A 56,749-nucleotide genomic window follows, 5' to 3' on the forward strand; every position below is an offset into this window, starting at 1 on the left:
CGCTGTCTCCAGCCGAGACTCAGTGAAGTTGAAATTGCGGTGAAGATGCCGTATACCCGCGGCTAGACGGAAAGACCCCGTGAACCTTTACTATAGCTTGGCACTGAACATTGACCCTACATGTGTAGGATAGGTGGGAGACTATGAAGATGAGACGCCAGTCTTGTTGGAGTCAACCTTGAAATACCACCCTTGTAGTGTTGATGTTCTAACCTTGGTCCCTTATCGGGATTAGGGACAGTGCCTGGTGGGTAGTTTGACTGGGGCGGTCTCCTCCCAAAGAGTAACGGAGGAGCACGAAGGTTGGCTAAGTACGGTCGGACATCGTACGGTTAGTGCAATGGCATAAGCCAGCTTAACTGCGAGACAGACACGTCGAGCAGATGCGAAAGCAGGTCATAGTGATCCGGTGGTTCTGAATGGAAGGGCCATCGCTCAACGGATAAAAGGTACTCCGGGGATAACAGGCTGATACCGCCCAAGAGTTCATATCGACGGCGGTGTTTGGCACCTCGATGTCGGCTCATCACATCCTGGGGCTGAAGTCGGTCCCAAGGGTATGGCTGTTCGCCATTTAAAGTGGTACGCGAGCTGGGTTCAGAACGTCGTGAGACAGTTCGGTCCCTATCTGCCGTGGGCGTTGGATGATTGAGGGGAGCTGCTCCTAGTACGAGAGGACCGGAGTGGACGAACCGCTGGTGTTCGGGTTGTCATGCCAATGGCATTGCCCGGTAGCTACGTTCGGAATCGATAACCGCTGAAAGCATCTAAGCGGGAAGCGAGCCCCAAGATGAGTCATCCCTAGGTCCTAGAGACCTCTGAAGAGCCGTTCGAGACCAGGACGTTGATAGGCAGGGTGTGTAAGCGTTGCGAGGCGTTGAGCTAACCTGTACTAATGACTCGAGAGGCTTAACCATACAACCCAGATGGGTTTTACGGACTTGAAGAAGTCGATACTTGATTGAAGTTTGAACTCAGGCTCTGAAAAGAGCACAGCCAAGAATACCGGTCGCTTAGCTCAGCCGGGAGAGCACCTCCCTTACAAGGAGGGGGTCACTGGTTCGATCCCAGTAGCGACCACCATATTTCAAAGCAACAGCTTTCTGAATTTAGGAATGAATTTATCAAATACATCCTTGTATTTGACCCTAGCGGGCTGCGCTAAAGCGCGTTTAAAATTTGTTCCATACAATTTTATGTCTGGTGACAATAGCATTGTGGTCCCACCTGATCCCATCCCGAACTCAGAAGTGAAACGCAATCGCGCCGATGGTAGTGTGGGGTCTCCCCATGTGAGAGTAGGTCATCGCCAGACGCCACTTTGGTTTTCACTTTTTACTCTTTATCAAAGAAATGAGTGAAGACAAAACAGTAACGATAAATCCCCAGCACTCTGTGTTGGGGATTTTTCATTTTCAGCCCCTAAACCACCTACTTCAGTAGGTGGTTATCATCAATTTAGGCTTGGCCTGTAAAGGCTACCCATGCTAATTGCTCTTTTGATTTTTAGCGAAGTCAAAGGACAAAAAGCATGAGTAGATACGAGCAAGCATCGCATGTGTATTGGCGATGTCAATATCATATAGTTTGGACTCCAAAGTACCGTTTTAGGATTCTCAAAAACAAAGTAGGTAAGGATGTTTACCGCTGTATTCACGTTTACAGTGAGCAACTTGGGTGCAAAGTAGTAGAGTTAAATGTTCAGGTAGACCATGTTCATTTAGTTATAAAAGTTCCGCCAAAGTTATCGATATCAAGACTGATGGGAGCGCTCAAAGGCAAAATAGCACTAAAACTATTTAGTAAATATCCGCACTTGAGGAAGAACAAAATGTGGGGTAACCATTTTTGGCAGCGAGGATACTTTGTTGATACGGTTGGAATAAATGAAGAGATAATAAGGCGTTATGTCCGGCATCAAGAGAAAGAAGAAAAGCAGGAGCAAGCTCAGTTAACGCTGGAGTAAACAACGCCCCCTTTGAGGGGGCATATACAAAGCCACCTTCTTCAGAAGGTGGATTCTTTACTTTCAGCCCCTAAACCACCTACTTCAGTAGGTGGTTATCATCAATTTAGGCTTGGCCTGTAAAGGCTACCCATGCTAATTGCTCTTTTGATTTTTAGCGAAGTCAAAGGACAAAAAGCATGAGTAGATACGAGCAAGCATCGCATGTGTATTGGCGATGTCAATATCATATAGTTTGGACTCCAAAGTACCGTTTTAGGATTCTCAAAAACAAAGTAGGTAAGGATGTTTACCGCTGTATTCACGTTTACAGTGAGCAACTTGGGTGCAAAGTAGTAGAGTTAAATGTTCAGGTAGACCATGTTCATTTAGTTATAAAAGTTCCGCCAAAGTTATCGATATCAAGACTGATGGGAGCGCTCAAAGGCAAAATAGCACTAAAACTATTTAGTAAATATCCGCACTTGAGGAAGAACAAAATGTGGGGTAACCATTTTTGGCAGCGAGGATACTTTGTTGATACGGTTGGAATAAATGAAGAGATAATAAGGCGTTATGTCCGGCATCAAGAGAAAGAAGAAAAGCAGGAGCAAGCTCAGTTAACGCTGGAGTAAACAACGCCCCCTTTGAGGGGGCATATACAAAGCCACCTTCTTCAGAAGGTGGATTCTTTACTTTAATAGCATTTTGATATGTCCACTCTCACATGGGGAAGATAAAGAGTCCGAACGCAGTGAGGCACAATCCCATGTGGAGTAGGGTGAGGTTGTCGTGTTTATCAAACTCAGTTTGATGCGACAGACGAACGCGCAGAGCTTGCTCGATGCTGGCCATCGCCAGACGCCACTTTTGTCTCCAGCGAGCACGACTTAACATGCAGCTCAAAGCTGCTGGCGCAGTGTGTGCCCCTCAGCTCGCAGCCAAGCTGCTTCGCGCTACAGCCATCTATCAAGCTGTGCTTGATGAGCAGATGTCTTTCTCCCCCATGTGATACCATTCCGCATTAAAGTTCAGTCACTTTCGCCCAGTCTCTGGTGCACATCTTTATCACTCGCTTTGTACTGTACTGCTGACGAAGTCGTTCCAAGCCTGACTGCAAGCATCCACAATGTCCTCATATCCTTTGAAACAGCGATTAGCGAGATGACGTTGGCGTAGCCAACTCCACACCTGTTCGATGGGGTTTAGCTGCGGGGAATAGGGCGGCAATTTGAGTATCGACAAGTTGGGGATATCAACTGCAATGTCATTGGTATGCCACCCTGCACCATCCATTACCACCACAGCATGTCGTCCTGGTTTAGTTCGGTTGGCGATCAGTTCCAGGAGCTGGCGCATGATGTCCTTATTAACAAACGGCGTAATTAATGCTTCCGTTTTACCACTACTTGGGCACACCGCCCCAAACAGATACCCATAATCAAATTGCTGCTGTTTGACGACACGGGGGACGGCTACCCCGTTTTGCCCAAAGTCTTGTTGTTTGGTTTTGTTGGCCAAATCTGGCTTCGTCTTGGAACCACACATCCACGCGCTCAAGTGGAAGATGGCCCGGGATGTGAAGATTCGTTTCCATCAGGAAGTGTTTTTAAAGTGTGGCGGTCATGGTCAAGTTAAATTGGCCAAACTGTAAGTAGCTTGCAAAATAGTGTCGAGTTCTTATATGGGGAATCTTTGGGGTTAAATATTCAAAGTCGTTGGCTGGGTGAACTTGGACAATTCGCGTTTACAGCAACTTTACCTGATAGGTGTTGTCCACAGAAACTCTTGGATGCCCACAATGCCATGGCTTTGTCTGAAAAAGCTGCAATCAGCGGGGTTTGTACCAAAAAGTCCTTTACCTTTAGGGAGGCTTTTTGCATAATGCCCCTCGTTCCACAGGGGTGTAGTTCCAATTGGTAGAACAGCGGTCTCCAAAACCGACGGTTGCGGGTTCGAGTCCTGCCACCCCTGCCACATTCCAGACGGCCTGCATAGCGATATGCGGGCCGTTTTCCTTTTGTAAATATCATAAAGTGCTTGGGGTCGATATGGACCCATTTATTTTCCACCTTGCACTGTCAGCTTGCAGACATCTTTAAAACTACTGTTACAGGGTTAACTCCTGCTCGGTGCCAAATAAGATAACGGCTCACGCAATACGCGTAAGCCGTATAGGTTCAATACTCAGTTTGTTTCAGCATTAGCCGCCAATTCATGCCGTTTCTGAACGCCGTATCAAAGTGATGCCAGATTACTGCACTAACAAGCTGCGAAGCATCCAGGCGGTCTTTTCATGTAACTGAATACGCTGGGTCAGCAGATCTGCCGTTGCTTCGTCATTGGCCAGGTTCACCAGAGGGTAGAGTGCCCGGGCGTTGCGAATAATGATCTCCTGGCCTTCCAGCAGTTCCTCAAGCATCTGTTTGGCATCTGTGATGCCTGAGTCTTCTTTGATTTCGGTCTGAGCGGCGTAGGCGCTGTAGGATCCCAAGGCTCTTTCACCCAGGGCTCTGACCCGTTCTGCTATGACATCCACCGCTGCAGCCAATTCGGTGTACTGCTCTTCAAACAGTTGGTGTAGGCTGGTGAACATAGGACCTGTCACGTTCCAGTGGAAGCTGTGAGTCTTAAGGTAAAGGCTGTAGGTGTCAGCGAGTAAGCGATTCAAACCGTTGGCTATTTCCAAACGATCGGCTTGGTTGATCCCGATATTGATATTCATAATATAACCTCCGTAAATGATCTGTTTTCTATATTACTTCGGAAGCTAATTAGTTAAAGTGGATAAACTAGATGCCTGCAATCGATTTTGTTTGAGTGGGTTGCCGGGGGATTTGTTCCCAAGTCACAGACAGTTGCTGAGCAAGCTGGTATTCTAAAGCGCTTAACTTGGAAGCTCTGTTGTGGGTTTCTTTCAGTCATTTTTTGCCCTTCTTGTTCGTCCCTCGGCTATGGGTTTTGGGCGACATTTTCAAACTGCGTTAAAGCGGAGCGCAATCACCATGAATAAATATCTGCACGCCATGGGAATAGAGCTGTGGCGCAGTAGACAAGACTCTCCCTCCCAGGTGCCTTTCATGCTGTTGGTGCCTGATGCTGACGAGCGTGTATTGCAACATCCTCTGGTGCTCAAGGTGTTGGCGTTATTGGGACTGGAGGCCGGGCAGTGCAGCGTCGGTAATCGGCCTGTGGCTGGGCAAGAGGTGATATGGAATATGTTCCCTGAGCCTGTTGAAGGGGCCTGGCTGCATTCATCGCAGCCGGCGCAATTGATGTCAGGCAGTGAGGGCAAGCGCGCCCTATGGCAACAGATTTGGCACAGGTTGGAGGCGAAGTGACTGAGGTTATCGCAATTAGAGCCTTGGAGGCCGATGACCTCGACGAGATGATGAAAATTGAACAACTGGCCCATGAGTTTCCCTGGAGTGAGGCGACTCTGGGCAGTTGCTTTGGCCGTTTTTACCGGGCTCTGGGGTTATATCTAGGACCGGAGCTTCAAGGCTTTTGCTTGCTGCAAGTTTTGTTCGAGGAAGCGACCCTGATGAATATCTGTATCGCTCCTGCCGCACAAGGTCAGGGGTTGGGGCGGCAATTATTACTGGCGGCAATCGAGTTGCTTAAAGAGACTGGTGTGGAGAGATTATTGCTGGAAGTCAGGGTGGGTAATGCTGCCGCTATCGCCTTGTACCGGCGCCTGGGCTTTATTGAGACCGGCTCCAGGGCCGATTACTATCCGGCAAAAGAGGGCCGGGAAGATGCTCTGCTGATGGAGTTGTCTCTTCACTCCTCTTAGTCTCTCTTGGCTCTTCTTCGCTCATCCCGGTTAATATGGGCAGAGGCAGCTATGTCAGAGCTTTGCCGCTAACCCTAAAGCTTTTAATTGTGCCCATAAATAGAAAAACAGCGCCTGTGGGCGCTGTTTCTTTAGGTGCTTGGGCTTGGTCTATTTGACCTCTTTCCCCTGGGCCTGAAGGTCTGCATGGTAGCTTGAGCGAACCAGCGGGCCACAGGCGGCGTGGGTAAAGCCGAGTTCGGTTGCCAGGTTGTGGAAGTCGTCAAACTCCTTGGGAGTCACGTAACGCTCCACCGGCAAGTGGAACTTGGATGGCTGCAGATACTGGCCCAGAGTCAGCATGTTGACATTGTGAGCGCGCAGATCTCTGAGCACCTGTTCAATCTCTTCATTGCTTTCACCCAGTCCGAGCATGATCCCCGACTTGGTCGGGATATCCGGGTGGCGTTCTTTAAAGCGTTTGAGCAGATCCAATGACCACTGATAGTTGGCACCGGGACGGGCCTTACGATAGTGAGCCGGAGCCGTTTCCAGGTTGTGGTTGAATACATCCGGTGGCTCGGTCGCCAGAATATCCAGCGCCTGATCGATACGGCCGCGGAAGTCAGGCACCAATATCTCTATCTTGATCTCAGGGTTGAGTTTGCGGATCTCACGGATACAGTCGGCGAAGTGCTGGGCGCCGCCGTCACGCAGATCGTCACGATCCACAGAGGTGATCACCACATACTTGAGCTTCATATCCTTGATGGTTTGTGCCAGCTTGAGTGGCTCCTCGGCGTCAGGCTTGAGTGGACGGCCATGGGCTACGTCACAGAAGGGACAACGCCGGGTACAGATGGCACCGAGGATCATAAAGGTGGCTGTACCATGGTTGAAGCACTCGGCCAGGTTCGGGCAGGAGGCTTCTTCACACACTGAGTGCAAACCATTTTTACGCAGTGCCTGTTTGATATCCAGGATCCGCTGATTGGAAGATGGCAGCTTAACCCGCAACCAATCGGGCTTGCGCAGCATGGTGTCGCGCTCTGATGGCACAACTTTGACCGGGATACGGGCAACCTTTTCGGCGTCCCGCAATTTCACTCCGGGCTGTAATCTTTCTGGCCTATTCATATGACTCTGCTAATCCTTGGTGATGCACTGTTTGCTCATAGCCCAAACGTTGGCTAAAAGTTTCAATCAGGTGTTGGCCTGCCTCCTCGACACTCTGGGGGCCACCGAGTGCTTTGCACTGGGCCATTTCGAGTCCGGCATAACCACAGGGGTTGATACGACGAAAAGGGGCGAGATCCATGTCGACATTCAGCGCCAAGCCGTGGAATGAGCATCCCTTACGGATCCTCAGCCCCAAAGAGGCTATTTTACGCTCCTCGACATAGACACCCGGCGCATCGGCCTTGGCATAGGCCGGAACATCGAAGCGCTTGAGCAGCTCCACCAGGCTTTGTTCTATGTCGGTAACCAGCTGTCTTACCCCAAGCTTGCGCCGTTTGATATTGATAAGAGGGTAGGCGACCAGCTGCCCCGGGCCATGGTAAGTTACCTGACCACCGCGATCCACCTGGATCACCGGGATATCGCCGGTGTTGAGCAGATGCTCACTCTTACCGGCCTGGCCTTGGGTGAAAACCGGTGGATGCTCCACCAGCCAGAGTTCATCTGGGCTGTGTTCGTCACGGGTGTCGGTATAGTGCTGCATGGCATGCCATACAGTCTCATAATCCATGTTACCCAAGTGGCGGATATGCAATGTATTGTCTGGCAAGGGCAACGTCTCCCCCTCTGTTTGAGATGATACCAATCAGTATCAAGCTGTGCTCACTCTTTGATACCGGCAGGTATTATACGCTTCGGCAGGTAAAATGTAATCCAGATCACACTTTCTCTGCCGAGTGCCAGGTATCAGAGTACCCGGCGAACGCCTTCAATAGCGGCAAGTTCAGTGTACAAGGTTTCGATATGTTCCTTGCTGGTCACTCTCACATTTATGGTCACCGAGATATAGGTGCCTTTGCTGGAGGCCTTGGTGGTGGGGCTGTAATCGCCGGGGGCGTGCTTCTGGACGACTTCGACTACGCGGTCGGCCAGGGTATCGCTGGCATCGCCAACCACTTTAAATGGGAAGGAGGTTGGAAACTCCAGATACTGATCAAAGGTGGTACTTATCATGGGATTGAGATTCTCATGGCAAAATAATAACAGCTATATGGCGGCTATTATATCCCAATTCAAGGGGCGGATCTTCTCGCGAATAGCACAGAGAGTTTGACAAAGGGCGCCAGCCATTGACGGCGCCCTTGGGCGTTACAGCGGCGAGGTGGCCTGTTCGAGCCAGGCCAGTGATTCGCCACTCATCAGCGGTGACAGGGTCTGATAAACGCGGCTGTGATAGTCATTGAACCAATTGAGCTCAGCTTCAGTAAGCAGACTCTTGTCTATCAAGCGTTTATCCATAGGGATCAGAGTCAGAGCGTCGAACTCGAATATCTCCCGCTCGGCCCCTTTGAGCGCTTCACAGGGGCGTACTTCCACCAGGTTTTCCAGACGGATACCGAAGGCATCTGTACGGTAATAGCCGGGTTCGTTGGAAAGCACCATTCCGGGCAGCAAAGGAATGGCATTGAGGTTCTTGCCTATTCTTTGTGGGCCTTCATGAACGCTGAGGAAGTGGCCAACACCATGGCCCGTGCCGTGGTCGTAGTCAAAACCGTGCTGCCACAAGTATTGACGGGCGAAGGCATCCAGTTGTTGCCCCGTAGTGCCCCGTGGGAAGCGGGCCTGATCCAGGGCGATATGCCCCTTGAGCACCAAGGTCACCATCTTTTTCTGTTCGGCGCTGACTTCACCTATGGCTATGGTGCGGGTAACGTCCGTGGTGCCGTCCAAATACTGGGCGCCAGAGTCCACCAGATAGATGCTGTTCATCTCCATCATGGCCGGAGTGCCGTTGAGATGGTTATAGTGGCACATGGCCGCATTGCCGCCGGTGGCGGAAATAGTGTCAAAGCTTGGCTCGCGGTAGAGGGGATCCTCAAGGCGATAGCTCTCAAGCTTATCTGCCAGTGTGCCTTCATCATAGAGTCGGCCAGCAGCCACTTCGGTATCCAGCCACGCCAGGAAACGGCTCACGGCAACGCCGTCTCTGATATGGCTGGCGCGCATTCCCTGCAGTTCGGCACTGTTTTTACAGGCCTTGGGCAGTGCCACAGGATCGAGTCCGGCGATCAGTTTGGCGCCGGCGGCTTTGGCCTGTAATTGGCTGAAGGCATTGGCATTATTGGGGTCGGCCAAAAGCTTTCTGCCTTCAAGCGCTTGCAACGCTTCGGCGAGCTCCGACTCGGCGCGGAAGCTGACACCGGCCCCTACGTGGGCTTCAATCCCCTGGGGCAACTTGGCAAGCTCGGTAAACAGTGTCATCTCACCATTGGCTTCCAGCAGGGCAGAGCCTAATACCACGGGCAACCTGGGCACGTCCTGACCGCGGATATTGAGTAACCAGCAGAAGGAGTCCAGCGCCGCTATCAGCGCTACATCGGCCCCGGCCTTTTTCACCAGGGCGCCGATTTCACTGCGCTTCTGTTCGCTGCTCTTGCCGGCAGATTCGGCATTGAAGAGGATAATGGGCTTGTTTTCCGGCACGGGCCTGTCTTGCCAGTGCAAATCCACCGGGTTGTTGTCAAGCGCCACCAGTGTCATACCCGCCTTAGTCAGCGTGGCTTCGGCATCTTGCTGCCAGGCCAGGGTATGCAACCTGGGATCGTAGCCAACACGGCAACCGGCCGGCAGCTTTTCCGCCAACCATTGTGCCTGGGGCATATCTGTCAGGCTCTCATAACTGAACAGGGTTGAGTCCACCTGTTGCCTCACCTGCACTGTGTAGCGGCCATCAGTAAAAATGGCGGCGCTGTCTTTCATCACAATCGCCATCCCCGCCGAGCCGGTAAAGTCGGTCAGCCAATGTAAACGCTCGTTGTGCGCCGGCACATACTCGCCGAGATACTCGTCGGCACGGGGCTGAATAAAGGCATCGAGTTGGTGTTTGGTCATTTCGCTGCGCACGGCATTAAGCCGTGATGCGATATGGGGGCTTTTGAGCGATTGTGATTGCAACATAGGGGCTCCGCTGATGGTCGGCTTGGCTACTCTTGGCCGACCTTGTCTTTATGAGTGATAGCGGATTATGGCAAGCCCTGAAGTCGCTTCGCAAGGGTGGGCATGTTGAAAAAACTTTAACTGCTGTAAAGGGGGCCAAGTTAATTGCTGCCAAACAGAGTCGCAATGCCGACCAAAAAGGAGCTAACCAGGGTTGCCATCACTCCCTTGCTGACATCTTCACTCTTTACTCTGTCATCGCTTGGTTGTTGATCCCGCGCCAGCTTTTCATTGCGCTGCTCGACATTGTCGGCCACGTTGTCATAGAGATCCTGAGAAGGGGAGTATGGCTGGTTGCTGCAGCCTGCCCCCATGCCCAGAAGCAAGGTCAACAGTAGCACTCTGATACAGTTTCGCTTTCCCACAGTGTTCTTCCTTGAATGAAAATGTTAAAACTGATTGGCTTAGGTTAACTCTATGTGTATTTATTAGCCTGTTCAAGGTTTTTATCTGTCTCGATTTTTATTCAAGGATGCCTTTATGCCGCTAAATGTTTGGGTGTTGATGTTGGCGCAGGCCTTTGCCATGAGTGCCACACCTATCATGGTATTGCTCGGAGGCATAATAGGGGCAGAGCTGAGCCCGGTTCCCTCGCTGTCGACACTGCCTATCGCCATGATGGTAGTCGGAGTCGCTGTGGCGATTGTGCCCATCAATATCTTGATGCAGCGTTTGGGGCGGCGGCGGGTATTTATCGGTGGCGCCCTGCTGACCAGTGTGGCCGGTGCTATGGCGGCGCTTAGTGTTTGGTATGCCCAGTTCTGGGGATTTTGTGGCAGTGGTCTGCTGCTCGGATGCGGCGGCGCCATTATTCAGCAATACCGGTTTGCCGCCATGGAGTCAGTGGCGCCGACTCTGTCTGCCAAGGCAGCCAGCCGGGTGTTGCTTGGTGGTTTGCTCGCCGCCTTCCTCGGGCCAGAACTGGCCTTGCTGGCCAAGGATATTTTGCCGGTAACATACTCTGGGGCCTTTTTGATGGTGACTCTGGTCGGTGTGCTGGCGCTGGCCTGCCTGCTGTTTTATCAAGATGAAGGCCCGGTACTCAAAGCCTCCAAGGTTGAGCGTATGGGCATTCGACCGTTGCCGATTATTTTGCGTCAAAGCCGACTCTGGGTTGCCTGCGGCGCCGCAGTTATAGGCTACGCCCTGATGAGTTTTATCATGACGGCGACCCCGGTACATATGCATCACATAGAGCATCACAGCCTTGAGGATACCAAGTGGGTGATCCAGAGTCATGTGATTGCCATGTATCTGCCCTCGCTGATAAGTGGCTACCTGATAGCCCGCTTGGGTCACACCCGCATCATGTTGGCCGGGCTGGCGCTTTACTGCCTGACTTTGGCTCTGGCGCTGGCGGGGCGTGATCTGCTCAACTATTGGAGTGCGCTGGTGATGTTGGGTGTGGGTTGGAACTTCCTGTTTGTTGCCGGCACTTCGCTGCTGCCTGGCTGTTATCGCCCCGAAGAGAGATTCACTGTGCAGTCTTTCAACGATTCTCTGGTATTTGGCTCTCAGGCGTTGGCGTCTCTGGGGGCCGGCTGGGTCATTTATCAGCTCGGCTGGCAACTGCTGCTGGTGATCTGTATTCCTGCCATTGCGACCCAACTTATCCTGATAGCATGGTGGAAGTTAAGTAAAAGCAAAGCGTTACAAATAACAGAACCTTGATGATTAGGTGCGGTGCCGGCAGCACTGTGCTAACATCTTAGGCCGTCTACCGCCTCTGGCGGTACGGTAAAAAGGGGTTTATTGATGTCGACATTAACGATCGAAGTGGGGACTGAAACCGCGCTGTTTCAGCTGCGGCAAGGGGAAACAACAGAACAATATAAAATCCCCACCGGAGAGAGTTTCACCATAGCAGATCTCAATCGGCAATTGGCTGAACTTGAATCTGATTATGGGCTTGCAAACTACCGTCTGGCACTGGCCTTCCCTGGCATGGTGCGAGACAACCAACTAATATCCTGCCGTGCCTTGCCGGCGCTGGTGGGGCTTAACCCGGAAAAGCTCAGCAGCCGTGGTGAACTGGTGGCCATCAGCAATGATATCCACGCCGGTCTGCACGCCATTGCCAGCGTAAAACACCAGTGTGAACTCTTGGTGATGTGTGGCACAGGGATCGGCATGTCGCTGGCGCTCAACGGCCGGGTGTTCAGCGGTGCCAATGGCCTGGGTGGCGAATTGGGCGCTTGCCGGGTAATGACGGAGTCGGGGGAATTCAGTCTCGAACAGTTGGCCAGCGGCGAGTCGGTACGGCGTCGGCGCTTGCGCAACCCGGTAGAACTCTATCGCGCCGGGGCTTATCTGGGGATGGGTATTGCCTGGGCGGTTAACCTTCTCAATCCGCAAAAACTCTGGCTTGCCGGTAACATGTTGGCCAATGCCGATTACTACAAGGGCTGCGTCAGTGGTGTTAAAGACTTGGCGGTTCCAGCCACTGTCAGTCAGTGTCAGATAAGTCGGGTCGACGATATGGAGACCTTGGTCTGCCGTGGTCTGCAAGTAATGCTGATGCAACAGGCCTGATAGTTTGATTCAAGGGGGAGATATCCCCCTTCAAGCCGGTTTCTGGCAGGCCTGACGCATCTTCAACCAGAAGGCCCTTTGGCACAGGTTGCTGAAGGCTTTTTGTTTTGGGCTGATATCGTTTCCTTTCAGCACCCGATAACGGGTCCAGTTATCTTCACAAAGCTCGCCGATATTGGACTGGCTTGGCTCCTGTTCCAGCTCCTGCTGTTTTTCGATAATGGTGCCATCGGCAAAGTGATATTGCCACAAACCTTCATCGTCTGTGGTGTGAACTTGCACCGACTCCAACAGTTCGGCGCTGCTTGTCCGTCCTTCTATGGCCAGAATATAGTTGGCAAGATCTTGCATGTTGTACTCCCGCGTTTGGCGCAAGCAGCATAGCAGCGGTCGCCGGAAATTGGCAATTTCGTTTGCTGCTTTAAAGTTTGCATACAATATGCTAAAACTCTCGAGCACATTAATACCCAAGCAAATAACTACTAAAAGTAATCAAGCAGGAGAAGTCTATGAGCACAGGCGTTGGTGGCTCAACCCCGGAGCAGGAGTTGGCAAAGCTGGTGGATATGACCCGGGATGTCACAGCGGTGGAAGCCGCCGAATTCAAAACCAGGCAACAAAATGCCCAGGCGCTGATGCAAGAGTTGGGGATAGATGCCCTCTATCTCAACGCCGGCACCAATCTCTACTATTTCTCCGGCCTGCGTTGGTATGCCAGTGAGCGTATGATAGGAGCGATTTTGCCAAGTTGTGGTGAGCTGGAATACCTGGCGCCGGCATTTGAGCTCGACACCCTCAAGGGCTTTATGTTGCAGCCTGGACCGGTTAACACCTGGCATGAGCACCAGAGTCCCTATGCGCTGTGCCGCCATGTGCTTAAGCGCATGGGCTGTCTGCGCCCGGGCGCCGTTCTGGCTATAGATGAATCTGCCCCTTTCTTTTTGTTTGATGGCCTGCGTGAGGCTTGCCCCGAGCTTGCCTTTGTCAACGGCGCCAAGATTAGCGCCCAACTGCGAATGCATAAATCGGCCGCCGAGCTGAGGCTGATTCAGCGGGCTATGGATATGACGCTCGAAGTGCACAAGGCCGCCGCCAGAATATTACGCCCGGGGATCAGTACCGCCGAGGTGGAAGATTTCATCGACAAGGCCCATAGAGCCGTGGGGGCCAGTGGCTCCTATTTCTGCATAGTGCTCTTTGGTGAGGACAGCGCCTATCCCCATGGGGTCAAGTCGCCCAAGACGCTGGAGCCGGGCGACACTGTGTTGATAGACACAGGCTGTCAGCTGCATGGTTACAACTCGGATATTACCCGCACCTATGTATTTGGTACGCCAAGCGAGCGGCAGCGGCAATTGTGGGCGCTGGAGCAGGCAGCGCAGCGCTCAGGTTTTGAAGCGGCGGCTTTAGGTGCGCCCTGCAGCGGTGTCGACAAGGCGGCCAGAGCCGTGTTGGAAGCGGCCGGTTTCGGGCCCGGATATCAACTGCCGGGATTGCCCCATAGAACGGGCCACGGCATAGGCCTGGATATTCATGAGTGGCCCTACCTGGTCGATGGCGACAACACCCCACTGGCTGTTGGTATGTGTTTTTCCAATGAGCCCATGCTTTGTGTGCCCGGCGAGTTCGGCGTTCGCCATGAAGATCACTTCTATATGACGGCAGAGGGGCCGCGCTGGTTTACCCAGCCGGCTAAGTCGATTGACGATCCCTTCGCGCAGGGGGATTAGTTGTAACAGTTTCTTGCTCGGATAATAAAACCATCAGTCAGCCTGTATTGGCTGACTGATGCTGGGCTGAGCTCGAAATCAAGCGCCAGCCTTGTCCATCAAACGCAATCTTTACTGGTAAAAATTGACTGACGTTAGCTGTTATCGCGATAGGCGGCAATTTTGGCAAGTGCTGCCTTGATTTCCTGCTTGCGACCCGCATCTGCCAACTCGCGCCCAGGCCTTGGAACGGCTTCGAGTGCCTTTTGCAGGAAAGGCAGGGCTTCGTCATACCTGTCCTCTTCCAACAGGAAGTCGCCGTAAAAGTAGTTGCTGTCTATGCCATCGGGGTTGAGTTCCAACGCCTGTTTCAACAACTCTTCGGCCTTGTCATCATCCCCAAAGCCCAGCGGCCAGCCGGGCACCTTGTAGTAAAGTACTCCGAGACTGGTGTAGGCTGAGCCCTTGAGCGCGGTGGGATCTTGCTTGAGCGCCTGCTCGAAATCACTACGAGCCCGCTTGGCATATTTGAGGGCACCGAGGCCGCCGCTGACCCCGGCATAGGTAGAGTTGATAATCCCGTGCCAGATACGCACGCCTGTACTTTGAGGGTGGGATTGCACCGACTCATCCGCCAACTTCAGCAGTTTAACAAAGGCTTTTTCCTGCTCGTCGCCGCTGAGTTGATAGTTGTTGATAGCCCAGTCGTGTTGCAACTGTTTGACGGCCAGATCGCTTGCGTCATCGGCCCAGAGCGAAGGACTCACCAGCAGCGCTGCGCTCAGGCACAAGAGTTTAAATGGTTTCATGTTTCTCTCCTTCGGTGATGGGGTTGGCCGTGTCTTGTATTGGCATAGCCCTTTGGCAAAACTGGCGGATAAGTGGCAGTTTCTTGCGGATATCATTGTTAACCAGGCCGGGCAGCAGGGCGTTTATGCGCACAAACAGCTTTTCCGGCCAACCGATAAAACGGCGGCCCTGGCGATTATCAGCCAGATCGCGGCAGAGGATGTCGGCCACCCATTCAGGGCTGTCCTGACGGTTGCCGAGCGCCGAATTGAGCTGGCGCATCGATTCTGTGTTGAGTTCGGTATCCGTGGCTCTGGGGGCGAAATAGAGCACCTTAATCTTGCTGTCGGCTAACTCTCGCTCCAGTACTTCGGTAAAGCCCCTGAGGCCAAATTTGCTGGCGCAGTAAAGACTGAAACCCGGGTAGCCTATGCTGCCGAGAATGGAGCCGACATTGATGATGGCGGCCTCGGACTGGCGTTTGAGCAAGGGCAGCAGGGTGCGGCAACAGTTGATGGGCGCCTCCAGGTTCACCGCCATCATGGCGCGGGTATCACAGGTGTCGCTGGCTTCCAACATGCTGAGTTGATTGACCCCAAGGCAGTTGATCAACACCTTGGGGCTGAACACCCCGGCGGCCTGGCGCAGCTGACACTGACCGCCACTGCTGGTCAGATCGGCACTTAAGGTGTGATGCTCCCCGGCAAGGCTCTGTTTCAGGGCATCGAGCTTGGCTTGATCCCGGCCGCAGAGCAGCAGCCTGGCGCCTTTGGCGGCCAGCGCCCTGGCGATGGCGCTGCCGATGCCGCCACTGGCGCCTGTGATGATGACATTCAGGTGTTTGAGTTCCATATTGGTCACCGTTTTCAGGAGGCCAGCGCCAAGGCCTGGGCCGGCGCCAGCTCGCGGAAGATATTGCCGTAGAGGCGGTAGAAGTTGTTGGCGGCGTGAATGATCAAGGCCTGTTCATCGCGATCCTCAATCCGGTTCATCAGCCCCTCAAAGAAATGGATATGTTGCTTGTCCAGCTCGCCGTGAGACTTGAGATAACTGAAGGCCGAATCCGGCAGCCCCAGGCGCGATTGCACTTTCTCGGCTGCCAGCAGCGCCAGATTGATGCTGGTGCCTTCCAGTACATTGACCATGCCGAAAAAGCCCAGCGGACTTACCCGATTCACCATGTCGTAGGCATATGCAACCATGACCTCGGTGGCAAACAGCGGCGTGCTGCGTCTGGCCTTTTCCTTGTCAAAACCGCAGGCGGCTATGTCATTGAGGATCCACTCCTGGTGGCCTTGCTCCTCTTCGATATACTCGGCTACCGCCACCCTAAGCCATTCCTTGCTTTCCGGCAGTCTGGCGCCTGTGGCCATGAGCAGCGGCGAAGTGTGCTTCACATGGTGATAGGCCTGGTGCAGGAAGGCGACATATTCCTCCAGGCTTATCTCTCCTTGCAGACACTTGCCTATGATGGGACTGGCCAGCAGATACTCGCGTCCGCTCTGGGTTGCTTGTTGTAATTGGTTGTAGAAATTCATTATAGGGTTCCCTCAAGATATGGGGTTTCAGATAGATAGAGCTGTTGTATTTGAGCGGCCAGGGCGCTCAGCAGTGAGGCGCGCTTGACCCTGCCATTGGCGGTGGTGTGAGGCTTGAGCTCGGTTTCATTCAGTCTTATCCAGCGTTTGATCCTGGCGTAGTCGGGCAGTGTGGCATTGACCGCATCCAGCCAGGCCTGGAGCTGCTCATCGCTGACTTGGAGCGGAGCGCACAGCAGTGCGCTGAGCCAGGGTTTGGCGTCGCCGAGCACCATACACTGACTCAGCAGCGGTTTGGCCATCAGCGCCGACTCCACCCACTCAGGGCTGATATTGCGGCCAAAGGAGCTGATAAGCAGATGCTTGCGGCGCCCGTTAATGGCGAGCACACCTTTATCGAGTTGGCCAAGGTCACCGGTGGCGATTTCTCCCTGGCCCCAAGTCTCGGGTTGGCCGAGATACCCCAGGTGACTGGCGCCGCCGACATGGATTTCGCCGCCGCGAATGGTGACTTTGCAATGAGGCAACACAGTGCCGGCAAAGCCGGGAGTGTCTTTATCCGGGGTGTTGAGCGCCACGACAGAGCCGCATTCCGACAGGCCGTAACCTTCATAAACCGGCAATCCAAGCTCCCTGGCCCGCAGCAGCAACTCGGGGGCGACCTTGCCGCCACCAACGGCGACAAAGCGCAGTGAGTTTGGCGCTTGCCACCCTTGCTCGCAGGCACCGACCAGCAGTGTCAATAACTGAGGAATGAGGATCATGCTGCTCGGCTGCGCTCGGCTTATGGTCTGCAGCAGCGCCCGGCTGTCGAGTCTCGAGCTGCCATGCATGCCGCGCGCTTTATCCGAGGGCAGCAGCACAGTTCCGCCGCACAGCAAGGGGCTGTAGATACCGGCGATGTTTTCCAGCAAGGTACTTAAGGGCAACAGACAAAGATGCCTGGGCCGAGGCAGGGCCGTGACTGTGGCAAGCGATTCGGCCACTCGCCATTGATGCTCGCTGCTGAGACACACCCCCTTGGGGTTACCGGTAGAGCCTGAGGTAAAGGTGATTTTGGCTGTGCCCTGAGGGACTTGTGGAAAAGCCGCCGTTTTCTCGGCGCAAGCGCTCTGTTGGCCCGGATGTCCGTTGAAGAGCTGTCCGTCAGATAGCTGCTCGTCGTATAACTGCCTGCCGTATAAATGCCAGCCGTATAGATTGCAGCCCAGTTCACTGAGACCTTGGTAAGGCGTGAAGCCCTTTGGCAAACAAGGCTGAATTTGTGGGCTTTCGCTCAGCACCAGCTCAACCGAGGTTTGTTCAAGGCAGTTTGCCAACTGCTCTTGGGAGAAAAACAGCGGCAAGGGCAGGCAAAGAACTCCCGCCTGCTGGCAGGCGAGATCCAGTATCGCCCACTGCACACTGTTACCGGCATGCAGTGCCAGGCTGCGGATATTCAGGCGTTTGAGGAAATCACTGTAGCGGCGGATTTCCGTTTTCAGTTCAAGGTAGCTGAGTTGCCGCCCAGCATCGCTAAGGGCAATGGCCAGATCTTCGCCGTTGAGTTTGCCCAGGACATCCCAATCAAGGTTGGTTCCGGCACCCGACTCAGAGGTATTGGCTTGGTTCAACTGAGGCGATGGAGTCATAGGCTTGGCTCCCGGGTCCTGGCATAAGCCAATTTGGCCGCCATGGTGCTGATATCCAATTCGTGCCTTTGTGCCAGTCGTCTCAAGCGGGGGCTGGTTTCTATTACCTCTTGAGCGAGGCGCAGATCGCCAATCATGACTCTGGGGTTGTTGCGGTAGTAATTGCCCCAAATGGCGCTGTCACCTTCCAGTCGCTTTGGATCGGCGCTGCACAGCAACATGGGGGAAAAGCCCAGCAGTTTCATTAGCGCTTCCACCTGCTCTGTGACGGTAAAGACCATATATTCAAAACCGGCCCTGGCCAGAGTGGCGGCAAGCAGTACCAGCAGCAGTGGCCCTGAACTCTTGTTGGTCAGTGCCAGATTGCCCACCTCTACCAAGGAAGCCCTGTCCACAGGGCGTTTGGCCAGTAGCGCTACTTGCTGCTCTATGGGGTCCTTGAGATATTGCTCCAGAAACAAGGGGTAGTAACAACCGGCTCTGAGGCCGAAGGCACCCTGAGGCTGACCTTTAATGGTCAGTTGCAGTAAGAAAGGCAAAAACTCCTTGAGTTTGGCGCCATGCACCTGAAAGTATTTGGCGGCGATATAGTCTTCAACCTCAGTGCGGCCCTCTGCCTGTTCATGAAACAGGCGACATTCGGGGAGTGCATGAGGTGGGTTGGCAGAATGTGGGACGTCCTTTTCCAGGGCAGACAGGGTAGACTGCTTGACCATAGAGATACTCCGGATCTGTTAACCAGTATCCAAAGCCTAGAAAAGCAGTCTTAAGAAATACTTATGTGTCTATTAATTTTTTATCAATTAGATAAAAATCAATTGATTGGCTTTAGCTTTTATTGTTCTTTCGTCGCTTGGGGCAATACAACAGCCCCAAAAGCAGCAGCAAGCCACTTAGCCCCAGTACCGGCCATTGACCGACCCGGCTGAACAGAGTCTGGCCTTCGACCAGCGGCACTTCAGCGGTGAGTACACCTTCTACAAACTGCGGTAGTTTGGCACTGATATTGCCAAACTCATCCACCACGGCGGTAACGCCGTTGTTGGTGGCCCGCAGCAGAGGTCGGCCCAATTCGGCCGAGCGCATCTGGGCTATCTCCATGTGTTGCAGTGGGCCATTGGATTCACCAAACCAGGCGTCGTTGGAAACGGTCAGCAACACTTGGGTATCCTCGGCGACGTTGGCCCTGAGCTGTTCGGGGAAAGCGATTTCATAGCAGATTGCCGGTGCCAGAGTATGACCCAACGCCGTCAGATTATTTTGCTGATAACTGCCTCTGGCAAATGAGGACATGGGCAGGTTGAAGAAGGGCGCCAGCGGCCGCAGCAGCGACTCCATGGGCACAAACTCGCCTATTGGCAGCAGGTGATGCTTACGGAACTGATTGTCGCCTGCTGCGCTATAGTTGGCGTTTTGTTGCTGTTTCTGATGATGATTTCCCAGCACGATCAGCGAGTTGTAGAAGTCGCCATTTTGCTGGCTGATGATACCTGTGATGATGGCGGCATCCCGCAGATTGGCGACCTTGTTGGCGTTGTCGAGAAACTCGGCCACCATGCTTTCGGGGGCCGGTATCGCTGCCTCGGGCCAGATCACCAAATCTCTGTCCAGATGCGGGCGGGAGAGATCCATATACTTGAGCATAGTCGGCCAGAGCGCGTCCGGCTCCCACTTCATGCTCTGGGGAATATTGCCCTGCACCAGCGCCACGCTGAGGGTCTCGCCGGTGCGCTCAACCGTTGAAAATCGCGGCGCCTGCCATACAAGCAGGGTAAGTAGCGCCGAGCTCACCACCAGGCTGAACCAGCGGCGTTTGAGTAGCAGTACCAGGCTTGCTGCCAGCAGCGCCACCGTAAAACTGAGCCCCAAAGTGCCTATCATTGAGGCCAGCGGCTTCAAGGGCCCCGAGGTTTGGCTATAGCCGCCCCAGAGCCAGGGAAAGCCGGTGAGCACCCAGCCCCGCAACCATTCGCACAGGGTCCAGAGTGCCGGAAACAGCCCCAGCAGTTGCCAGTTATGACGCTTGGGAGCCAGTCGGGCCAGCAGGGCGCCTGCCAGCGCCGGATACAAGGCCAGATAGAGGGCCAACAGGGCCATCAGGCCTATGGAAACAAGCAGCGGCAAGCCACCGAATCTGTCCATGCTGACATGCACCCAGCTGATCCCGAAGGCGAAGGCGCCAAAGCCAAAGCTGAGCCAATAGCCAAAACTGGCCTTGGGGGAAAGCTTGTCACTGTGCCACAGGCCAAAGGCCAGCGCCAGCGGGTAGATGGGCCAGAGATCGTAGGGGGCAAAGGAAAGTGCCGTACTGGCACCGGCCAAAAAGGCCAGTACCAGACGCAGCTTGGGGTGGCGTTTAAGCGCCGCTAATGTGGAATTCACTGGTCGTTACTGTCTTCAGTATCGTTGGGATCGGGCAGTTTCACCCTGAGTTGCAATAAACGGCGGGTATCGGCACTGATCACTTTAAATTCAATGCCGTCGATGACGATCTTCTCGTTGCGCTCCGGCAGGTGACCGAAGGCATGGGACACCAAGCCGCCGACTGTGTCGAACTCTTCGTCACTGAAATGGGTGTTGAAGGTTTCGTTGAAATCTTCAATCTCGGTCAGTGCCTTGACCATGTAAACCCGGTTACCGGCTTTACGGATCTCAGACTCGTCGCTGTTGTCGTGATCGAACTCATCTTCGATATCGCCGACAATCTCTTCGAGAATATCTTCAATGGTGACCAGGCCGGAAACACCACCGTATTCATCGACCACAATTGCCATATGGTAGCGTTGGGAACGGAACTCTTTGAGCAGCACATCCACTCTCTTGCTCTCGGGCACCACAACGGCCGGGCGGATCACTTTTTCCAGTGAGAAGGGTTCTTCACTGTTGTTGAAGCCGTACTTCAGCAGATCTTTGGCCAGCAGTATGCCTTCTATATGGTCTTTGTCTTCATTGACCACAGGAAAGCGGGAATGAGCAGAGTTGATGACAGTGTTGAGCAGTTCCTCAACAGAGTCATTGAATTGGATGGCGACAATCTGCGCTCTGGGGATCATTATGTCCCTTACACGCAAATCGGATACCTCTAAAACACCTTTTATCATCTCGCGGGTATCTTCTGTGATGAGCTCACGCTGCTCGGCATCGTGGATCACCTCAACCAGATCTTCGCGATTTTGAGGTTCGCCCTGGAATAACTGGCTTACACGGTCAAACCAGCCTTTCTTATGGGCGCTGGTACTCGGGGGGATATCGTCACTCATAGTGTTCTTCATGACAGGGCGAACCCTGGCAATTATTGCTCCTTGTATGGGTCAGTAAAACCTAAGCTTTCAATGAGTTGGGTCTCTAGCGACTCCATTTCTTCGGCTTCGGCATCTTCGATGTGATCATAACCTAGCAGATGCAGGCAACCGTGCACAACCATATGTGCCCAGTGCGCCTGTAGCGGTTTATGCTGTTCACGGGCTTCATTTTCAACGACTGAAACGCAAATGACAAGATCCCCGAGTAATGGCAGGGTTATTCCCGGTGGCGCTTCAAACGGAAATGACAATACATTGGTGGGCTTGTCTTTGCCGCGGTAGTCCCGGTTCAACTGCTGGCTCTCTTCACTGTCCACCAGACGTATGGTTAGCTCAGCCTGCTCCATACTATTGCCTATGGCAGTGCGGGCCCAGAGCTCGAAATCGCTCTGGGATGGCAGGTTTTGCGCTTCTGTGGCCAGTTGCAGGTCCAGTTGTAGATCAAGACTCATGGGCGCCGGCCTCTGTCAGTTGATATTGGCTGTCGCGTTGGGCTTTGGCCGCCTGCTGGCGCTGATCGTGCGTCTCATAGGCTTCCACTATGCGGGCTACTACCGGGTGACGCACCACATCCTGGGCCTGGAAGAAGTTGAAGCTGATCTCTTCCACTTCGCTCAGTACTTCAATGGCGTGGCGCAGGCCGGACTTGGCGTTGCGCGGCAGATCTATCTGGGTAATGTCGCCGGTGATCACCGCCTTGGAGTTGAAGCCGATACGGGTGAGGAACATCTTCATCTGTTCCACCGTGGTATTTTGGCTCTCATCGAGAATGATAAAGGCATCGTTGAGGGTGCGGCCACGCATATAGGCCAGCGGCGCGACCTCGATAACATTACGTTCTATCAGTCGCTCGACCTTCTCAAACCCGAGCATCTCAAACAGGGCGTCATACAGAGGCCTGAGGTAAGGGTCTACCTTCTGGCTCAGATCGCCGGGCAGGAAGCCCAGTTTCTCACCGGCTTCCACCGCAGGGCGGGTCAGCAGAATGCGGCGGATCTCCTGACGCTCCAGCGCATCCACGGCGGCGGCAACAGCCAGATAGGTCTTGCCGGTACCGGCGGGGCCTATGCCGAAGGTGATGTCATGGCGCACTATGTTGGCCACATATTGGGTCTGGTTGGGATTGCGCGGCTTAATCACCCCTTTGCGGGTCTTGATATAGTGCTCTTTGGGTTCTGCACCGCTGTCGTCGGCTTCCAGGGCAATGGCTTCCTGAATGGCGATATGCACCTGCTCGGGCTCCAGATCCGGGGTCGAGCCTTTTACCGGCGCGGTTTCGACATAGAGCTGTTTCAGCAGGTTGTTGGCGGTGAGGCAGTTACGCGGCTGGCCGACAATCTGAAAATGGTTGTTTCGGTAGCTTATCTCGACGCCCACCCGGCGTTCGAGCTGCTTGATATTGTCATCGAACGGACCACACAGAGACGCCAGACGGCGGCTGTCGGCCGGTTCGAGATACAGATTCATGGTGGTTAATTTGTGAGACAAACAAAAACTCCTGTTGATGTCATCTTTGATCAGTTTACGAGCGTGAAGGCATAAATGCTAACGGAAAATCGAGCCTAAAATAAAACGGCCCGGGTCCGAAGAGCCGGGCCGCCGTGGAAGTCTCGGCGCTTACGGGGTGAACTGAGTCACACCCAGGGTATCTTCCTGGTTATGCTTGGCCAGGATATCACTGGGGCGCAGGCTCTTGCGTAAGTCCATCTCATCTTCACCGCGAACAAACTTGCCGCGCAGCGAGTTGGTGTAGACATCGACGATTTCCACGTCCACGAAGCTGCCTATGTGCTTGGGCTGGCCTTCGAAGTTGACCACCCGGTTGTTTTCGGTGCGGCCGCGCAGCTCCATGGGGTTCTTGACCGATGGGCCTTCCACCAGAATACGCTGCACTGTGCCCAGCATCTGGCGGCTGTAGCGCTGCGCCTGTTGAGTAATCCTGTCCTGCAGGATTGCCAGACGCTGCTTTTTCTCTTCCATATCCACATCATCCGGCAAGTCGGCCGCCGGGGTGCCGGGACGGGCACTGTAGATAAAGCTGAAGCTGTGGTCGAAGCCCACTTCTTCAATCAGCTTCATGGTGTCGGCAAAGTCTTCTTTGCTTTCGCCGGGGAAGCCGATGATAAAGTCGGAGCTTATCTGAATATCCGGCCGCGCCTTGCGCAGACGGCGAATGATTGACTTGTACTCGATAGCCATATGGCCGCGCTTCATCTGGGTCAGAATGCGGTCTGAACCCGATTGCACCGGCAGGTGAAGGAAGCTGACCAGCTCTGGAGTGTCTTCATAGACATCGATAATGTCCTGGGTGAACTCTATCGGGTGGCTGGTGGTAAAGCGGATGCGGTCGATTCCGTCGATGGCGGCCACATAACGCAGCAGCTCGGCAAAGCTGCAAATCTCGTCATCATGGGTCAGGCCGCGATAGGCGTTAACGTTCTGTCCCAGCAGGTTGACTTCACGCACCCCTTGCTCGGCCAGTTGAGCGATTTCCAGGATGATGTCATCCAGTGGCCGACTGACTTCTTCACCGCGGGTATAGGGCACCACGCAGAAAGAGCAGTACTTGCTGCAGCCTTCCATGATCGACACAAAGGCGGTGGGGCCTTCGGCGCGGGGCTCGGGCAGACGGTCGAACTTCTCGATTTCCGGGAAGCTGACGTCAATCACCGCCTGGTCGCCGCTGCGAACCTGGTTGATCATCTCTGGCAGACGGTGCAGGGTTTGAGGGCCGAAGATAATATCCACGCACTGGGCGCGTTCTTTTATCGCCTTGCCTTCCTGCGAAGCCACACAACCACCCACGCCAATGATCAGCTCAGGATTCTTGTCTTTGAGTGTTTTCCAGCGGCCCAGCTGATGGAATACCTTTTCCTGTGCTTTTTCACGAATAGAACAGGTATTGAGCAGCAGAATATCTGCCTCATCAGCCTCTTCGGTCAGGGTGTAGCCCTGAAATTCGTTTAACAGATCGGCCATCTTGGATGAGTCGTACTCATTCATCTGACAGCCCCAGGTTTTAATATGGAGTTTTTTACTCATCAGTTTTGCGTCGCTCTTCGGAACCACTTAAAAAATAGCGCGCCATTTTACCTGCTGTTAAGTCCGCTGACCAGCTTTTGAACGCCAGGGCTGAGAATTACTCTGGTTGCTGCAATACCCTTTCAAGCTGTGCGGGTAAACGGTTGGCGGCAAGTTGAACATTTTGCTGCCGATAAAACTGTTCAGCCATCTGTTGGTTGCCGCTGCGAGCCTGAAGATAGATATCTTCCAGTACTTCTAAATGAAAGCCGGCCATGGTTTCCGTGATTTGTTGATATAGGGCATAATTCAGCGACGAGCGATAGGTTACAGTTATCACTTCCATCTGGTCTGCCGTGGTGGCGGCCAGAATATGACCAGAGGTAAAGGCGGCCGGGACGACAAGGGCTGCGGCTATTAGGCTGTTGGTAAGTTTGCACATGGTATCCTCACTTGTTGATGTCGATAACCGCCAATGCGGTGTTGGCCATGACAGATACTGCTTGGACACTCTGAGGCTAGTCTAAGGTTGCCAAGGCTCGTGTGTCGGCTTGTAAGCAGGTGTTTCAGGAGGGCCGGCAGCAACATTTGCTCATGATTGAAGCCCAAACAGTTACCATTGAACACAACTCTGTGGCCAAGGCGGCAGAGAAGAGAGACAGCAGGAAAGGCATAGTGACAGAACAACATGAGACCAAGGATATCGTCATCATAGGTGGCGGTATGGTGGGCGCGGCGACGGCGCTGGGGTTGGCCAAACTCGGGCTGGAAGTGGCGCTGGTGGAGGCCTTTGAACCCGAGGCCTTTGATGCCTCACAACCTCTGGATGTCAGGGTCTCGGCCATCAGTGTGGCATCGGAGGCGCTACTCGAGCGTCTGGGAGCATTAGATACTCTGCTCGGAATGCGCCATGTGGCTTATCGTGGCCTGGAAACCTGGGAAATGGAAGGCTGCATTACCCGTTTCCATGCCAGTCAGATTAAGGCCGAGCGTCTCGGCCACATAGTGGAAAACCGTTTGGTGCAGCTGGCACTGTGGCAGGAATTCGACAACTACCCCAATCTGACCCTCTGCTGCCCGGCCCGGGTCGGGCGCATGGTGCGCTCCAGCGTGGGGATAGAGGTGAGTCTGGACGATGGCCGGGTGTTTGATGCCCGCTTGCTGGTGGGGGCCGATGGTGCCAACTCCAGAGTGCGTCAATGGGCCGGAATTGGTATCAGTGGTTGGGATTATTCCCAGTCCTGTATGTTGATCAATATCGCCACCGAGTGCGATGAGCAGGATGTGACCTGGCAACAGTTTACTCCGCAAGGGCCGCGCTCCTTGCTGCCATTGCCGGGCAAAAATGCATCCCTGGTTTGGTATGACGATGCCAAACAAGTTCGCAGTTTGATGCAGCTCAGCGACAGCCAACTGAAGCAGGCGATCATCAATCACTTCCCCGATAGGCTGGATCCCCACTTCGAAGTGTTGGCCAAGGGCAGTTTCCCGCTGACCCGGCGCCATGCGCAGCAATACTACCGCGACAATCTGGTGATCCTGGGGGATGCGGCTCACACCATTAACCCGCTGGCGGGGCAGGGGGTTAACCTGGGCTTTAAAGACGTCGAAGCCTTGATAGCGACAATCACCCAGGCGCTGGAGAAGGGTGAAGACTGGTCAAAGGCCACAGTGCTTGAGGGGTTCCAAAAGCAGCGTTGGTTTGACAATCAGTTGATGATGACCGGTATGGATCTCTTTTATGCCGGTTTCAGTAACGATCTGCTGCCACTTAAACTGTTGCGTAACGCCGGGCTCAAGCTGGCGGATATCAATACTCCGGTCAAGCAACAAGTGCTCAAGTATGCGCTGGGGCTGAGATAACCCCGGTCGATTTGTTGATTGTCGTAAGAGAGTGCTAAAATGCCGCGTTTTTACAAGAATGCGGCATTTTTCATTGGCTTTTTGGCAGTGTTTGGGCCTGTAACGGTCAAGCTTCAAGAGCGGTGAATATGTGCTTGGCCTTGTCCGGCCTTCGCAGAACTTCTCGTTGAATAAACAGACTGATAGAGACTGATGACAGAGATTAAACTTATCGTCGGGCTGGCCAATCCCGGCGCCGAGTATGCCCAGACCCGCCATAATGCCGGCGCCTGGTATGTGCAGGAGCTGGCCAGAGGTTGCGGTGCCCAGCTCAGTGCTGACAGCAAGTATTTTGGCCTGACCGCCAGAGTCACGCTCAAGGGCCGCGATGTGCGCCTGCTGATCCCTTCCACTTATATGAACCTGAGTGGCAAGTCGGTGGCGGCATTGGCGAACTTCTTCCGTATTCAACCGGAGGAGATTTTGGTGGCCCACGATGAGCTGGACATGCCGCCGGGTGTGGCCAAGTTCAAGCTGGGTGGTGGGCATGGTGGCCATAACGGCCTTAAGGACATCATCGCCAAGCTGGGCAACAACAAAAATTTTTATCGTCTGCGGATTGGCATAGGTCATCCCGGGGACAAGAACAAAGTCAGCGGCTATGTGCTTGGCAAGGCGCCGAGTACTGAGCAGTCGCTGATAGATGCCGCGGTAGATGAAGCGGTGCGCGCCACTGATATCCTCTTTGCCGAGGATATGACCAAGGCGATGCATAGGCTGCACTCCTTTAAAGCGGTCTAAGATTATCCAGGCGTCTGACGCCTGTTTCATTATCCTGTCCGGGGCCGAGTGCGCCGGGCTCAAATTAGAGAGAAAGGTAAACATCATGGGTTTTAAATGCGGCATCGTTGGTCTGCCAAACGTCGGTAAGTCAACTCTGTTCAATGCGTTAACCAAGGCTGGCATCGAAGCGGCAAACTTTCCCTTCTGTACCATAGAACCCAACACAGGTGTGGTGCCGGTGCCGGATGCTCGTCTGGACGCCCTGGCTGAAATCGTTAAGCCTGAGCGGGTACTGCCAACCACCATGGAGTTTGTGGACATTGCCGGCCTGGTTGCCGGGGCGTCCAAGGGCGAAGGCCTGGGTAACAAGTTCCTGGCCAACATCCGTGAAACCGATGCTATTGGCCATGTGGTACGTTGCTTCGAGAACGATAACATTGTTCACGTGGCCAACAAGGTTGACCCGGCCGGTGATATTGAAGTGATCAATACTGAACTGGCACTGGCGGATCTCGACAGTGTTGAGCGTGCCATACTGCGTCAGCAAAAGCGCGCCAAGGGTGGTGATAAAGACGCCAAATTTGAAGTCGAAGTACTGGAAAAACTCAAGCCGGTACTGGACGAAGGCCATATGCTGCGTACCCTGGATTTGAGCAAAGAGGAGCTGGAAGCCGTGGCTTACCTGAACCTGCTGACGCTCAAGCCAACCATGTATATTGCCAACGTTTCTGAAGATGGCTTCGACAACAACCCGCATCTGGATACAGTGCGCGCCATTGCCGAAAAAGAAAATGCCGTTGTGGTGCCTGTGTGCGCTGCTATCGAGTCAGATCTGGCGGAAATGGATGAGGAAGAGCGCAGCGAGTTCCTCGAAGAGCTGGGCCTGGAAGAGCCCGGGCTTGATCGGGTGATCCGCGCCGGTTACGAACTGCTGACACTGCAAACCTACTTTACTGCCGGGGTGAAAGAAGTCCGTGCCTGGACTGTGACAGTCGGGTCTACCGCACCGCAGGCGGCCGGTAAGATTCACACCGACTTTGAGCGTGGCTTTATTCGGGCTCAGGTTATGGCCTATGATGACTTTATTCAGTTCAAGGGCGAAGCCGGTTGTAAGGAAGCGGGTAAGCTGCGGGTGGAAGGGAAAACCTATATCGTCAAAGACGGCGATGTGATGCACTTCCTGTTTAACGTGTGATTGGAATTTGTTGTTTTATGAGGTTTCACTCAATCTCATAAAGAACATGAAATGCAGCGAAACCCACTGATTTCGTGGGTTTCGCTTCTCATGATGTCTCAGGTTATCTTACTGCAGCTCTGTAAAAAATGAGTATAAAGGTGAGTATAAACTGCTTTAGTTCTTCTTCTTTGGTGAGTATATTGGTTGTGTGGTAACTATTCCGCAACAAGGTTGTGCTCACAGACACCCAGTGCCGTTCAGCAAAGCCTAAAGAAAAGTTCTATTGTCTAAATGATTCTGATGGCCTTTATCTAGAAGTTAAACCCAGTGGCAAGAAAGCCTGACGCTCTTGTTTCAAAATCAATGGTAAATCCAGCATATTTGCTTTGGGTGAATATCCGCTTGTTAAATTGGTTGGTAATGCTTACCGGGCAAAAAATTGCCCGCTGAGCAAAAAATTGCCCGGAACTGGGCAAGAAATTGCCCAGCATGAAAAGGCCTTTTGTGTTTTCCTTATAAATCAGTACTTTACATTTTGGCATGAGAGTTGCTTTTCATCAAACAGGTTTATCCCAAACCTCTTTGAATTTTTAAAAAGGAATTTATCATGCCAACACCATGTTATATCTCTATCGAAGGCCAAACTCAGGGCAACCTCACTGCCGGCGCCTTTACTGCAGAATCTGTCGGTGACATCTTTGTGGAAGGTCATGAAGACGAGATGTTGGTTCAGGAGTTCAATCACATTGTGACTGTGCCAACCGATCCTCAGTCTGGTATGCCTTCCGGTCAGCGTGTGCACAAGCCGTTCAAGTTCACCGTCGCGCTGAACAAAGCCGTTCCCTTGATGTACAACTCACTCTCTTCCGGTGAGAAACTGACCAAGGTTGAGCTCAAGTGGTACCGCACTTCTATCGAAGGTAAGCAAGAGCACTTCTTCACGACCAAGCTGGAAGGCGCCACCATCATTGATATCAACTGTCATATGCCTCACTGTCAGGATCCCAACAAAGCCGACTTTACTCAGTTGGTTGAAGTGTCCATGGCCTATCGCAAGATAGACTGGGATCACGTCAGCGCCGGAACCTCTGGTGCCGACGATTGGCGTAAGCCCATCGAAGCATAATTCAGTCAATGACTGATTTGCTTGAACGTATGCGGGCAAAACGCCCGCATACGTTCTGCTATCTGCTACAAGGTTTTTCCAAGTAGCGTCTCAATGGCAAGAAAAGAGTGATTCTAGCGGATTAGAGTCAGGACGAACTCGAACAAGGATACCGGCTATGTTTTATCTTGGCAGTGGTTTGCGGTTTCATTTCAAGGCAGAAGCGGAGGCGGACGATAGTTTCAACCTGCTGTCGTTTGATTTTGATGAACAGTTGTCCTCGCCCTTCAAGGGAGAGTTGATATTACTGAGCCGCAGGGATGATATTACTGCCGAGCAGATAGTCGATAAGAATGGCGTCTTGAGTATTTGGCAGGATGGTGTTCGAGTCAGACGTTTTCACGGTATAGTCAGCCGCTTTGCCAAGGAAGACTCAGGCCATAAACATACTCAATACAAGCTGACCATGGAACCTGCCATGGCGCGGCTGCGGCTGCGGCAAAACAGCCGTATCTTTCAGGAAAAGTCCCTCAAACAGATTTTCAGCACCCTGCTTGATGAAATGGGTATCAGTGATTATGCCTTCAGTTGGGATGCACGCTACGAGTCGGAAAAGCGCGAATACTGTGTTCAGTATCGGGAGTCGGACTTTGACTTTATCACCCGTCTTTCGGCTGAGGCCGGGGTGTTTTGGTATTTCGAATTCAGTGACGACAAACATACGCTGATTTTCTGTGATGCCACCAGCAAGCTGCCGGCGGCCAAACAACTATTCCCCTATAACGCCTTGAGCGGCGGCGACAGCGAAGTGCCTTTTGTCCGCAGCTTCAGTTACGCCAAGCAACTGGCGAGTGCCAAGGCTGAGCTTAAGGATTACAGCTTCAAAAAGCCCGCTTATAGCTTTTTACAAACAGAAACCGCCAAGCGGTTGGCATTCCATCAAGCGGCCGCAGGGGATAAATACGAGCATTTTGATTACCCCGGACGCTACAAGGATGATGCTCAGGGGGGATTATTTACACCGGCCAGATTACAAGCATTGCGCAACGACACTGAAACGGCCGTAGGACAATCAAGTATTGTGACGGCCAGTGCCGGAGTGAAAATGAACCTTGCCGAGCATCCGGATACTGCGTTCAACCGTGATTGGCTGCTGGTGGCTGTGAAACATCATGGCGTACAGGGCGCTGCGGCAGAGGAAACCAACAACACTACCCCGACCCAATATCAAAACGGTTTTCATGCGATAGAGGGTAACCTTCCCTGGTTGGCTATGCCCAAGACCAAGCCATTGGTCACGGGTCCTCATATGGCTACCGTGGTAGGGCCTAAAAATGAAGAAATCTTCTGTGATAAATATGGTCGGGTTAAAGTGCAGTTCCCTTGGGATAGATATGGCCAGGCAAATGAGCAGAGCAGCTGTTGGGTTCGTGTTAGCCAGGGCTGGGCCGGTGGCCAGTATGGCTTTATGGCCATCCCGCGGATTGGTCATGAAGTAATAGTCTCTTTTCTGGAAGGCGATCCGGATCAACCTATCATTACCGGCCGCACTTATCATGCTGCCAATCCAACCCCGTACCTGCTGCCTAACCACAAGACCCGAACACTGTTCAAAACTCAAACCCATAAAGGGGAAGGTTTTAATGAACTGAGGTTTGAGGATGAGGCCAGCCGGGAGCAGATCTATCTCCATGCCCAAAAAGACATGGATAGCGTCATCAATAACATCAAACGAACTGAAATCGGCTTGGATGAGCATATCACCATAGGCCAGGATCAGTTCCAACTGGTGAAAAACAACCGCCATACCCTGGTTGCGCAGGACGATATTGCCAAAACAGACAGAGATCATCAGTTGTTGGTCGGGCGGAACTTCATTCACAAGATAATCGGTGCGATGAAGCGCTATATAGGGGGAGGGCTTATCACTCGCATTGATGGGGGCAACCAAACCAATATCGCCGCTTCTGATGAACGGATTATTGGCGCAGATCTGCTGATTAAGGTTGGCAATGCCAGTTCTCAGAAAGCAAAAACCATTGTGCTGGATGCCGGTCAGGAATTGACCATCAAGGGGCCGGGGGGCTTTATCAAGTTGGACTCAGGTGGCGTCACTATTTCCGGAAATAAAGTCAAAATCAATGAAGGTGGATCGCCTGGCACCGCAACGGAGCCCAAAGCTGTCGATCCGGAAGCGCCCGCTGAGCCAACCAAGCCCGATCTGGCTGACAGGCGTTAAGGGAGAAACCGTATGCCAAAAGCAGCCCGAATTGGCGATAGCTGTGCAGGACATGGATGCTTTCCCGCTACACCGATAACGGCTGGAAGCGGTGATGTCAGCATCAATGGTATCCCTGCGGCCAGAAAGGGAGATTCGGTCCTGTTTCACGCCTGCCCATGTCCCAAAATGCCACATGGCATTCATGGTCGTAGTATCTCTGCCGGCTCTGCGAATGTGTCCATCAATGGTAAAGCGGCAGCCAGGTACGGTGATGCTGTCGGGTGTGGAGGTTCGGTAGCCGCAGGCTCCGGGGACGTCTTAATTGGTGATACGCCATACCAGTCGACAGAGCATCCCTGTGGTGAGGCTGCGGCAAAAGACAATGCACCCTTCATCAAGTTGCTGCCTTTAGCCGCATTGCCTGTGATGCAATGGGCTGATGCCGGCGAGATGGTGTCTTTTCTGAATGACCCGGTCAACAGTGTTGCTGAGCGCAAGGCGCGATATGAAGCCCGTAAAGCATTGAGCCAAAGTCATGCGGGCTCGGCATCGGCGGCCAAAAAGGCTGCGTCGGAAAGATTGGCTTTCAATAACGACAATATACTGCGAGCAGAAGCTGCCCAGTATGTGTATCGTGTCGATGAATTCAAGCGGGGACACATCAGCGAACTACCAGAACCGCCTTTGGGCTTGGAAGCTGTGGATACCAGCAAAATTCCGGGATTGAATAATGCTGTCTTTTCGGACAAAGAAACTGGTTTCGGCGCCGGGCTATTCAAATCAGCCATCAACGACGAAACCATGTTGACATTCAGGGGAACCAATAATCGAGTAACAGGTAAGAAAGATTGGATAACTAATGCTAAACAGGGAATGGGAATCGAATCCAAGCAATATAACCAAGCCATGAAGCTGGCCAGGCAAGCATCAATGTCACCTCATTTGGAGCAACAACTTGTTATTGTGGGTCATTCTCTTGGAGGTGGCTTAGCGGCCAGTGCTGTCGGAGCAACGGGAATTCCTGGTTACACTTTCAATGCAGCAGGACTTCATCCAAAGACAGTTGAACGTTTTGGTGGCCTGCCGATGGCCGAAATAGATGGATTGATCCAGACTCAGGCGGTCAATGGTGAAATATTGACAGGCGGGCAGAAGTTGCGAGGAGTGTTACTGCCTGGGCTTCTGGGAGGAATTGGGAGCCTGTTTGGTCCAGTTGGTACTGGTCTTGGACTGTTGGCCAGCGGTGTATTGATGGCTCGGGATACGCTTCCAAGCGCGCCGGGGAAAATGCATTCGTTGGAGGGAAGCGGATGGAACCCCGCAACTCGCCATGGTATGGCGCAGGTTGTGGCAGGTATTGAAACACAGAAGCGTGAGGATATTACAACGCTTACTGGTTAGCATGAATCGAAAAGGTAACAGAAGTCATGATGAAACTGAAGAAGGGGCATTGGCTTGGCTTATTGATAGCGGGTGTACTCAGTGCTTGTGGAGTAGGAGGAAAACAGATGGATGCCGAACAGTTTTTTAAGCCTGAAATGGTTCAGCTAATAAAGCACATTCAGCAAGGGCGAGAAAAAGAAGCACGCGCCATGATAGTGGAAGGATTAGACCTTAATATGCATGGCGAAGAAGATATTACGCCGCTGCTTTGGCTTATTACACAAAATGATAAGCACGCGATAAAGCTCGCATTGGAACTAGGGGCAGATCCAAATTTTCCACAGGCTGATGGTGGCAATGTTATTACTTTTGTCGCAGGGGGCAAAGATATTGAGTTGCTTGAAATATTATTGGCGGCAGGCGGAGATGCCAATAGTATTGATCATAACAGAGAGCCGGCTGTATTTCAGGCGATTGGGGAATCTAATATAGAGGCTGTAAGAGTGTTACAGAAATACGGTGCTGATCTTAATGCCATTGATGCCTCAGAGATAAACTCCGCGCTTCATGCCGCTTTTATCAACCAATGGGAGCTGGTTTATTTCATCCTCAATCATGGTGGAGATTATAGGCAATACTCCAATGGTGGAGTTGATTTGGCCTGGATTATCCATGATATCGAACAAAAAAAACTGTTTAACGCGAACAGTGACAATTATCAGTGGTTATTGAAGGTTAAAGCTTTCCTTTTGGAGCAAGGGGTGAGATTTCCCCCGCCATCTCCTGCAGAAGTACAAACTCGTTGGGCTAAAGAGGGAAGAGCTGGTTACCAAGCGTTCGAGAATTAGTGGTGTTCTGCGCTTTGTCTGGCTTAAGTATGCGGTTGGCATGTGTGCTCTGTTCTTTGGTTTGGGTGGCGTCACAGATGGATGCTGAGCAGTTTTTTAAGCCGGAAATGGTGACGGTACTTCAGCATATTCAGCAAGGCCATGAAAAAGAGGCCAGAGCGGCGTTAACTGATGGACAAGACCTCAATATTCATGGTGACGAGGATATTACCCCTTTGCTATGGCTTATTTTACAGCAGGATAAAGCGGCGGTGGCTTTGGCACTCAAACTTGGGGCCGACGCTAACTTTAAGCGAGCGAATGGTGACAATGCGATTACGGCTGTAGCCGGGAATGAGGATACTGATTGGCTGAAAATGTTACTTGAGGCCGGTGGGGATCCCAACAGTGTGGATCGTAATCAAGAGCCCGCCTTGTTTCAGGCCGTAGGAGAAGGCAATAAGGAGGCTGTTGAGATCCTGCTGGATCATGATGCAGATGTGAATGCTGTCGATGGGCCTGGAAGTAACGCCTTGCAATACGCTGCTGCCATCAACGACTTTGAAATGGTGTACTTCCTGTTGCAGCATGGAGCCGACTTTACCCACAGTAACGATACCGGCGCGGATTTAGCCTGGAATATACATAAAAAGCTGTCCCGTGGGCTGGTATCGTCATCTTCGGACAACTACGAGTGGTTGATGAAATCCAAACAGTTTATTGAAGAGAAGGGGGTTAGCTTTCCACCGCTTTCACCGAAAGAAGTTCGGGCAATATGGGCTAAGGAAGGCAAACCCGGTTACTGATTGTTGTTGTAATCAAGGATGTTGTTGAATGTCAGGGAATGCACAATCCATGCTTATGCACCAGATCATCAGTGGCAGGCAAAGCCATTATTGCTATGCCTTGATAGAGCCATTTGATATCGCCGGGTTTGATGAGCAATGGTCAGTTTTAAGTACCGCCCCGGGAGCACAGTGGCGCAGCCTTCCCATTGCGTCGCTGGCCTCGGCACCGGGGTTGCAGCCTTTGTTGTTACGGCTCAGTGATGGTAGCCCCTGTGAGACCCTGATGCTCTGGTTGCTGCAACAACCAGGGGCAGATCAGCGGTGCATCTTGTTCACCACCTGGTTTGATTGGCAACAAGTCATTGCTTTTTGGTTGCAGCGAACTGAGGCTCTTTATCCTCAGGGCATAGTCGCTCCATTTAACAGTTTTTCGGCCCCCATACTGTCATTGCTGTGGCAAACCCTGGGCGATGAACAGCAACAGAGTTTTGTCGCTGGTTTGGAAGGCCTCTATTTGCCTGAAGGCGCAGCTTGGAGACTGTTGGCAATCGGAAACCAAGTGGCTGAACCCGCTTTTGAGCAAATACAACTCAGTGAACAGCAATATGAGCTTTTGACGCGCGAGAGTCGGCGTGAACTGCAAAGTCAGCAACTGTTTTTAAGGCTACAGCCTTATCACAGGAGAGAATTTTCGCCGGCGGATATCAGAGCCGTCTATTTCGATACCTTGCAACGGGTACAACAGCAGTTTGCTAATGCAGATGCCAGGAGTTGTGAAATCATGGCACAGCGCAGGTTTGTCTGGGGGAAAGATTACTTTATCCATCCTGTGTTTTTGGCCTTGTGTACGGATGGTGATTATCGAAAGGCGCTGAGACGTTTTCAGCAAAAAGTATGCAATGATGCGGCGCTCGGTCGCGATATGGATTTTCATGATTGGTTGCCTCCATTGGAGCAATAGCCAGAGGACAGGGATGTGGTAACAATAGCAGCATTAGAGCAACAACAACTCGATGAACAGCAATGGCGGCAGCTATTGGTCAATGGCTCGGTGTTTTTGCTGGCAGATCCAACACTCAATGAAGCGGTGAGAGGTATAGCCGAATCACAGCTTCCTGAAACTCCCGAGTTCAACCGGCTCTATTGGGGGGAACTGGGAAGGCTGCACGCATCATTGTCCCCGTGTCTTATCCGGGCTTATGGCAGTAATTGGGCCGAGTTGCAGCAAAAAATATGTAGCCAACCCGGTTGGGGAATGGCCTGGGTGCTGGAAGGCGATATGCAGGCCTACACGCCACTTCAGCAACTGCAACTATTGGTACATCACTTGCGCAGTTGGACTTGGATAGCTGACGGTGATGACACCCAGTTATTACGCATTGCCGACTGGAAGGTAGCGGAAACCTTGCTGAGTGCCAGTTCGGTTGAAGAAGCCGTTGACTTTTTGGGTCCGGCGGCGGCCTTGGTGACGATTAACGCCGATGGGATCACTCGCTGGCAACCCAAACAGCGTTCACAGTGGCAGTTAGCGCAGCAATGCACACCCAGAGTGTTGACTGCCCCCCAGTATCAGGCGCTGCGTCAGATGGCTGAAGCCATCACTTATCGTGACTATATGACGCACCTGCAACAACATCATCCCGTGACCAGACAATGGTCCACAGACGACTGCCTCAGTTTTATCTCAAAGCATGTTAATCAAGCCCAGCAGCACGGATTCAGTGGCAAACAGCAGCAGATAAAGTTTCTCACGCTCGCGTGCCTGTTTGGCGATGATTTTTGTCAGTTGCCCTGGGCGAAATCTATCCTCGATGCTCCCAGACAAGGCGCAGAAGACAGGATGTACAAGCTATTTCGCGCAGCAGAGGCCGAATTGGATAAGGAAGTCGCATCATGAGTCAGAATCGCAAGGCAGAGTTGATCTCCAGTGAAGTTGCTGCAGAGCAGAACTTCACCACAGATAATATCTTGCGCGGCAGTTGCGTCGAGTGCGGTTGCACGGCACTGATATTTTATCACTACGATGATGGTCAACCTGTGCCCGAAGCCCCTTTCATACTGACTGACAGTAATAACAAAAAGCTTGAAGGCAAGACAGACAAGAAAGGGCTCTGCCTGATTGAAGAAATGCCCTGTGGCGCTTTCGAACTGCTGCTTGATGAAGGGAGCGATGAGTTTCGCCCCAAAGAAACCGAAGAGAATAACCCGGTTTTACAGGTTAAGCCCGAATATGCTGCCATTGCCGGAGAGTATTTCACTCTGTTCACGCTGCTGCGAAACAAAGGCTTCATTGAATATGACGCTGATGACAGCAGTGAGCGTCATATTGATATTGATGACACCAGTCTGTTTTTGAATGTACCGGATGAATATGAACCCGCCTACGAGCGCTTCTGGGAGTTAAACGACCGGATTAATCGTGGCTCGATGGGATTGCGCGAGGCCATTTATAAAATTCATGTCAGTCTTCCTGCCGAAGTGGTCAGCAAGGCCGGGGACAACAGCGCTATTTTATTGTTCTGTGAAATTGCGCTGGGCTTCATCCCTGTAGTCGGTCAGGCGATGGATATCTACGACCTCGGTGAATGGGGCTGGCAGACATACACTCAGGCAGCGCTAAGAAGCGATCCCATGCACTGGGCCATTGGTGGTCTGGTACTGGTTGGGTTTGTTCCCGGTGTTGGTGATGCTCTGAAAAAGTCCGGTAAAGCCATTATTGAAGCTCTGGCTAAAAACAGTCCGGAAGCGATCCAAGCCGGCATCAAGATGTTGCGTGGTTTATCCAACGGAAACCTGGTGAAGTTTCTCAATAGCTTTGCTGACAAAATCAAAGATGCCGGTGCCAAGGCATTGGAACTGCTGCAACAGATTATCGACGGACTCAAGCTGGCCTTGGTCAATGGCGGCCATTGGATCCTCAGGTTGATGAAAGAGGCATTTGGTTCGCTTATCGACATCATGGTATCCATGGCCGGCAAGCTCAAAGAGATGCTGGACTGGGTCTGCAACAAGGTAAAAGAATTTATTGGCAAGGTGGTTACTCGCCTGACCGGAACTCCCAGACCTAAAAATACCGAGCATCCTGAAGTGGATTTGAATGCCGGGAAAGACGCTCAAATCCGGGATATGAGTGGGCCCACGGCTGAAGTGGATGCCAGTAACCAGGCATTGCCAGGCGCCAAGGGCAAATGCACCAATGGTTGCCCCATCGATATGGCTACCGGCCATGTGGTTGACTGGCGCACAGATTTCAGTTTGCCGGGAATATTGGCGCTAGGGCTTAAGCGTTTCTATCACTCAGGACCTGATGTCGAACCCGGTATGTTGGGAAGACGCTGGCGCGCGGATTGGGATATGAGCCTGGTGTTAAGTGGTGATCAGGCCACTTTTACTGACGGTGAGTATAACCAGGCGCTGTTTGTCATCCCTGAAGAAGGCGCCGCTCATCGGGCAGCTCATATGCCACAGTGGCGGTTATGCCGCATCGAAGGGCTGTTGGTGATGCGCCATTTAAGCGGCATTGACTACACCTTCAATCATGCTTTGGGCAACAAGCTGATGCTGACAGCCATCAGCGATCAGAGCGGTAACCGCCATCATTTTGTTTATGATCGCGGCCAACTGAAAGGGATTTTGCTCAGTGACGGTCGGCGTATCAAGGTGAAGGGTAGCCGGCGACGTATTGAACGCCTTGAGTTGCAGACAGCCGATGGCAAGGCGCTGAAAACCTTGGTGGCCTATGAGTACAACGACAAAGGATATCTGACATCATGCCGGGCCGATCCGGGCCACAGCTTTGACTACCAATACTCAGATGAGGGCTGGTTGCTGCGCTGGCAGGACATGAGCTGCACTTGGGTTGAACATGACTATGACAGTCAGGGGCGGGCTATCCGCTCCAGAGGCGCTGACAAGCGCTTTTGTGATGCGTTGCATTACGATGATGATAACCGGATTGTCTATTACCGTAGTCCGCTGGATGGTATCAAAATCTATCACAGGGATGAGCGCAACAATATTATTCGTGTTGTGTTGCCCAATGGCGATACCACCTACAACGAATGGCAGGACAACCAACTGGTATCCCAACGCAATCAGTTGGGAGAGCAACAGGCGTTCAAGCGGGACGAATGGGGGCAACTTGCCGAGCTGACCCAGGCGGACGGCAGTCAGCTTAAGTGGCAGTATGATGAAGCCGGCAGGTTGCTTAGCTTCACCAATGAATTGGGTGCCAGTTGGCAGCATGAGTACGATAGCCGCGGCAATCTGCTGTCGGTGCTTGACCCCTTGGGTCACAGCCGTTACTGGCAGTACAACTCCAAGGGGCAAATGGCCTGGGCGATCGATGCTGATGGCGAACAGACCGGCTTTGGTTATGACAAGGTGTCAGGCCTGCCCTGCGAAGTCATTTTGCCTGGCGTTGAACCGCTAAAACTGGAATATGACAATCTGGGGCGGATAAGCCGGGTGCTTCAAGGGATCCAGTGTCACAAGTATACTTATTTGGGGCAAAGTGCCCTGGTCACTGGAGTGGTGGACAGCCAAGGCAAACGCCAGCACTTCGAATATGATACCGAAGGCAATCTGGTCAAAGCGACTGATGCCAATGGCAACAGCCAGCAATATCGTTACGGTGCGTTTGACCTGTTGCAAGCCAGTATCGATCCTTTAGGCCATGAACTGCAGCTGTTCTATAACGGAGAATGCCAGTTTGCCGGCATTGCCAACAGCAAAGGTGAGCAGTGGCGATATCACTACAATTCCAGCGGTCAAATTGTTGAAGAGCGTCACCTTGATGGTCGTCGTAACCGCTTCGATTACGATAAGGCCGGCCGGGTAATATGCAAAACCCAGGCTGATGGCAGCAGCATTCATTTCTTCTACGATATCTGTGGCCGTTTGCTGCAAAAGCAAACCCGTAACTCGCAGCAAATGGTGATGAACAATAGCCATTTTGAATACGACGGCGCCGGTCAACTGCTTAAAGGCCGTAATGCCGTGTCTGAGCTGGCGTTTAGCTATGATGCGCTTGGCAGGCTGATTGCTGAAACGCAAAATGGCCAATCGATTGAGTATCAATACACTGCCGCGGGTCGTCCAATTCGTGCCAATGGCTTATTGCTTGAGCAACAGCAGACATGGCAACACGGCCGTTTGGCAACGATTGCCGCTTCTGGGTTTGAGCCGCTGACACTGGCATACGACCGTTATGGCCGGGAAACCAGTCGCAGTAACCAGGCTGGATTCTGCCTGCAACAGGAGTACACCCCGGAGGGACTGCTCAAACGTCAGCACCTGGATGCCTGGAGCCCACAGGGGACAGAGCAGCAACTACCTGGCCGCTTTGGTGGCATTGCCCGCAGTTATGAATATGACGCTCTGAGCCGGATCACCGCCATCGAAGACGGTCACTGGGGCCGCAGTGAATTTACCCAAAATGCCCTTGGGCAAATCGTGGCAGAAAAACGCACCAGCGCCTGGCATGCGCGCAGTGAGCGGCGCCAATTCAACTATGACTCCGAACTCCAACTGACGGCCATAGCCTCTTGGGCTGAGGACGGGCAAAACAAAGACCAGCTTAGCAACAGTTCCCCGAATAGCACTTCAAATAGCCGGATTATCGACTTCGCCAAAAAGCGCCAGGAAAAGGCACTGGAATATCAGCAAGCCGGGCGGGTAGTGCGTCAGGGAGACAATGTTTTCCGCTACGATGCCAATGGCCGTATGGTCGAGAAAACCCTGAAACGCGATGGTTTCAGGGCTCAGACTCGCTTCTATCATTGGGATGAAGAAGATCGCCTCATTCGTGTCAGTCTGCCCAATGGGGATATTTGGCATTATGAATACGATGTCTTTGGCCGCCGCTGTCGTAAATACCGGCAGCAACCAGCAACGCAGCCAACATCAGCGCAATCACTCACTCAACAAATCAGCCAAGGCGATATCCGCTATCAGTGGTTGGGTGATCAACTCAGCCAGCAGCAAAGTTATTATGCCGATGGCAGTGTGGCAACTACCCAGTGGCTATATGAGCCCGGCAGTTTCAGGCCGTTGGCACAGATAAGGCAACTGGATACACCCAATGACCCCGGCAGGCCCGAACTGCATTATGCGGTGACTGACTTAGCGGGCAATGTCAGGGAGTTGTGCGATCCACAAGGACAAATACACTGGCGTGGCGAACAGGGTTTATGGCAGGACTTCCATCAATGGCGGCTCAGCGGAACCCCGAAAAAGTATCTTGAACAAGCCGCCAATGAGCCTCTACACTGTGACCTGCGCTATCAGGGACAGATTTATGATCGGGAAACCGGGCTCTATTACAACCGGCACAGATACTACGATCCGGAGATTTGCCAATACCTGAGTCCAGATCCGATAGGGCTGGCAGGGGGCACGCGGCCACAGGCCTATGTGCACAACCCGCTCGAATGGGTGGATCCGCTAGGGTTGAGTGGTGATCTCGTTCGATATAAACCTAGAGATGATTTATCAGCTATGACTGGTAGTCGTAGTTCTGCAATAAACCGAGCTTGGGCTCTGGAAAAGGAATTGATAGAAAAAACAGGACTGGGAACAAGGGATTGGACTCTAGAAGAGAAAAATCTGATCCAGAGTACAAGTAATAGTAAGTTAACGTCTGTCATGTCAAAAGCTGGTTATACAGGGCATCACATAAATAGTGTGGAAGGAAACGGAGTGTTAGGCGATAAGTGGAAAGGCGACCCTCGAAATATTGTATTTCTTCAAAATCATAATCATCTAAGTGGAAATAATGAGCATGTACATAGCTTGCAGGGTCACAGAGGAAATACACAAAACTCAACAAGTGGTCGACTAATTGATCGTCAGGCCATGATTAATTTAAGTGGGAAGTGTGAAAGATGATTGAAAACGTAATTAAAGAGATTAACTATTTAGTTAAAGTATATGGTCAAAATGGTTTTTTTGGAGATGGAAATAAAAGTTTAGATTACCCTGAGTCTATACCTTATGCTGAAGATGTTAAAGTTTTTTACTCTAAATACAACCCGGTTGAAAAAGTGTTTTTTGATTTTGGGAGTAGTGTTTTATATATTTTTCCGTTAGAAGAACTTGCAAATCTTCAGTCTGGTTATAGGTTTGGTTCGGACGGGGCTGAAAACTCTGAGTGGAAAAACTCTTTTGTCATAGGGCTTTTTGACGACGAGCCTATAATTGTAGAAGCTATAAACGATACTGCTGTAATCAAGGCATCATTTGAGAGTGGATGTCATTTTGAAATATCTGAGAATATTGAAATTTTTTTTAACGCAGTTTTGTGTGTTCTAAATATTCAATATATAGAGTTTGGTAATGAGCCGTTAGATGATGTAAGTTTAGATTTTAAACCAGAATTTATAAAAAGCTTAAGAAATGAACTTTTTAAAGTTTTAGGTGACAAATATACCAGTAATTTTATAGGGTTCTTTTTTGGCTAAATATTAAGTATTTTAATGAGGTTTTTGATTTTAATGGTATCCTTCAGGAAAGTATATTTTATTGCTTATTAGTCCTGATTGTTTATCGTGTCAGTTGTTTGATTTTGACCATAATCCACCTCTGAATTATGTGGATTGTGGGTCGGTTCTTTTGCTCCAGGTGTGGGTCATGGGGCGGGGATTTATAGCACTAGAGTTTTGGCTATAGGTCGTTATTATCCTGCAGAGTGTTCTGAATTTATCTGTCAATAGAGATATTTATGTACCCCTATATCACATTGATACTATTTGCTCTGGGTATGATGTTTTCAATGATCAGTATGATGAAGGTTGTCCCGAATTCAGATAATAAGTGCACCACTCATGGTTAAACGGTGAGGAGAGATCAACTGCCTGTTGGTGATACTCTGTAGTCGCCAAACAAACATGAGTAGTTACCATGAATTACAAGCAGTTGATCGAGGGACAACGATACCAGATTGAGGCCTATTTACGCGAGGGTTTCAGTTATCGGGAGATAGGAAAACGTCTGAAAGTCAGCCACAGCACAATCAGCCGGGAAGTAAATCGCAATCGAATTCGGGATAACCATTACTTGCCGGAAGTCGCTCAGGCGAAGGCACTAAAACGCCGTTGTCAGTCCGCGAAGTCTAGAATATCTGGACTGACCATCACCTTTGTTGAGTTCGGTCTCAATGAGAAATGGAGTCCGGAACAAATAGCCGGTGTCGGTAAAATCATCGGATATAACGTCAGTCACGAGTGGATTTATGGCTATGTCCAGCGTGATAAATTATGCGGCGGCAAGTTGTACAAACAGCTCCGCCAGAGTCACCGAAGATACCGTAAAGGTAACCGTGCGAAGCGTGTGATTATCCCGAATCGCGTAGGCATAGAGCATCGTCCCGCTATCGTGAACAAGAAAAAGCGGTTCGGAGACTGGGAAGCTGACACGGTTCTGGGCAAGCAAGGTACGGGCGCGATTGTCAGCCTGGTTGAGCGAAAAAGTAAGCTGTACCTGATACGCAAAGTGCCAGCGAAAAGCGCAGCCGATGTAGCCCGGGCCATGGTTGGTATGCTGTGGAAATATCGAGGTTATGTTCGAACTATCACTGCGGACAACGGCAGCGAGTTCTGTGACCACGAACAGGTCGCAGAAAAGCTTAAAACGGATGTCTACTTCGCTAACCCTTATTCGTCCTGGGAACGCGGACTGAATGAAAACTTCAACGGTTTGCTGCGGCAATACATACGGAAAGGCACCGATTTGCGGACGGTAACAGATAAGCAAATTAGTGAGATTGAACGGGCATTAAATGCCAGACCGAGAAAGTGCCTCGGCTTCAGGCAACCTGTTGCGGTATTCAATGAATTACGCAAGGCAGCCTAATTTAGCGAGTGGTGCACTTCGGAGTTGAATTCGCGGTTAATTTTGCTGGGAAAACGATAAGTCATGCTAAAGATGGATGGGAATTTTCTATTAGATGCCTTCCTATATTACTTCTATTTGGCGCATTGTTTGACATCGGAGGGAAAGAGTCACAGAAAAAACTCTTTATTTGGATAGGCATTAATGCACTCTCATTTTCTGCTACAATACTAATCGGGCTCTGTCGAGATAATGTAATTTAGAATTGAGTTTGAGAGTATCTTGGATTGTAAGGTGCTATTTTTGGATTTATGCTGGTTATTATGTAACATAATTGTTCTTGGAAATCGGTATAATGCTAAAGATCTTAAATCAGCATTGGATAACTTGATTTTGGCAATATAGGTGGATACATGTACTCTGGAATAGCCTTATATGATACTGTATGCTTAAGCTCAAAAACTGTATGTGAACTTGGTGAATATTTTTTTAATAATCTTGGTTTGCCTATAACTGGTGCTGGATATTATTCCATTTTAGAACATGGAGATCATCTAGGAGATCATGAAATTATAGAGACATCATTTTCAGATTTGAAGGCGAAAGTTGAAAACGGTGAAGCTACAGCATTCAGAATATATTCTGAACAGGATGGCGTGCAACCGTGGTATGCATCTCTTGGTTATATGACTAGTGAGTTTGGTGGTTTTCACTATGTTGATATTCAATATCCAAAAGAAATTGATAATCCTAATGTGGTAAATGAATTTATAAGAGTTGTTTCTAAAGAGAAATCATTCTCTTACGGCATAAAGTACTTCAATGACAAAGTAACCCAGTCATTTTATTATGCCACAGGTGATAATATGGTTAATGTGTTTCGTTGTGAAAATTCATCTTTATTTAAAAGAGAATGCCATAGTAGATTTAAAGGAAAGGAACGTTACAAGGGAAGTATGTTAAGAATGGTATATCCAGTTAATATTATCAATATTAATCATCTTGGTATAACCATTGGTGGTACTACTTTGAAGGATTGGATCTTAAGTACTGAGAAACACGGTACTCTGAAAAGCTTAAGTAATAACCTATGGTTGTGGAAAGTTGAATACGATGAACTCGAAAAGTTAAATAACCATCTTGGTGAGCTTGGATTACTAATATCTTGGAAGCCATTGGCTGTAAAAAAAGGCTTCAAAAGCCTATCGTAAATAGATTGGGTAAATTATAAACGGTACTGACAAATCTCCGGATCCGGAGATTTGTCAGTACCTGAGTCCGGATCCGATAGGGCTGTCACAATGGCCATTTATTGGACTAAGTCATGAACGAAAAGCTACTCAGGTAAAGATGCGCTTTCTAAACGTATGAATCTAACATATTGTCGATGGTTGGTTAGCTCCAAGGTAGTATTTACTCCGATTTATGTGCCATAACGAAGCAAAAACGACGTTAGACGTGTAAGATTTTTGTGATTAACAGTGCATCAGCTTTGATAGTGATGGTATTTCGCTACTGAATAAATCATCAGGATTTGGAGCTGTTTCTCCCGAAAAATGGAAAAATGTACCGGGAGTGATGGACCACCAGATTTCAACAATCGCTATTTTAGTTAAGTGATATTATGGATATTTCATCCTTTAAACAATATATAAAGTCAGCACCAGAAAGTGTATCTGAGTGGCAGGGGTGGGAGAATTCATTACCTACCTTCGACTCCATATTGCCGATATTGGACTATATTTATAGCTCTGAATGGCTGCAAGATGATTGGAAAGCTATGAGGGCATTTATTCGCAAAGGTTATTTAGAGCAAAATGAAGAATCTGAATTGGTTAGCGGGGTAAAACATGTTAACATATTCAATTCTAGAGTGAAAAACATAAAAGCAGATGCTGCAATTTCATTAAACTGCTCCATTGTTCGTTCATTAGAGTCAATAAGTTTGTGCTCAGATTCAATAGAATCATTAAGTATATCCCATGCGAGTAAACTCTCTGAAATTATCGGGAACACTCAGGGTTTAAGTTACGTCTCTTTAAATAAATGCCCAAAGTTAGATTTTGGCTCTATCATTTCAACGCTCGACAGTGTAAGAGTTTTAGATCTCAGTGGTAACCCACAATTATCTAGTATTGAGGCGTTGCATAGAAATGAAAATGTTTTTGCATTGTATCTAATTGAAACTAGTGTGATGAAGGCTGAAAACACAGTAGAGGTCTTGTCTTCGATGCCAAACTTGAAAAAACTTTGGATTAGAGCAAACAAAAAGGAGTTAGAACTTTTGAGAGAAGTTCTGCCAGGGATAGTAAATTGAGCATGAAAAGACCAAATATTTAGTTTAAAAAGCGAAGAGATCTATTTGAGGGGCACTCTTAACCTGCAAAAAGGGGTAGAGTGTCAATAAAATACAAGCTTATTACTCACTAAGTTGGTCAGTTGGCATTAACCTTGGTTAAAGAGCTGAAGTAAATGTATAGCCGATACATCTTTGCTAAGACGGATTAGTTTTTGCATTGATCTTTCCCAGAGTTTAAGACCATGACTTTGATGGGTTTCTTTGATGTCGTTATAAAGAGATAAAAGATGATTTTAAATTCCGGTGATGTTTTTTCGATACCCTTGTTTTTGAATGATGTTAGTGCGATTAAGAATTTTTCACGTTTTGACTTTTCTAAGGAAGGAATGGAGTTTTATTTCGCTAGGATCATAGAAGACCGAGGCGGAAGTGGAATCCTGATGGAAGTATTTGATTTTTGCTCTAGATTGGATTCTCAAGTGGCAGATATTATTAGCCGACCTCGAATTTTTGATCCTGTTGCCGTAGCAGGGGAAGGTATAAAGAAAAAACGGTGGAGGTTTATTGGGACGACTGACTATGATAAAGAAAAAGATTCAAACTACAGTGAAATAAGTTTTTTGATGGGACCAAGAGAGAGTCGGTATCTATGGAAAGGTGGTCAAGAATACCCGCTCAAGGACACTGAATTGACGTCTGTCGAAGAGTATATCATTTGGCCTGCAGTCCAAATCGAGCGAAGAATAGTAAACGAATTGAATAGGAAAGGGGCTTAGTACACTAAAATGTATTAGTGTGATTACCAAGGGATACTGACGGTATAAGTACCAAGCGATTTTGACGTAATCACACTATCAATGTTGCCGCGCTTCGGCAAGCTTTGCCAGCCGTAATTCAGTAGTATTCATGTTTTCCCTCAGCCAGATGTTGCGAACGCCGCTAGCGTGTATGTCGATGTTTCTTTCGGATTTGAGCAGCCGTGATACCTTGGATTGTCCCATGTGTGGGTTAGCCAGGGAAAATTCGATGACGACTTCCTCAATGGCTCTGTCGGTACGATTTTTGTGATGAAGATCTGGCGTTTCCTGTCGTTTTAACGATTCGATTCCACCTTGTTTTATCAGTTTACGATGGCGGTAAATCGTATCGCGGGAGACACCACTAAGCCGGGATGCTTCAGCCACATTTCCAAGCCTGTCAGCCAAAGCTAATACCTCAAGCTTCTTCTGGATCTCATTGTCTTCCGAGGACAATTTTTCAGGCTCAGTGACTTCTGTTACCTGTAGCTTTCGTCCGGCGAAGTAAGCTTCAAACCGCTTATATTTACCCGTACGAATTTCAATTTTCTGGTTTGCGATTGAGTGTTTAAGCGGGGAGTCGACGAAGTAGAGTTTTCCGCCGTAGCTAAACGTATGGTCGTTGCGTATTTTCCGGTAGACCTTGGTGATGCAGATATCATCAAGATTGGCGTAGCGTGGTACAGGCGTATATTCGGTGTCTGATATTCTTGATTTTACAACCAGATTTTTACGCCAGAACTGGGGAATAAAAATACAGGACAGCCATATCTTTTAGCAAGCCAGGCGGGTAGTGCGTCAGGGAGACAATGTTTTCCGCTACGATGCCAATGGCCGTATGGTCGAGAAAACCCTGAAACGTGATGGTTTCAGGGCTCAGACTAGCTTCTATCATTGGGATGAAGAAGATCGCCTCATTCGTGTCAGTCTGCCCAATGGGGATATCTGGCATTATGAATACGATGTCTTTGGCCGCCGCTGTCGTAAATACCGGCAGCAACCAGCACCGCAGCCAACATCAGCGCAATCACTCACTCAACAAATCAGCCAAGGCGATATCCGCTACCTGTGGTTGGGTGATCAACTCAGCCAGCAGCAAAGTTATTATGCCGATGGCAGTGTGGCAACTACCCAGTGGCTATATGAGCCCGGCAGTTTCAGGCCGTTGGCACAGATAAGGCAACTGGATACACCCAATGACCCCGGCAGGCCCGAATTACATTATGCGGTGACTGACTTAGTGGGCAATGTTAGGGAGTTGTGCGATCCACAAGGACAAATACACTGGCGTGGCGAACAGGGTTTATGGCAGGACTTCCATCAATGGCGGCTCAGCGGAACCCCGAAAAAGTATCTTGAACAAGCCGCCAATGAGCCTCTACACTGTGACCTGCGCTATCAGGGACAGATTTATGATAGGGAAACAGGGCTCTATTACAACCGGCACAGATACTACGATCCGGAGACTTGCCAATACCTGAGTCCAGATCCGATAGGGCTGGCAGGGGGCACGCGGCCACAGGCCTATGTGCACAACCCGCTCGAATGGGTGGATCCGCTAGGGTTGGCTGGGTGTGAGCTAGCTAAACCTGGTGAAGATTTATATGTTGGTACTTATAATCAAGTTCGGGGAGCAAATATTAAAAGTGGTCTTAATCCAACGCACACTCCGCATCATGCTATTCAGAATGCTGTTAGCCCAACAACACATGGCAGAGGAATAACAATAAATATGCGCAAAGAACTTCATGAACTAACATGGACATATAAAAAACCATTAGTTAAAGGATTGACCGATAGAGAATATTTAGCAAGAGATATTGTTGATTTGAGAAAAATACTCGGCAATGCTGGATATGATAGACGTGTTATTAATAGACAGCTATCTGAGTTGATTAAGCAAAATAAAGAACTTTGGAAAACAGTAGGACAATAAGATGAATAGATCGGAAGCTTTTGCATTTTTACATGAGCATCAGCCTATGCCTGACGATAACGAGTTAACGCAGGAACTGATTGATAGGTATGATGAGGTAAGAAAGTTTTTTATTGCTACACCTGAAAAAGAGGCTATATCACTATTTCTTAACTCTTATGGTAAGGGGGACGGTTGGGGTGTGTATCAGTTGGTTGAGGACTTTTTTTATAAGTGTAATCAGGATGATGTTGTTTGTGAAATAAAAAAAGTATTAGAGGATTCTTCAGTACCTGATGGTGTAAGATATTGGGTAACACAAGTGTCAGGTGTGTTTCCTGACGACAGATTAAAAAAAGGTTTGGAAACTTCGTTGAATTCAGAAGATGAAGATATCCAAGATGCAGCTAAGCTAGCTCTTGATTTAATTAGTGATGATTTTTAATAAATATTTAAAGCGACTGTAGTTGGTTAGCTCCAAGGGAGAATTCACTTCGATTTATGTGCCATAATCGAAATGAAATTTCCATTTTAACAAGTTTTCTTTCTGCACTCGATGAAGAAGTTGTTAGCGATAAGGCTACTTATTGATTAATAAAAAGAATGTTAATAATGAAAATGACCTGCGGTTTGTTTCTAACATAGTTTTAAAACCTTGGTTTTTAGAATACACACCAGATAATAGAGATAAAGTAATCGCGAATTCAACTCCGAAGTGCACCACTCGCTAAATTAGGCTGCCTTGCGTAATTCATTGAATACCGCAATCAGGGCGGGATTCTACTTTGTACAAAATACGAAATTTTGCTTTCTCTCTGTGAAATCTGGTGCTTTCAGAAAAACTAAAAGCTACAAATTACACGTAGAAAAGACAGGACAGCCATATCTTTAGCAAACCGGGCGGGTAGTGCGTCAGGGAGACAATGTTTTCCGCTACGATGTCTTTGGCCGCCGCTGTCGTAAATACCGGCAGCAACCAGCAACGCAGCCAACATCAGCGCAATCACTCACTCAACAAATCAGCCAAGGCGATATCCGCTACCTGTGGTTGGGTGATCAACTCAGCCAGCAGCAAAGTTATTATGCCGATGGCAGTGTGGCAACTACCCAGTGGCTATATGAGCCCGGCAGTTTCAGGCCGTTGGCACAGATAAGGCAACTGGATACACCCAATGACCCCGGCAGGCCCGAATTACATTATGCGGTGACTGACTTAGTGGGCAATGTCAGGGAGTTGTGCGATCCACAAGGACAAATACACTGGCGTGGCGAACAGGGTTTATGGCAGGACTTCCATCAATGGCGGCTCAGCGGAACCCCGAAAAAGTATCTTGAACAAGCCGCCAATGAGCCTCTACACTGTGACCTGCGCTATCAGGGACAGATTTATGATAGGGAAACAGGGCTTTATTACAACCGGCACAGATATTACGATCCGGAGATTTGCCAGTATCTGAGTCCAGATCCGATAGGGCTGGCAGGGGGCACGCGGCCACAGGCCTATGTGCACAACCCGCTCGAATGGGTGGATCCGCTAGGGTTGGAACGATTCCCTTCGTGGATGGCTACTAAACAAGGGTATGAGAGACATCATATTGTTTCTTATGAACATCGAGCTCATCCTTTCTTTAATAGGTCAGATCTTAATATTAATGGCGCTACGAATATGGTGTATTTACCTGTTGCTGATGGAATTCATCCGACGAAGATGACACATCATCATTTTCAGTTAGATGGAAAACCTCATGCGGAATATAATGCTTATATCAAAGAGCGCCTAGATCGATTAGAGGAAAGTGCTAGGGTAGAAGGATGGGATAAAGAGCGAGTAAATAAGGAGTTGCTCGACTTTCAACACGAGACGCGTTATGCATTGAACAATAAATGTCCGAAGGGTTAGTTATGAATATTTACAAAATTAAGCCGCAGGCGGCGAGCGAGAATATAGTTGTTGATTTTGGAGCTGAGTTGAATTCTAAATTGTGGGATGTTTTTTTAGGTGATGAGCGTTCGGAAACTGAAAACTTTTTGAATATTAATGGTAGTTCCCAAGTTGACAATTTTAACAATTTGATAGATTGCTCTGATTTCCTTAGTTGTGTTGTACCATTCCCAATCTTTTCAAAGAGAGCTGTTGATGTGTTGAGGGAGTTAGATTGCCTGTCTTTTTTAAATGTGGGTGTGGATGGGGTTTATAAATTTAGTATTGGATTGGTAAATGCAAAAGCTAAATTTGTAGATGAAGAAAAATCTAAGTATAAAATTCTGACAAATGGTGACCGTATGCTTTCTGTTGTTGCTTATAGAGAGCCTTTGGAGAGTTTTTTTATTGCTAGAGATGAGAAGTACTACTCGAATTTTGTTGTCAGTGATGATTTTGTTGAACGGTGTAAAAAAAATAACTTAAAAATTAGATTTGAAAAAATTGAGTATGGTCATCCGAAGAGCTTTTTTAATAGGTGATTTTTTAAAGAACTACTATTTTTGAGGTGGCGCGTCGGTGTGTTGATTAAATTATTTGTAATACAGAAACGGCTCACGAGGTATTGTCCATGTTAACGACCCGCGTCTTCTAGATTTAGAGTGTTGTATTATGCGGTGACCGACTTGATAGCTTGCAGGGTCACAGAGGAAATACACAAAACTCAACAAGTGGTCGACTAATTGTTTTTCAGGCCATAATTAATTTAAGTGGGAAGTGTGAAAGATGATTGAAAACGTAATTAAAGAGATTAACTATTTAGTTAAAGTATATGGTAAAAATGGTTTTTTGGGAGATGGAAATAAAAATTTAGATTACTATTGTCGATCGTTTTGCTGAGTTAGACGCCGCCGGTTGAATATGCAGGAAAACATTATCAAGCGCTTGGTATTGGCCTCGAGGAAGATCAGTATCACTAATGCTGTCAAAAATGGTATGTTTATTAATTTATTGATAATAAATAGATAAGCTGCCAATGTTTGATGGAGATTAATATCAGATATTAGTCGCAACCAAAGTGAGTATGTTTGTGAGTATAAAAGCAAGGTTTTAAAAATATAATTATTAAATATCAGTCGATTATGGCCAGTGTCACGGTTTAACGTGTGATTATGAATTGGATGTCGATAGTACAGTCTATCCGCAGACCGCTGGCCATATTCGAGATGCGATCAGTAATGGTCATCCATATATAGTTACGATAGATAGGTCTCATGCCAAATCCAACAGAGCAAAAAGTCTTAAAGGCTTTAAAACTCAGCCAAATCTCGACAGGGATGAATGGCCTATGGCTATGTTCCAGGAAGGGGGCGATGGCGCTAGTGTTAGGTATATAGATCCATCTGACAATCGGGGGGCTGGTTCGAGCATCTGTCATGCATTATCCGACTTGCCAGATGGAACAAAAGTTCTTTTTAGGGTTAATTAGTTATGATCAAAGAATATAGTTTCGACCTGTTGATTTCCCATAACCAAGTACGGTTAGAGAATAGACCTTTTTCAGATGGGCTTTGTGATTGGGGTAAAGGCAACTTGGCTCAAGGTTGTATAATTCATGATGGTTTCGTCGTTTTTGACTCCATATTGGAGGGGAGTTTTGGAGCTAATGTATATTTACGTGTTGCTGATAACTTTGATATTGATGACGATTGTGTAAGGTGTGTTCAGACTAATTTTCTTTATAATAAGTCCATGCCGTTAAAAATATCATCAGCTTTTGAGTCTTTTGTCGTAGATGTTGAAATTGAGGATGGAAACTATACGTTATACTTCGAAATTGTAGAAGTGGAAGAGGTCTTTTATCGATTTACCATTGTTGATTCTAGAGGTTGTTGTTCAGGCAGTAAATATTTAAAGGATGATGACTTTGGTGGAGTCGAGAATATGGTGGTAAAACACGGGAAATTTAATTAAGCAAAGGAGAAGTACAGGACAGCCATATCTTTTAGCAAGCCGGGCGGGTAGTGCGTCAGGGAGACAATGTTTTCCGCTACGATGCCAATGGCCGTATGGTCGAGAAACCCCTGAAACGTGATGGTTTCAGGGCTCAGACTCGCTTCTATCATTGGGATGAAGAAGACCGCCTCATTCGTGTCAGTCTGCCCAATGGGGATATTTGGCATTATGAATACGATGTCTTTGGCCGCCGCTGTCGTAAATACCGGCAGCAACCAGCAACGCAGCCAACATCAGCGCAATCACTCACTCAACAAATCAGCCAAGGCGATATCCGCTACCAGTGGTTGGGTGATCAACTCAGCCAGCAGCAAAGTTATTATGCCGATGGCAGTGTGGCAACTACCCAGTGGCTATATGAGCCCGGCAGTTTCAGGCCGTTGGCACAGATAAGGCAGCTGGATACACCCAATGACCCCGGCAGGCCCGAACTGCATTATGCGGTGACTGACTTAGCGGGCAATGTTAGGGAACTGTGCGATCCACAAGGACAAATACACTGGCGTGGCGAACAGGGCTTATGGCAGGACTTCCATCAATGGCGGCTCAGCGGAACCCCGAAAAAGTATCTTGAACAAGCCGCCAATGAGCCTCTACACTGTGACCTGCGCTATCAGGGACAGATTTATGATAGGGAAACCGGGCTCTATTACAACCGGCACAGATATTACGATCCGGAGATTTGCCAATACCTGAGTCCAGATCCGATAGGGCTGGCAGGGGGCACGCGACCACAGGCCTATGTGCACAACCCGCTCGAATGGGTGGATCCGCTAGGGTTATCCGCATGTAATTCACCAAATGGTTATAAAACTGGCGATGTAGATCCTCATGGTAATTTGTCTCCTGGAGTAAATCGCGCTTCTGGACATACAAACACTAGAGCTGATGGCTTTGTTCAAAGCCATCATCCTATTCAGGATGCTTGGGCAAAAAGAAGAATAAACGGATATCAAAGAAACTCCGCGCCAGCTACATTATTGCAATCATCGTCAGGAAGCCCTCATGCTGGAATTAGTTCAGCTCAACGAACTCGACGAGCTTTATCTGGTGGTTGGGATACAACATTGAAACAGGAGTTTAATATTAGCTATAGGGAAATGCTTAATGCCGGGGTTCCTGAAAATCAGGCTCGAAAAGCGCTTAATGATTCATATAAGCACTTTGATGGACTCAGAGGAAGTAACAATGGTAATCCGTTCTTTGATATTTGATGTGCTATAATTTTGTGAAAAGGATTAATGGTAATGGATAAGAATAGTATTTTGAATGAGATAAAGCTTATAGAAAAAAAACACGGTATTAAATTGCCAGGTAAGTATAAAGAATTTTTGTCTGAAGAGGTGATGGACAAAGATTTTTATGAAATTGAAAGGGGGAATGGTGATTTTGTTTATATTTTCAATTATAAAGATGTCTCTGAAAGGAATGAAACATACAATATACAAAAGATAGAATCTGATTACTTTTTAATAGGTCAAGATGGTGATCTTGGATACTTTGTTTATTTAAAAGATAACGATAACAAAATTTACAGTTTAGATCTTGGAGCACTCGGCAGCTTAGATATGGATGAAGAAGCAAAAGATCTATATGACTTAAGTTCATAGTTTTTATTATTCGCATTTGCTTTTGCTAAATGATCGTTCCTAATTGTGCTCCATTTTCATGAGACCACGCTCACTACCAGGGAGTCCAAATGCTGGGGTCTATGATGTTGCAGGGGGAGGTGGAAATCATGCAAAGTTGATTTTTGAAGAAACATTGAACAAGTTAGGTGGATGATGGATAATTTAAGAATTGGCAGTTTAATGGCTGTTCCTTATGGTAATGGAAAACTAGCGTTGTGTCAGGTGGTTTGGATATCTAACGTTATCAATAATTGTATCGGATTTATAGTACTTTCAACATCTTATGATGATTCTGATGTTGAGAGAAATAGAGCTCTCGAAATCGACTTGCCTGTGGGTAAGATAGTTACAATATATGCTAGCATCGACAATGTTTTTAATGGGAATTGGCGTTTAGTTGGTTTTTCTAATGTCAATAATCTAGATGAATATATAACGCATAATATTGGTGGGAATCTCTACAAAGGTGATGTTTTTGTGAGGGTGCTAGATAAGAGCGAAATCAATAATTACAGAAAGGTATTAAATAGTGGTAACAAAGCTGTTGATTTGATTCTGTGTAGGTTTGATGAGATCTATAATAAGTAATTAAATAAAGACAGCCAATAAAGACAGGATAGTCAAACTTTTTGATGTTTTCCCGAATGGCAGGACAACCAACTGGTATCCCAACGCAATAAGTTGGGAGAGCAACTGGCGTTCAAGCGGGATGGATTAAGCCACAATATCGAAAAGCGCTAAATAAGTGATCCTAGTTGTGCTCCACTTTCATGAGACCATGCCCGTCACCAGAGAATGGTGAAGCATGGTCCATAAAGTACTTAACCCGCTCCATCAGCTTCCAAGAGAGAAAAGACACGAAAAGACAGGACAGCCATATCTTTTAGCAAGCCGGGCGGGTAGTGCGTCAGGGAGACAATGTTTTCCGCTACGATGCCAATGGCCGTATGGTCGAGAAAACCCTGAAACGCGATGGTTTCAGGGCCCAGACTCGCTTCTATCATTGGGATGAAGAAGACCGCCTCATTCGTGTCAGTCTGCCCAATGGGGATATCTGGCATTATGAATACGATGTCTTTGGCGCCGCTGTCGTAAATACCGGCAGCAACCAGCAACGCAGCCAGCATGATCCGCCCCGATAGTTTTGGACACCACGCTAAGCGAGTAAAATCGTTTAACGAGGTGAACAATGACATCAAAGACCAAACGACAAACCTATACATCTGAGTACAAAGCTGAAGCCCTTAAGCTAGCAAAAATCAAAGGGGTAAGCGCCGCCGCTAAAGAGCTGGGTATATACGACTCCCAACTCTACAACTGGCGTAATGCCGCAGAGAAGAATACGAACACCAGTCAGCGCGAAGCTGAGCTCACGGCCGAAGTGGCGCGACTCAAACGCCAGCTCGCAGAGCAAGCAGAGGACCTCGCCATTCTAAAAAAGGCGGCTACCTACTTCGCGAAGAATCAAAAGTGAACCGGTTTGCATTCATGCTTGAGCACCAGCATCGCTTCTCGGTAAAGCGTATGACTGTTGTGCTCAAGGTCTCGCGTAGTGGGTATTATGCATGGCGTAACGCCAGCTCCGAGCTTGGTAAACGACAACTGAAACGTGATGACAGGGATAGGAAAATCAAGGCCGCATTTGACGCCAGCAAACAGCGCGATGGTGCCCGACGCATTCAGGCCGAACTGGCAGATGACGGCGAGAGAGCCAATGTAAAAACCATTGCTGATAGCATGAGACGGCAACAGCTCGTGCCCAAAGCAGCCCGCAAATTCAAAGTGACGACTAACAGCGACCATCGCCTTCCTGTGGCGCCAAACCTGCTTGGGAGAGACTTTACCGCTGCGGCGCCCAATGAAAAATGGGTGGGCGACATCACCTACCTAATGACCAGCGAGGGCTGGCTGTACTTGGCCGTTATCATCGACCTTTACTCACGCGCTGTCGTAGGGTGGGCGATGAGCCCCCGAATGACAGCTGACTTAACCTGTAATGCGCTCCGTATGGCACTGTTTCGTCGCGGCATGCCCACAGGAGTCATCGTTCACAGCGATAGAGGCAGCCAGTACTGCTCACACGCTTATCGAAACCTAGCTTTGGCGCATGGTTTGAAGATAAGCATGAGCCGTAAAGGGAATTGTTGGGATAATGCTTGCGCCGAAAGCTTCTTCCACTCGTTGAAGGTTGAAGCGGTGCAATACGAGCCAATCATGAATCGAGAAACAATGCGTCGGGCTGTGTTTGAATACATCGAGGTTGATTACAATCGAACAAGAAGGCACAGTGCTCTGGGCTATATCAGTCCAGAAAACTACGAACTAAAGAGTGTTGCTTAGTAGCGTGTCCTGTATTAGCGGTGCGGATCAGCATCAGCGCAATCACTCACTCAACAAATCAGTCAAGGCGATATCCGCTACCAGTGGTTGGGTGATCAACTCAGCCAGCAGCAAAGTTATTATGCCGATGGCAGTGTGGCAACTACCCAGTGGCTATATGAGCCCGGCAGTTTCAGGCCATTGGCACAGATAAGGCAACTGGATACACCTGATGACCCCGGCAGGCCCGAATTGCATTATGCGGTGACTGACTTAGCGGGCAATGTCAGGGAGTTGTGCGATCCACAAGGACAAATACACTGGCGTGGCGAACAGGGTTTATGGCAAGACTTCCATCAATGGCGGCTCAGCGGAACCCCGAAAAAGTATCTTGAACAAGCCGCCAATGAGCCTCTACACTGTGACCTGCGCTATCAGGGACAGATTTATGATAGGGAAACCGGGCTCTATTACAACC

At 49.7% G+C, this 56,749-nt stretch carries 57 protein-coding genes, 2 tRNA genes, 2 rRNA genes and 3 pseudogenes (2 of these 64 cut by a window edge); 40 read left to right on the forward strand and 24 right to left on the reverse strand.

Features of this window, described 5'->3' with window-relative positions; translation table 11 throughout:
* From WKR14_RS04485 to tnpA (WKR14_RS04505), 5 genes are all read left to right on the forward strand, one after another.
* Positions 1–917 (forward strand): 23S ribosomal RNA (locus tag WKR14_RS04485) (it extends 1,975 nt beyond the left edge of the window).
* Positions 918–1,007: 90 nt separating this feature from the next.
* Positions 1,008–1,083, forward strand: a tRNA-Val gene (locus WKR14_RS04490).
* A gap of 116 nt (positions 1,084–1,199) precedes the next feature.
* Positions 1,200–1,315 (forward strand): 5S ribosomal RNA (gene rrf, locus WKR14_RS04495).
* 216 nt (positions 1,316–1,531) lie between these two features.
* Positions 1,532–1,966, forward strand: a complete 435-nt coding sequence (gene tnpA, locus WKR14_RS04500; protein ID WP_208138538.1) for an IS200/IS605 family transposase — start codon at positions 1,532–1,534, stop codon at positions 1,964–1,966.
* A 179-nt stretch (positions 1,967–2,145) separates the two neighbouring features.
* Positions 2,146–2,580, forward strand: coding sequence for an IS200/IS605 family transposase (tnpA, locus tag WKR14_RS04505; protein WP_208138538.1), 435 nt, complete (start codon positions 2,146–2,148; stop codon positions 2,578–2,580).
* A gap of 88 nt (positions 2,581–2,668) precedes the next feature.
* On the opposite strand, the gene WKR14_RS04510 is transcribed toward tnpA (WKR14_RS04505), so the two are convergent.
* Both WKR14_RS04510 and WKR14_RS04515 read right to left on the reverse strand, forming a co-directional pair.
* Positions 2,669–2,842 (reverse strand): hypothetical protein, encoded by a 174-nt coding sequence (locus tag WKR14_RS04510; RefSeq protein WP_339087433.1) that lies wholly within the window; start codon positions 2,840–2,842, stop codon positions 2,669–2,671.
* Positions 2,843–2,972: 130 nt separating this feature from the next.
* Positions 2,973–3,554 (reverse strand): annotated as a pseudogene (locus tag WKR14_RS04515) (IS630 family transposase); the annotation flags it as partial.
* A gap of 291 nt (positions 3,555–3,845) precedes the next feature.
* Between WKR14_RS04515 and WKR14_RS04520 the strand changes: the two are divergent.
* Positions 3,846–3,922, forward strand: a tRNA-Trp gene (locus WKR14_RS04520).
* A gap of 277 nt (positions 3,923–4,199) precedes the next feature.
* On the opposite strand, the gene dpsA is transcribed toward WKR14_RS04520, so the two are convergent.
* Positions 4,200–4,670, reverse strand: coding sequence for a DNA starvation/stationary phase protection protein DpsA (gene dpsA / locus WKR14_RS04525; protein WP_339087434.1), 471 nt, complete (start codon positions 4,668–4,670; stop codon positions 4,200–4,202).
* Between the two features lie 280 nt (positions 4,671–4,950).
* On the opposite strand from dpsA, the gene WKR14_RS04530 reads away from it, so the two are divergent.
* Positions 4,951–5,286, forward strand: coding sequence for a DNA polymerase III subunit psi (locus tag WKR14_RS04530; RefSeq protein WP_071476507.1), 336 nt, complete (start codon positions 4,951–4,953; stop codon positions 5,284–5,286).
* Positions 5,250–5,741 (forward strand): ribosomal protein S18-alanine N-acetyltransferase, encoded by a 492-nt coding sequence (gene rimI, locus WKR14_RS04535; protein WP_101057156.1) that lies wholly within the window; start codon positions 5,250–5,252, stop codon positions 5,739–5,741. Before WKR14_RS04530 ends, rimI begins: the two co-directional genes overlap by 37 nt.
* Positions 5,742–5,891: 150 nt before the next feature.
* On the opposite strand, the gene lipA is transcribed toward rimI, so the two are convergent.
* The 5 genes from lipA to WKR14_RS04560 form a co-directional block, all read right to left on the reverse strand.
* Positions 5,892–6,857, reverse strand: a complete 966-nt coding sequence (gene lipA, locus WKR14_RS04540) for a lipoyl synthase (protein ID WP_025009861.1) — start codon at positions 6,855–6,857, stop codon at positions 5,892–5,894.
* Positions 6,850–7,509, reverse strand: coding sequence for a lipoyl(octanoyl) transferase LipB (lipB, locus tag WKR14_RS04545; RefSeq protein ID WP_226564435.1), 660 nt, complete (start codon positions 7,507–7,509; stop codon positions 6,850–6,852). Before lipB ends, lipA begins: the two co-directional genes overlap by 8 nt.
* Before the next feature lie 137 nt (positions 7,510–7,646).
* Positions 7,647–7,913, reverse strand: coding sequence for a DUF493 family protein YbeD (gene ybeD / locus WKR14_RS04550; protein WP_028781166.1), 267 nt, complete (start codon positions 7,911–7,913; stop codon positions 7,647–7,649).
* Between the two features lie 135 nt (positions 7,914–8,048).
* A complete protein-coding gene (locus tag WKR14_RS04555; protein ID WP_339087435.1) occupies positions 8,049–9,857 on the reverse strand; it encodes an aminopeptidase P family protein in 1,809 nt (602 codons plus the stop codon).
* A 140-nt stretch (positions 9,858–9,997) separates the two neighbouring features.
* Positions 9,998–10,261: a hypothetical protein gene (locus WKR14_RS04560; RefSeq protein WP_039035885.1), complete on the reverse strand. Its 264-nt coding sequence runs from the start codon at positions 10,259–10,261 to the stop codon at positions 9,998–10,000.
* Positions 10,262–10,376: 115 nt separating this feature from the next.
* On the opposite strand from WKR14_RS04560, the gene WKR14_RS04565 reads away from it, so the two are divergent.
* Together WKR14_RS04565 and WKR14_RS04570 are read left to right on the forward strand one after the other, a co-directional pair.
* Entirely contained in the window at positions 10,377–11,567 is a 1,191-nt protein-coding gene (locus tag WKR14_RS04565) for an MFS transporter (RefSeq protein ID WP_234556233.1), read from the forward strand.
* An 84-nt stretch (positions 11,568–11,651) separates the two neighbouring features.
* Positions 11,652–12,428, forward strand: coding sequence for an ROK family protein (locus tag WKR14_RS04570; RefSeq protein WP_071238102.1), 777 nt, complete (start codon positions 11,652–11,654; stop codon positions 12,426–12,428).
* A 30-nt stretch (positions 12,429–12,458) separates the two neighbouring features.
* Here WKR14_RS04570 and WKR14_RS04575 read toward each other — a convergent pair whose 3' ends face one another.
* Entirely contained in the window at positions 12,459–12,779 is a 321-nt protein-coding gene (locus WKR14_RS04575) for a hypothetical protein (RefSeq protein WP_224867805.1), read from the reverse strand.
* A 158-nt stretch (positions 12,780–12,937) separates the two neighbouring features.
* Between WKR14_RS04575 and WKR14_RS04580 the strand changes: the two genes are divergently transcribed.
* On the forward strand, positions 12,938–14,158 hold the full coding sequence (locus WKR14_RS04580) for a Xaa-Pro peptidase family protein (RefSeq protein WP_339087436.1): 1,221 nt from the start codon (positions 12,938–12,940) through the stop codon (positions 14,156–14,158).
* 134 nt (positions 14,159–14,292) lie between these two features.
* On the opposite strand, the gene WKR14_RS04585 is transcribed toward WKR14_RS04580, so the two are convergent.
* The 11 genes from WKR14_RS04585 to WKR14_RS04635 all read right to left on the reverse strand — a co-directional run bounded on the left by WKR14_RS04585 (position 14,293) and on the right by WKR14_RS04635 (position 24,860).
* The gene (locus WKR14_RS04585) at positions 14,293–14,946 is read right to left on the reverse strand and encodes a tetratricopeptide repeat protein (RefSeq protein ID WP_339087437.1); all 654 of its coding nucleotides are present in this window, start codon (positions 14,944–14,946) and stop codon (positions 14,293–14,295) included.
* Positions 14,933–15,778, reverse strand: a complete 846-nt coding sequence (locus tag WKR14_RS04590) for an SDR family oxidoreductase (protein WP_339087438.1) — start codon at positions 15,776–15,778, stop codon at positions 14,933–14,935. Before WKR14_RS04590 ends, WKR14_RS04585 begins: the two co-directional genes overlap by 14 nt.
* 14 nt (positions 15,779–15,792) lie before the next feature.
* Entirely contained in the window at positions 15,793–16,464 is a 672-nt protein-coding gene (locus WKR14_RS04595) for a TenA family transcriptional regulator (RefSeq protein ID WP_028781581.1), read from the reverse strand.
* Positions 16,464–18,095, reverse strand: a complete 1,632-nt coding sequence (locus WKR14_RS04600) for an AMP-binding protein (protein ID WP_339087439.1) — start codon at positions 18,093–18,095, stop codon at positions 16,464–16,466. Before WKR14_RS04600 ends, WKR14_RS04595 begins: the two co-directional genes overlap by 1 nt.
* A complete protein-coding gene (locus WKR14_RS04605) occupies positions 18,092–18,811 on the reverse strand; it encodes a thermostable hemolysin (RefSeq protein WP_101057176.1) in 720 nt (239 codons plus the stop codon). Before WKR14_RS04605 ends, WKR14_RS04600 begins: the two co-directional genes overlap by 4 nt.
* Before the next feature lie 112 nt (positions 18,812–18,923).
* Positions 18,924–20,477, reverse strand: coding sequence for an apolipoprotein N-acyltransferase (gene lnt, locus WKR14_RS04610; protein WP_339087440.1), 1,554 nt, complete (start codon positions 20,475–20,477; stop codon positions 18,924–18,926).
* Positions 20,474–21,355, reverse strand: coding sequence for a CNNM family magnesium/cobalt transport protein CorC (gene corC / locus WKR14_RS04615; protein WP_025011682.1), 882 nt, complete (start codon positions 21,353–21,355; stop codon positions 20,474–20,476). Before corC ends, lnt begins: the two co-directional genes overlap by 4 nt.
* A 32-nt stretch (positions 21,356–21,387) precedes the next feature.
* Positions 21,388–21,849, reverse strand: a complete 462-nt coding sequence (ybeY, locus tag WKR14_RS04620) for an rRNA maturation RNase YbeY (RefSeq protein ID WP_028781579.1) — start codon at positions 21,847–21,849, stop codon at positions 21,388–21,390.
* Positions 21,839–22,885 carry a PhoH family protein gene (locus tag WKR14_RS04625; RefSeq protein ID WP_039035894.1) on the reverse strand — a complete coding sequence of 349 codons (1,047 nt, stop codon included), beginning with the start codon at positions 22,883–22,885 and terminating at the stop codon, positions 21,839–21,841. Before WKR14_RS04625 ends, ybeY begins: the two co-directional genes overlap by 11 nt.
* A gap of 129 nt (positions 22,886–23,014) precedes the next feature.
* Complete coding sequence (gene miaB, locus WKR14_RS04630) at positions 23,015–24,439, reverse strand: tRNA (N6-isopentenyl adenosine(37)-C2)-methylthiotransferase MiaB (protein WP_025011684.1); 1,425 nt, start codon at positions 24,437–24,439, stop codon at positions 23,015–23,017.
* A gap of 97 nt (positions 24,440–24,536) precedes the next feature.
* Positions 24,537–24,860, reverse strand: coding sequence for a hypothetical protein (locus tag WKR14_RS04635; RefSeq protein ID WP_101057182.1), 324 nt, complete (start codon positions 24,858–24,860; stop codon positions 24,537–24,539).
* 152 nt (positions 24,861–25,012) lie between these two features.
* Between WKR14_RS04635 and WKR14_RS04640 the strand changes: the two genes are divergently transcribed.
* The 4 genes from WKR14_RS04640 (at position 25,013) to WKR14_RS04655 (ending at position 28,564) form a co-directional block, all read left to right on the forward strand.
* Positions 25,013–26,281 (forward strand): FAD-dependent oxidoreductase, encoded by a 1,269-nt coding sequence (locus tag WKR14_RS04640; RefSeq protein ID WP_339087442.1) that lies wholly within the window; start codon positions 25,013–25,015, stop codon positions 26,279–26,281.
* A gap of 192 nt (positions 26,282–26,473) precedes the next feature.
* Positions 26,474–27,061, forward strand: a complete 588-nt coding sequence (gene pth, locus WKR14_RS04645) for an aminoacyl-tRNA hydrolase (protein ID WP_025011686.1) — start codon at positions 26,474–26,476, stop codon at positions 27,059–27,061.
* A gap of 85 nt (positions 27,062–27,146) precedes the next feature.
* Positions 27,147–28,238 carry a redox-regulated ATPase YchF gene (gene ychF / locus WKR14_RS04650; RefSeq protein ID WP_101057186.1) on the forward strand — a complete coding sequence of 364 codons (1,092 nt, stop codon included), beginning with the start codon at positions 27,147–27,149 and terminating at the stop codon, positions 28,236–28,238.
* 215 nt (positions 28,239–28,453) lie between these two features.
* A complete protein-coding gene (locus tag WKR14_RS04655) occupies positions 28,454–28,564 on the forward strand; it encodes an Arm DNA-binding domain-containing protein (protein WP_332871580.1) in 111 nt (36 codons plus the stop codon).
* On the opposite strand, the gene WKR14_RS04660 is transcribed toward WKR14_RS04655, so the two are convergent.
* The gene (locus WKR14_RS04660) at positions 28,532–28,762 is read right to left on the reverse strand and encodes a hypothetical protein (RefSeq protein ID WP_339087766.1); all 231 of its coding nucleotides are present in this window, start codon (positions 28,760–28,762) and stop codon (positions 28,532–28,534) included. The genes WKR14_RS04655 and WKR14_RS04660 overlap by 33 nt on opposite strands.
* Positions 28,763–28,827: 65 nt before the next feature.
* Here WKR14_RS04660 and WKR14_RS04665 point away from each other — a divergent pair, with 65 nt between their 5' ends.
* The 8 genes and pseudogenes from WKR14_RS04665 to WKR14_RS21350 all read left to right on the forward strand — a co-directional run.
* Positions 28,828–29,346, forward strand: a complete 519-nt coding sequence (locus WKR14_RS04665) for an Hcp family type VI secretion system effector (protein ID WP_039035438.1) — start codon at positions 28,828–28,830, stop codon at positions 29,344–29,346.
* 157 nt (positions 29,347–29,503) lie between these two features.
* Positions 29,504–31,564, forward strand: coding sequence for a type VI secretion system tip protein TssI/VgrG (gene tssI / locus WKR14_RS04670; RefSeq protein WP_339087444.1), 2,061 nt, complete (start codon positions 29,504–29,506; stop codon positions 31,562–31,564).
* A 12-nt stretch (positions 31,565–31,576) separates the two neighbouring features.
* Positions 31,577–32,947, forward strand: coding sequence for a PAAR domain-containing protein (locus WKR14_RS04675; protein WP_234556240.1), 1,371 nt, complete (start codon positions 31,577–31,579; stop codon positions 32,945–32,947).
* Positions 32,948–32,973: 26 nt separating this feature from the next.
* Entirely contained in the window at positions 32,974–33,777 is an 804-nt protein-coding gene (locus tag WKR14_RS04680) for an ankyrin repeat domain-containing protein (RefSeq protein ID WP_101057686.1), read from the forward strand.
* A 77-nt stretch (positions 33,778–33,854) separates the two neighbouring features.
* Positions 33,855–34,562, forward strand: coding sequence for an ankyrin repeat domain-containing protein (locus WKR14_RS04685; protein WP_165564556.1), 708 nt, complete (start codon positions 33,855–33,857; stop codon positions 34,560–34,562).
* Between the two features lie 28 nt (positions 34,563–34,590).
* Positions 34,591–35,505 carry a hypothetical protein gene (locus WKR14_RS04690; protein ID WP_335921809.1) on the forward strand — a complete coding sequence of 305 codons (915 nt, stop codon included), beginning with the start codon at positions 34,591–34,593 and terminating at the stop codon, positions 35,503–35,505.
* A 15-nt stretch (positions 35,506–35,520) separates the two neighbouring features.
* Positions 35,521–36,441, forward strand: a complete 921-nt coding sequence (locus tag WKR14_RS04695) for a DUF4123 domain-containing protein (protein ID WP_287591645.1) — start codon at positions 35,521–35,523, stop codon at positions 36,439–36,441.
* Positions 36,442–37,670: 1,229 nt separating this feature from the next.
* Positions 37,671–37,952, forward strand: a pseudogene (locus WKR14_RS21350) (DUF6531 domain-containing protein); the annotation flags it as partial.
* Positions 37,953–39,066: 1,114 nt separating this feature from the next.
* Here WKR14_RS21350 and WKR14_RS21355 read toward each other — a convergent pair.
* Complete coding sequence (locus WKR14_RS21355) at positions 39,067–39,111, reverse strand: hypothetical protein (RefSeq protein WP_407820373.1); 45 nt, start codon at positions 39,109–39,111, stop codon at positions 39,067–39,069.
* A 1,700-nt stretch (positions 39,112–40,811) separates the two neighbouring features.
* On the opposite strand from WKR14_RS21355, the pseudogene WKR14_RS21360 reads away from it, so the two are divergent.
* The 6 genes and pseudogenes from WKR14_RS21360 to WKR14_RS04725 all read left to right on the forward strand — a co-directional run.
* Positions 40,812–41,432: pseudogene (locus tag WKR14_RS21360) on the forward strand (RHS repeat-associated core domain-containing protein); the annotation flags it as partial.
* On the forward strand, positions 41,429–42,004 hold the full coding sequence (locus tag WKR14_RS04705; protein ID WP_339087446.1) for a hypothetical protein: 576 nt from the start codon (positions 41,429–41,431) through the stop codon (positions 42,002–42,004). The pseudogene WKR14_RS21360 and the gene WKR14_RS04705, both read left to right, overlap by 4 nt.
* Before the next feature lie 439 nt (positions 42,005–42,443).
* The gene (locus tag WKR14_RS04710; protein WP_001107060.1) at positions 42,444–43,394 is read left to right on the forward strand and encodes an IS30 family transposase; all 951 of its coding nucleotides are present in this window, start codon (positions 42,444–42,446) and stop codon (positions 43,392–43,394) included.
* A 392-nt stretch (positions 43,395–43,786) separates the two neighbouring features.
* Positions 43,787–44,584 (forward strand): hypothetical protein, encoded by a 798-nt coding sequence (locus WKR14_RS04715; protein ID WP_339087447.1) that lies wholly within the window; start codon positions 43,787–43,789, stop codon positions 44,582–44,584.
* Between the two features lie 413 nt (positions 44,585–44,997).
* A complete protein-coding gene (locus WKR14_RS04720) occupies positions 44,998–45,690 on the forward strand; it encodes a hypothetical protein (protein ID WP_339087448.1) in 693 nt (230 codons plus the stop codon).
* A 269-nt stretch (positions 45,691–45,959) separates the two neighbouring features.
* Positions 45,960–46,448: an Imm26 family immunity protein gene (locus tag WKR14_RS04725; RefSeq protein WP_339087450.1), complete on the forward strand. Its 489-nt coding sequence runs from the start codon at positions 45,960–45,962 to the stop codon at positions 46,446–46,448.
* A gap of 78 nt (positions 46,449–46,526) precedes the next feature.
* On the opposite strand, the gene WKR14_RS04730 is transcribed toward WKR14_RS04725, so the two are convergent.
* Positions 46,527–46,925 (reverse strand): helix-turn-helix domain-containing protein, encoded by a 399-nt coding sequence (locus tag WKR14_RS04730; protein ID WP_319003754.1) that lies wholly within the window; start codon positions 46,923–46,925, stop codon positions 46,527–46,529.
* Positions 46,926–47,262: 337 nt separating this feature from the next.
* On the opposite strand from WKR14_RS04730, the gene WKR14_RS04735 reads away from it, so the two are divergent.
* The 9 genes from WKR14_RS04735 to WKR14_RS04770 all read left to right on the forward strand — a co-directional run bounded on the left by WKR14_RS04735 (position 47,263) and on the right by WKR14_RS04770 (position 54,540).
* A complete protein-coding gene (locus WKR14_RS04735; RefSeq protein WP_339087451.1) occupies positions 47,263–48,405 on the forward strand; it encodes an RHS repeat-associated core domain-containing protein in 1,143 nt (380 codons plus the stop codon).
* Position 48,406: 1 nt separating this feature from the next.
* Positions 48,407–48,829 (forward strand): hypothetical protein, encoded by a 423-nt coding sequence (locus WKR14_RS04740; protein ID WP_339087452.1) that lies wholly within the window; start codon positions 48,407–48,409, stop codon positions 48,827–48,829.
* A 462-nt stretch (positions 48,830–49,291) separates the two neighbouring features.
* On the forward strand, positions 49,292–50,284 hold the full coding sequence (locus tag WKR14_RS04745; RefSeq protein ID WP_339087454.1) for an RHS repeat-associated core domain-containing protein: 993 nt from the start codon (positions 49,292–49,294) through the stop codon (positions 50,282–50,284).
* Positions 50,285–50,286: 2 nt separating this feature from the next.
* A complete protein-coding gene (locus tag WKR14_RS04750; protein ID WP_339087455.1) occupies positions 50,287–50,847 on the forward strand; it encodes a hypothetical protein in 561 nt (186 codons plus the stop codon).
* Between the two features lie 635 nt (positions 50,848–51,482).
* Complete coding sequence (locus WKR14_RS21365) at positions 51,483–51,794, forward strand: NucA/NucB deoxyribonuclease domain-containing protein (RefSeq protein WP_420884226.1); 312 nt, start codon at positions 51,483–51,485, stop codon at positions 51,792–51,794.
* A gap of 2 nt (positions 51,795–51,796) precedes the next feature.
* Positions 51,797–52,279 (forward strand): competence protein ComJ, encoded by a 483-nt coding sequence (gene comJ / locus WKR14_RS04755; protein WP_165564565.1) that lies wholly within the window; start codon positions 51,797–51,799, stop codon positions 52,277–52,279.
* A gap of 50 nt (positions 52,280–52,329) precedes the next feature.
* Positions 52,330–53,535 (forward strand): RHS repeat-associated core domain-containing protein, encoded by a 1,206-nt coding sequence (locus WKR14_RS04760; RefSeq protein ID WP_339087456.1) that lies wholly within the window; start codon positions 52,330–52,332, stop codon positions 53,533–53,535.
* 33 nt (positions 53,536–53,568) lie between these two features.
* Complete coding sequence (locus tag WKR14_RS04765) at positions 53,569–53,931, forward strand: SMI1/KNR4 family protein (protein ID WP_339087457.1); 363 nt, start codon at positions 53,569–53,571, stop codon at positions 53,929–53,931.
* 171 nt (positions 53,932–54,102) lie between these two features.
* Positions 54,103–54,540, forward strand: a complete 438-nt coding sequence (locus WKR14_RS04770; protein ID WP_339087458.1) for a hypothetical protein — start codon at positions 54,103–54,105, stop codon at positions 54,538–54,540.
* Positions 54,541–54,773: 233 nt separating this feature from the next.
* Here the strand turns inward: WKR14_RS04770 and WKR14_RS04775 are convergent, their stop codons facing one another.
* On the reverse strand, positions 54,774–55,079 hold the full coding sequence (locus WKR14_RS04775; protein ID WP_339087459.1) for a hypothetical protein: 306 nt from the start codon (positions 55,077–55,079) through the stop codon (positions 54,774–54,776).
* Positions 55,080–55,141: 62 nt separating this feature from the next.
* Between WKR14_RS04775 and WKR14_RS04780 the strand changes: the two genes are divergently transcribed.
* Positions 55,142–56,292 (forward strand): IS3 family transposase gene (locus WKR14_RS04780; protein ID WP_115389451.1). Its coding sequence is split into 2 segments (ribosomal slippage): positions 55,142–55,385 and positions 55,385–56,292, totalling 1,152 coding nucleotides; the frame shifts between segments, so codons are not numbered across the junction.
* Between the two features lie 87 nt (positions 56,293–56,379).
* Positions 56,380–56,749: the 5' portion of an RHS repeat-associated core domain-containing protein gene (locus tag WKR14_RS04785; RefSeq protein ID WP_339087460.1), read on the forward strand. Its footprint extends 506 nt past the window's final position; 370 of the gene's 876 nt are visible here — the first part of the coding sequence; its start codon is at positions 56,380–56,382; the stop codon falls past the right edge of the window.

The organism is Shewanella chilikensis, from assembly GCF_037953065.1.
In the GTDB taxonomy this organism is placed as follows: domain Bacteria; phylum Pseudomonadota; class Gammaproteobacteria; order Enterobacterales; family Shewanellaceae; genus Shewanella; species Shewanella chilikensis.

What these genes read in the sequence shown, in the direction of transcription:
- tnpA (WP_208138538.1), top strand. Translation starts at nt 1,532, where the DNA reads ATGAGTAGATACGAGCAAGCATCGCATGTGTATTGGCGATGTCAATAT.
- tnpA (WP_208138538.1), top strand. Translation starts at nt 2,146, where the DNA reads ATGAGTAGATACGAGCAAGCATCGCATGTGTATTGGCGATGTCAATAT.
- WKR14_RS04510 (WP_339087433.1), bottom strand. Translation starts at nt 2,842, where the DNA reads ATGTTAAGTCGTGCTCGCTGGAGACAAAAGTGGCGTCTGGCGATGGCC.
- dpsA (WP_339087434.1), bottom strand. Translation starts at nt 4,670, where the DNA reads ATGAATATCAATATCGGGATCAACCAAGCCGATCGTTTGGAAATAGCC.
- WKR14_RS04530 (WP_071476507.1), top strand. Translation starts at nt 4,951, where the DNA reads ATGAATAAATATCTGCACGCCATGGGAATAGAGCTGTGGCGCAGTAGA.
- rimI (WP_101057156.1), top strand. Translation starts at nt 5,250, where the DNA reads ATGGCAACAGATTTGGCACAGGTTGGAGGCGAAGTGACTGAGGTTATC.
- lipA (WP_025009861.1), bottom strand. Translation starts at nt 6,857, where the DNA reads ATGAATAGGCCAGAAAGATTACAGCCCGGAGTGAAATTGCGGGACGCC.
- ybeD (WP_028781166.1), bottom strand. Translation starts at nt 7,913, where the DNA reads ATGATAAGTACCACCTTTGATCAGTATCTGGAGTTTCCAACCTCCTTC.
- WKR14_RS04555 (WP_339087435.1), bottom strand. Translation starts at nt 9,857, where the DNA reads ATGTTGCAATCACAATCGCTCAAAAGCCCCCATATCGCATCACGGCTT.
- WKR14_RS04565 (WP_234556233.1), top strand. Translation starts at nt 10,377, where the DNA reads ATGCCGCTAAATGTTTGGGTGTTGATGTTGGCGCAGGCCTTTGCCATG.
- WKR14_RS04570 (WP_071238102.1), top strand. Translation starts at nt 11,652, where the DNA reads ATGTCGACATTAACGATCGAAGTGGGGACTGAAACCGCGCTGTTTCAG.
- WKR14_RS04575 (WP_224867805.1), bottom strand. Translation starts at nt 12,779, where the DNA reads ATGCAAGATCTTGCCAACTATATTCTGGCCATAGAAGGACGGACAAGC.
- WKR14_RS04580 (WP_339087436.1), top strand. Translation starts at nt 12,938, where the DNA reads ATGAGCACAGGCGTTGGTGGCTCAACCCCGGAGCAGGAGTTGGCAAAG.
- WKR14_RS04585 (WP_339087437.1), bottom strand. Translation starts at nt 14,946, where the DNA reads ATGAAACCATTTAAACTCTTGTGCCTGAGCGCAGCGCTGCTGGTGAGT.
- WKR14_RS04590 (WP_339087438.1), bottom strand. Translation starts at nt 15,778, where the DNA reads ATGGAACTCAAACACCTGAATGTCATCATCACAGGCGCCAGTGGCGGC.
- WKR14_RS04595 (WP_028781581.1), bottom strand. Translation starts at nt 16,464, where the DNA reads ATGAATTTCTACAACCAATTACAACAAGCAACCCAGAGCGGACGCGAG.
- WKR14_RS04600 (WP_339087439.1), bottom strand. Translation starts at nt 18,095, where the DNA reads ATGACTCCATCGCCTCAGTTGAACCAAGCCAATACCTCTGAGTCGGGT.
- WKR14_RS04605 (WP_101057176.1), bottom strand. Translation starts at nt 18,811, where the DNA reads ATGGTCAAGCAGTCTACCCTGTCTGCCCTGGAAAAGGACGTCCCACAT.
- corC (WP_025011682.1), bottom strand. Translation starts at nt 21,355, where the DNA reads ATGAGTGACGATATCCCCCCGAGTACCAGCGCCCATAAGAAAGGCTGG.
- ybeY (WP_028781579.1), bottom strand. Translation starts at nt 21,849, where the DNA reads ATGAGTCTTGATCTACAACTGGACCTGCAACTGGCCACAGAAGCGCAA.
- miaB (WP_025011684.1), bottom strand. Translation starts at nt 24,439, where the DNA reads ATGAGTAAAAAACTCCATATTAAAACCTGGGGCTGTCAGATGAATGAG.
- WKR14_RS04635 (WP_101057182.1), bottom strand. Translation starts at nt 24,860, where the DNA reads ATGTGCAAACTTACCAACAGCCTAATAGCCGCAGCCCTTGTCGTCCCG.
- WKR14_RS04640 (WP_339087442.1), top strand. Translation starts at nt 25,013, where the DNA reads ATGATTGAAGCCCAAACAGTTACCATTGAACACAACTCTGTGGCCAAG.
- pth (WP_025011686.1), top strand. Translation starts at nt 26,474, where the DNA reads ATGACAGAGATTAAACTTATCGTCGGGCTGGCCAATCCCGGCGCCGAG.
- ychF (WP_101057186.1), top strand. Translation starts at nt 27,147, where the DNA reads ATGGGTTTTAAATGCGGCATCGTTGGTCTGCCAAACGTCGGTAAGTCA.
- WKR14_RS04660 (WP_339087766.1), bottom strand. Translation starts at nt 28,762, where the DNA reads ATGCCAAAATGTAAAGTACTGATTTATAAGGAAAACACAAAAGGCCTT.
- WKR14_RS04665 (WP_039035438.1), top strand. Translation starts at nt 28,828, where the DNA reads ATGCCAACACCATGTTATATCTCTATCGAAGGCCAAACTCAGGGCAAC.
- tssI (WP_339087444.1), top strand. Translation starts at nt 29,504, where the DNA reads ATGTTTTATCTTGGCAGTGGTTTGCGGTTTCATTTCAAGGCAGAAGCG.
- WKR14_RS04675 (WP_234556240.1), top strand. Translation starts at nt 31,577, where the DNA reads ATGCCAAAAGCAGCCCGAATTGGCGATAGCTGTGCAGGACATGGATGC.
- WKR14_RS04680 (WP_101057686.1), top strand. Translation starts at nt 32,974, where the DNA reads ATGATGAAACTGAAGAAGGGGCATTGGCTTGGCTTATTGATAGCGGGT.
- WKR14_RS04685 (WP_165564556.1), top strand. Translation starts at nt 33,855, where the DNA reads ATGGATGCTGAGCAGTTTTTTAAGCCGGAAATGGTGACGGTACTTCAG.
- WKR14_RS04690 (WP_335921809.1), top strand. Translation starts at nt 34,591, where the DNA reads ATGTCAGGGAATGCACAATCCATGCTTATGCACCAGATCATCAGTGGC.
- WKR14_RS04705 (WP_339087446.1), top strand. Translation starts at nt 41,429, where the DNA reads ATGATTGAAAACGTAATTAAAGAGATTAACTATTTAGTTAAAGTATAT.
- WKR14_RS04710 (WP_001107060.1), top strand. Translation starts at nt 42,444, where the DNA reads ATGAATTACAAGCAGTTGATCGAGGGACAACGATACCAGATTGAGGCC.
- WKR14_RS04715 (WP_339087447.1), top strand. Translation starts at nt 43,787, where the DNA reads ATGTACTCTGGAATAGCCTTATATGATACTGTATGCTTAAGCTCAAAA.
- WKR14_RS04720 (WP_339087448.1), top strand. Translation starts at nt 44,998, where the DNA reads ATGGATATTTCATCCTTTAAACAATATATAAAGTCAGCACCAGAAAGT.
- WKR14_RS04725 (WP_339087450.1), top strand. Translation starts at nt 45,960, where the DNA reads ATGATTTTAAATTCCGGTGATGTTTTTTCGATACCCTTGTTTTTGAAT.
- WKR14_RS04740 (WP_339087452.1), top strand. Translation starts at nt 48,407, where the DNA reads ATGAATAGATCGGAAGCTTTTGCATTTTTACATGAGCATCAGCCTATG.
- WKR14_RS04750 (WP_339087455.1), top strand. Translation starts at nt 50,287, where the DNA reads ATGAATATTTACAAAATTAAGCCGCAGGCGGCGAGCGAGAATATAGTT.
- comJ (WP_165564565.1), top strand. Translation starts at nt 51,797, where the DNA reads ATGATCAAAGAATATAGTTTCGACCTGTTGATTTCCCATAACCAAGTA.
- WKR14_RS04765 (WP_339087457.1), top strand. Translation starts at nt 53,569, where the DNA reads ATGGATAAGAATAGTATTTTGAATGAGATAAAGCTTATAGAAAAAAAA.
- WKR14_RS04770 (WP_339087458.1), top strand. Translation starts at nt 54,103, where the DNA reads ATGATGGATAATTTAAGAATTGGCAGTTTAATGGCTGTTCCTTATGGT.
- WKR14_RS04775 (WP_339087459.1), bottom strand. Translation starts at nt 55,079, where the DNA reads ATGCTGGCTGCGTTGCTGGTTGCTGCCGGTATTTACGACAGCGGCGCC.